The following is a 57,671-nucleotide window of genomic DNA, read 5'->3' on the forward strand; positions in this document are numbered from 1 at the left end:
ATTAACAGTCCGTCGCTCTACCGACTGAGCTATCAGGGAATAGGTGTGCATTATAGCGACCTTGAAAAAACTGTCAACTTAAAAAAACAATTTTTGCAGCATAAAATGGTGCTTGCTTGATTTTATTAAGAATTTAATTTTGCCAATTCGACACGCATTGCATCAATCACTGCCTTGTAATCGCTTTGACTAAAAATAGCCGAGCCTGCCACAAACGTATCTGCACCTGCTGCAGCCACTTGGGCAATATTGTTGACTTTGATGCCACCATCAACTTCGATGGCAATGCGGCGGCCTGAAAGCTGTTCGTATTCATCCAATTTTAAGCGCAAAGCACGGATTTTATCCAAAGTGTTAGGGATGAAGCTTTGACCACCAAAACCAGGATTAACTGACATCAACAACACCATGTCGATTTTGTCCAAAACATAATCCAATACATGCAAAGGTGTCGCAGGGTTCAAGACCAAGCCTGCTTGACAGTTTTGTGCTTTAATCAAGCCCAAACTGCGGTCAACATGGCGACTGGCTTCTGGGTGAAAGGTGATGATGTTGGCACCAGCTTGGGCGAAAGATTGAATCAAATCATCCACAGGTTCTACCATCAAATGAACGTCCATCGGAACAGACGAATAAGGTTTGATGGCTTCACAAATCATAGGGCCAAAAGTCAAATTGGGTACGTAGTGGTTGTCCATGACATCGAAATGGATTAAGTCTGCACCAGCTGCAATCACATTGGAAACTTCTTCACCCAAACGGGCAAAGTCGGCAGACAAAATACTTGGAGAAATACGGTAATTCATGGTGTGTGTGTCATTTTTGTTAGCAAGAGGAGGCTATATTGTAACGGCTTTGTGCAGGGTCGACCATGCTTAGTTGGATTTAAAATCAAATTCTTAAATGACATAAATAACTTAAGCAAATGCTCGATTTACACAGATTTACGGGCTTGAGGTTCAGTTTCACACCGACACTGATACAATGCAAACATTCTTAATTTATTTGGTTTGAATGCATGGGCTCTGTCATGATACCCACACTGAAAAAAACAACCTTAGGTTGTGTGTTGTTTGTCAGCTTTTTTGCTTGTATGCAAACGGCGCATGCGGTTGGTATGAATTGTAATACCAGCCAATTGGGATTGACGCCAACTCAAAAAAATCAACTCAGACAGTTACGCCATGAGTATCGAACATTACGTGATGATATGACACGAAAAAAACCATCTGCTGCGACGGCTCGCCGCGATTTGGTACAAATTTTGATGCAAGATGATTTTAACGATCATGCTGCGCGCCAATATGTCAGTCAGAAATATTTGTACAATGCGGAACTTGATATGCAAGATTTGCGCATGCAGCATTATTTTTTCAAAGTATTAACGCCGCAGCAAAAGCAACAATGGCTGAGTCAATGTCAATAAGCCATTATATCTAGACAAAAAAAAGCCCATCATGAAGATGGGCTTTTATACAGATTACAAACTTATTTGAAGTTTTTAATACCAGACTCTAATTCTTCGGTTGCCGCTTCAATGCCTTCCCAGCCTTGAATCTTAACCCATTTGCCTTTTTCCAAATCTTTGTAATGTTCAAAGAAATGTTTGATTTGGTCGCGCAACAATTGTGGTAAGTCTTCCAATTTTTGGATGTCTTTGTACATCGGGCACAATTTTTCTACTGGAACGGCTACGATTTTGGCATCTACACCGCCGTCATCTTCCATTTTCAACACGCCCAAAGCACGGCAACGAACCACAACGCCAGATGGCAATGGGAATGGGGTAGCAACCAAGACGTCGCAAGGATCGCCATCACCAGACAAAGTGTTAGGCACGAAACCGTAGTTGGCAGGGTACATCATAGAGGTGCCCATGAAACGGTCTACACAAATAGCGCCAATTTCTTTGTCGAATTCATATTTAATCGGTGCTGCATTGGCAGAAATTTCAATCACAACATTGAAATCGTCTGGAATGCTGGTAGCAGGTTTGATAGCATTAATGTTCATTATGTTCTCAAAATGGTTGAAGGATAAAACAGTAACATTATAACAGTATCAAACCTGTAAGCGATGCTTAAACAAGGTGAGGATAGGATAAAAAACCAAATTTTTTTGATGCAACACAGTTTGATTTAAATTTGTTTTTATCCAAAACTGATGCACCGCACAAGTGCAGGGTTTTTGCGGTAAAATACTTTGCTTAATGCAAGCTGAAAAATCAGATAAAGCTTGTGTCATTGATTTTATTGGTAATAGATGGAATAAAAAGGAGATTGCCGTGTTGCCCGATCGCATGATTGAAAACGTAGACATCGTGTTGCGCACCTTATTGGCGCCTGCCCAAACCACGCGTCCTTATCCCGATCAAGGCATACAAGAAGGGGAGATGGACGAAGACGAGCGTCAACATGCTTTGGGTTTGATGCGTGTGAATCATGTTGGTGAAGTGTGTGCGCAAGCGTTGTATCAAGGGCAGTCTATGACCGCACGCGACCAAAGCAATCGTGAAGCTTTGCAGCATGCTGCGCAAGAAGAAGTAGAACATTTGGCGTGGACAGAAAAACGCATTCAGGAATTGGGCGGGCGTGTGAGTTTGCTCAATCCTGTTTGGTATGCGTCATCTTTGGCCATTGGTGTGGCGGCAGGTGTGTTGGGCGACAAATGGAATTTGGGCTTTTTAGAAGAAACCGAAAAACAAGTGACCAAGCATTTAGAAGAACATTTGGAAGCGTTGCCTGCACAAGATGCCAAAAGCCGTGCGGTGGTGACGCAAATGCGTGAAGATGAAATGAAACATGCTGAAATGGCGCATGATTTTGGTGCAGCGCCTTTGCCTTTGCCTGTGAAAATGGTGATGGAAGCGATGTCAAAAGTGATGACAAGCATCAGTTATAAAATTTGAGAGATGGTGTTCCAACAAGCGTCCTGTCAATGTTACAGGCCGCTTGTTTTTTTACAGGCCGCTTAAATTGATTTGTGCTTGTGCGCCAAGCTGTTGTTGAAAGTAGGGGGTTTGAAACAAAGGCGAGCGTTGTGCCAATGTTTGTAAGACTTGGCGGCGGCGATAGCGGTATAACATCGCAGGCACAAAGCGGTATTCTTGGCGGATTTGCGCTTCATATTCGGCAAAACGTCGCGCATTGGCACCCAAAATACTCAAATCAATGTCCAACATCCATGCGCTGATTTCGCCCAAAGAGGCCTGATGGTTTTGTGTGTCCATGATTAAAGTGGCGATGGTTTGCAGTGTGTGCGGGTCTAAAGCGTCCTGTAAATGATGGTGCATCCATGCGACACTTTGCGTTTCATTGTCTTGGCGCTGAGGCTCATACACCACATCGTGGTAAAACAACGCCACACCAATGGCAAATGCATTGGGCATTGCCTGTTGGCAAGTGTGCCAATATTGCAGACATTCGCGCAAATGTTGGGTGGTGTGATAGTGGCGTTGCGGCTGTTGATACGCAGCGATGATGGGCGCCAGCTCAGGTGCAAGACGCGGTGTCTGTTGCCACAGCGTTTGCCACATGGTTTGCAAATACGCCACATTATCCATGTCGTGCTCTTAAATGGCGGCAGCTGCTTGGATTAACATTTCTTTGGCATGTTCGCGCGTGGTGGTGGTGATGGTTTCGCCACCGAGCATGCGCGCAATTTCTTCGGTGCGTGCATCGTCCACCAATTCCAGCAATTGGCTCAATGTGGTTTCGCCCACATCGCGTTTGCTCACTTGCCAATGTTGGTTGCCAAACGCAGCCACTTGCGGCAAATGGGTAATGGCCAACACTTGGTAATGTTGCCCCAATTGGCGCAATGATTTGCCCACCACTTCGGCCACACGCCCGCCAATACCGCTGTCTACCTCATCAAAAATCAACGTCGGCACGCTTTGCAAACGGCTGGTGACCACTTGCAATGCCAAAGAAATGCGTGACAATTCGCCACCTGAAGCCACTTTTGCCATGGGCCGCAAAGGATTGCCTTTGTTAGCAGCCACCAGAAATTGGACGTGTTCCAAACCATGTGAGCCTGCGTTGGATGCCAGTAATTCTATGGCAAAACGTGAACCATTCATCGCCAATTCTTGCATGCGCTCGGTGGTTTCAGCCGCCAATAGTTGTGCCGCTTGTTGGCGTTTGGCGCTCAATTGCTGGGCAAGTGTTTCAAAAGCTGCTTGGGTTTTGTTAACCGCTTGTTCTAAAGCCTCCGTATCGCCTGCGGCTTCCAATTGATTTAAAGCGTCCTGTAAGCTTTGTTGCTTGGCAAACAATTCTGGTGGCTCGACCCGGTATTTGCGTGCCAAGGTGTTTAAAGTTTGAATGCGTTCGGCTTGGACAGCCAATTCTTGTGGATTGATGTCGACATCAGCGCACACATCACGCATGCTCGAGGCCACTTCTGCCAATTCCGCTTCTACTGCCAAAAGCAATGGCAAACTTTCTTGAAAACGTGGTTCGTGTTGCGCCAAATGGCTCAAGCGTTGTTGGCATTGGTAGAGGCGTTGCTGCACGCTGCTTGCGCCATCTATCGCTTCATCTACCCATTGCGCCGCTTCTAAAATGTCCGCAGCATGCGCCAAAGCATCGTGGCTTTGATTGAGTTCGTCCCATTCTTTGGCAGACAATTGGTGTTGTTCCAAGTCTTGCAATTGCCATTGCAAACGTTCTTGCTCCAAAGCCAATTGTTCACCAGAATTCAAAGCGTCCTGTAAATCTTTTTGCGCTTGTTGCCATGTTTGATAAGCGTGCTTGACCGACAATGACAATTCTTGCGCGCCTGCAAAAGCATCAAGCAATTGCCGTTGCATCGCTTCTTTGTTCAACGATTGGTGGGCGTTTTGTCCGTGGATGTCGACCAAATGCGCGCCCATGTCACGCAATTGGCTTAAAGTGACGGTTTGACCATTGATAAAGCTGCGGCTTTTGCCTTTGGCATCAATGATGCGGCGAATGCTCAATTGCTTGTCTTCATCGTCTTGCATTAAGCCTTGTTCGCGCAAAGCGTCCTGTAAAGCATGCAATGCCGTGATGTCGAACAAAGCGGACAATTGGGCTTCTTTTTGACCCACCCGCACTTGTGAAAAATCGGCTTTGTCGCCTAATAATAAGCCCAAAGCATCCAAAGTAATGGATTTGCCCGCGCCCGTTTCACCGGTAATCACAGTCAAACCTGATTGAAAATTCAGATGTAATTGGTCAACAATGACAAAATCTTTTAAAGATAAGGCAAGCAGCATAAACGTCCCTAGACGAGTTGTTCGCCCCAATGCAACTTGGTGCGCAAAGTACGGTAATAATGGTAATCGGTTGGGTGTAATACCCGCAAAGTATTGCGATAACGGCGAATGATGATGCGATCGAGTTTTTGCAAATCGATAAACGACTGTCCATCAAAATGCACGCGGGCATCCATGCCTTTGGTCAACATGATTTCAATTTCGCTGGTGTCTGAAATGACAATCGGACGGTTGGTCATCGATTGTGGGCAAATTGGCACCAAAGCCAAAGCATGCATCGACGATTGTAAAATCGGACCACCTGCCGCTAAAGAGTAAGCCGTCGAGCCTGTGGGCGTGGATACAATCAAACCATCGCTTCGTTGTGTATAGACAAATTGGCGATTGATGAACACTTCAAATTCGACCATTTGCCCCAAGCCACCGCGCGACAACACCACATCGTTCAAAGCCAAAGATTGCTTGATGGTTTTGTCATCACGCACCACTTTGCTTTCTAGCAAAATCAAATCTTCAGGCAAGTATTTGCCACTCAAAATATTGCGCAAATCAGTGGCCAAGGTTTCCACGGGTACTTGGGTTAAAAAGCCCAAGCGACCCAAATTAATGCCAATGATGGGCACATAAAATGGGGCAATTTTGCGCGCGACTGACAAAAATGTACCATCGCCACCCAATACCATCACCACATGGCAATGGCGGCCTAAATCGCTTTTGCTGACGATTTGGCAATGCTCAATTTGCGGCATTTGCGCCAAGTCATGGTAATTGTCTTCGTCCAAATACACTTCTAAGCCATCATCTAGCAAGGTTTGGACGATTTTGCTGACAGGTCCAAACGCCTCAGGTGTTGCGATGCGGCAAGCAATGCCTATGCGTTGAAATTGAGTAGAAAGCATGGGGCTCCAATGTGTCTAAGCAGCGTCACTTTACCGCAAAGTCTTACAAACAGCATCATGCTGTACGCCATAAATGTGCAAATTGTTGTTTCGCTTGTTGTACTTTCGGTGCAATCACCACTTGGCAATAGCCTTGGTAAGGATTTTCAAAAAAATAATCATCGTGTTCGTTTTCAGCAGGATAAAACGTTTGCGCAGCCACAATTTCGGTGACAATCGGTTCGGGAATGTCGTATTGCAAAGCCGCTAAATTGTTTTGCGCTTGTTGTTTTTGTTCCTCGTTCAAATAATAAATACCTGAGCGGTATTGCGTACCGGCATCATGACCTTGACGGTTCAATGTGGTGGGATCATGGATGGTGAAAAAGACATCCAAAACTTCATCATAACGAATGATATTTTCATCAAAATCAATTTTAACCGCTTCAGCATGCCCCGTATTGCCAGTGCACACTTCTCGATAAGTGGGATGGCGTGTGTGGCCGTTGATGTAGCCGCTTTTGACATTCAGGACGCCTTGTAATTGAGAGAATACTGCCTCCAAACACCAAAAACATCCACCAGCTAAAATGGCTGTTTGCATATTAAAATCCTTTCCAGTTCATTCCAATTCAAATGCACTCAATGAGCACACATATTTTGCATCATATCTCTTGGCATAGGGTATGGATATGATGGCAATTTTCTCAAGGTCAATGCCATGAAGATTTTCATGACTGCAATCGTCTCAAAATGAATTGAGAAGATGGTTTGGCAACGCTTGTTTGAAGCATAAAGATTGAAATAGCGTTGGGCGAGTGTGCTCATGTCAGGGTAAAATAGCGGGCTATTGATAAAGGAAGATTCAATGCGTTTGATTCTAGCACCAATGCAAGGTTTGGTGGACGATGTGATGCGCGACTTATTGACCCGCATGGGTGGGTTGGACGCTTGTGTGAGCGAATTTGTGCGCATCACGCACACGGTGCATGGGCGTGGCATGTGGATGAAGTTGATTCCTGAATTGGAACACGATGCCAAAACGTTTGCAGGTGTGCCGTGTACGGTGCAAATTTTAGGCTCAGATGCTGAAAACATGGCACTCAATGCCTTAGAAGCAGTGCGTTATGGGGCGCAAAAAATTGATATTAATTTTGGCTGTCCTGCACCCACAGTCAATCGCCATCAAGGCGGTGCGGTGCTTTTGAAAGAGCCTGAACGCATGTTGGAAATCGTATCTACTGTGCGCCAAGCCTTGCCAGAATTGGTGCCATTGAGCGCCAAAATGCGCTTGGGTTATGAAAGCAAGGATTTATTTTTAGATTGCGCTCAAGCGATTGCTGACGGCGGTGCGTGTGAAGTGGCGGTGCATGCACGCACCAAAATCGAAGGCTATGAGCCGCCTGCACATTGGCAATACATTCACCGTATTCGCGAGGCTTTGAACATTCCTGTGATTGCCAATGGCGATGTGTTCAGTTTAGACGATTACATTGCCATCAAAGCACAATCGGGCTGCGACAGTGTGATGCTCGGTCGCGGCGCTGTGCGTCGTCCTGATTTGGCGCGTCAAATCATGTTGTACGAACAAGGTCAAACTGTCACTGAAATGGATTGGCCTGAAATCATGCATTGGGTGCGCTTGTTTTTTGAGTTGTGTTGTATCAAGGCGGGCGACTCCAAATATCCGATGGCACGTTTGAAACAATGGGTGGCGATGATGAAATTGGTTTATCCACAAGCGCATGTTTTGTTTGAAGCGATTCGCCCGTTAAAAGGCAATGATGAAATTAGAACGGTTTTGAAAGCGTCCTGAAAATGTATTTGATTCAATCGGCTCAAAACGAGTCATTAAAACGCTTGGGCAAATTGCTCAAGCAAGCGAAAGTGCGCCGTCAATTGGGTTTGGCGGCGATGGAAGGCGTGCATGTGTTGCAAGCGTATTTGCAAACAGGTGCGTTTCCTGAGCAAGTGTTTGTGTCGGAAAAGCGCAGCAGCGATGTGGAAGTGGCCAAATTATTGCGCTTGCTGCCAGCAGGCGTGGTGTATGTAGTGACAGGAGATGCTTTAAGCAAAATCACGGCTTTGACCGAAGCCGATGACATCATCAGTGTCATCAAGCGTCCTGTAAACGATGTGTTGCCAATTTCTGGCAATGGCATGTTGTTAGAAGACGTACAAGACCCAGGCAACATTGGCACCATCATTCGCAGCGCAGCGGCAGTGGGTTTGGATTGGCTCGTGTTAAGCCAAGGCTGTGCCGATGCTTGGTCGCCCAAAGTTTTGCGCGCTGCGATGGGTGGGCATTTTACGCTGCCCATTTACACCGATGTCGATGCTATTGATTGGACGCAAAACTTTACAGGACGCTTGTGGATGACAGCTTTGAAGCAAGAGAGCGACAGCGTGTATGATTTGGATTTGTGTGAAGATGGCGTGTGGGTGATGGGCAACGAAGGCGCGGGTATTAGCACTGGGCTTTTGCAATATTGTGCAAAGAGTGTTCACATTCCAATGCATGCACAGACAGAATCCTTGAATGTGGCGATGGCTGCCACCATTTGTATTTTTGAACAACAACGACAACGATTGAGAAGTAAACCATGAGTGATATTTTAGCCTTACAACAACAATTAGCCACTTTATTGCACCCGTATATTGACGGTGACACCATGCGCGTGGATGAAGTGCAAGGCTTCATGTGCGCGGTGTTGTCGGGTCCCGATGACATTCAATTGGAAGATTGGATGCCTGAGATTTTGGGTGATGAAAATTTGTTCTCTGATGCACAAAAAGCGCAAATTTTGGAATTGATTCGTCAATTGAGCGATGCATGGGCAGCGCAATTGGAAGCGCGCGAGTTGACTTTGTTGCTTGAAGACGATGAAGACGGTGAGCTTGATTACCAAACTTGGGCGAACGCTTATTTGTTTGCTTTGGATGTGGTCAATACCGATTGGTTTGAGGCAGCAAACGATGAAGAGTTTGAAGATGCGTTTTATCCAATGATGGTGACAGCAGGCATTTATGATGAAGAAGGCATAGACATTAGCCCAAAAGAGCGCAAAGAATCGGCTGAACAATTGGCCGCCACCGCAGAGCAATTCTTCCATTATTGGAAAGCGGTGCAAAACAAGCCACAAACGATTTTCCGTGGTGAAAAAGTCGGTCGCAATGACCCTTGTCCTTGTAACAGCGGCAAAAAATACAAAGCCTGTTGCGCTAAAGAAGTCTAAAACATGTTGCGACAAAGTTGGTGGCGTCAAAAATGGCATGCGTTGCGAGACAAAGTCCCAACGCACGATGAAATCTTTGCCAAGCGTTGGTTAAAACCTTTGGCTCCGTATTTCAACAAGCCTTATTTTTGGGTCGCCTCGCGTCGCAAAGTGGCGTTGGCTGTGGCCATTGGCTTGTTTGCAGGCATGATGCCAGGGCCTACGCAAATGTTGATGGCATTGATTTTGGCGTATGTATTGCGTGCCAATTTGCCTATTTCTTTGGCCATGACTCTATATACCAATCCGTTGACGTATCTGCCTTTGTATTATTTGGCTTATCAATTGGGCTTTCATGTTTTGGCTGAGCCTGGACACACTTTAATGGCATTTTCGGATTGGAAAGTGGTGATTGAAGCAGGTGGTTCGGATTTGCGCGCGGCTTTGGCTGAACAAGCCAAATATTTGATGCTAGGCGTCCCATTGTTTTCGGGAAGTCTGGCTGTGATAGGCTATGTGTTGGTACGCGGCGGTTGGCGTTGCCGTACCGTCAGTCGTTGGCGCTCTCGGCATGAGCGATTGAAATAAAATGAAGCGTAAATTGACCACGGGCGAAATGCAATTGGCGCGTTGGATGTTTCAGGACGCTGTTGATTATGCCTCTGTGCGTTTGGTCTTTGGTGCTTGGTGGCAAACTTTCAGCCGTGCAGCCGTGGCACCCAATGGTTGTATTTACTTTCCCAAATCGGCGTATTGCGCCGATTTTTCACAAGCACCCGTGCATTTGAAAATATGGTTCATGCATGAAATGACGCATGTGTGGCAATACCAACGTGGGTTTTCGGTTTTATTGTCAGGTGTTTGTTTGTTTGGCCAAGCGGGATATGTTCATGCCCGTGCTTACCGTTATTGGCAAGAAGGGCAAGATTTGCCTGCGTTTGCCCAATTGAATATGGAGCAACAAGCGGAAGTCGTTGCTCATTATTTTGCGGCTACATATTTACAGGTCGATGCTTTACAAAAACGGCTGCCACAATTAACTCGATGTGTGCAGCCGTTTTTACGCCATCCTTATCATTTAAGTTTGTTGCCACAACACAGTCGTTGTGGCGTGCACAAAGTTTAATATTTGGATTGATTGCCGCGGGTTTGATTGCTGTGAATACTCATTAACATTCCAAGCATAATCATCACCGATAAAGTTGCCGTACCGCCATAGCTGACCAAAGGCAAAGGCACGCCCACCACAGGCAAAATGCCGCTGACCATGCCAATATTCACGAACGCATAACAAAACACTGTCATCGTGAAAGCTCCTGCCACAGTACGTTCATACAAAGTGCGCGAATTGGCACTGATAATCAAACCACGAACGACAATAAACACATACACTGCGACTAATAAAATATTGCCTATCAAACCAAATTCTTCGGCATAAACGGCAAAAATAAAGTCGGTTGTGGACTCAGGAATATAGTCTAAATGGGTTTGTGTGCCATTGAGCCATCCTTTGCCCCACACGCCGCCTGAACCAATGGCAATCATGGATTGGATGATGTGATAGCCTGCGCCCAAAGGGTCTGCTGCGGGATTAAACAACGTTCTGACTCGAACACGTTGGTATTCGTGCATGCCATATTCCCACATCAACGGCATGGATAAGACTGCTAAAACAATGGTGACAAAAACCACGCGCCAAGACAAGCCAGCAAAAAACATCACAAAAATACCAGATGCGCCAATCAATACGGCTGTACCCAAATCAGGTTGGTCTAAAATCAAACCTACAGGCAGACCAATAATGCCCAAAGCACCTAAATAATGGTACCAACGCAATTCGGTATCATAGCGTTGAAAATAAGCTGCCACCATCATGGGTAAACCAATTTTCATGATTTCAGAAGGTTGAATGCGCAAGGGACCGATGTCCAACCAGCGCTTGGCACCGTTGACGCTGACACCAAAAAACTCTACGCCCAATAATAAAATGACGCCACCAATATACGCTGGCAAAGCCAAGCTCGCGAGCATTTGCGGTTTGATACGCGATAAGCCCCACAACAGCATGAAGCCTAGGAAAGTATGTAGGGTTTTTTTCTCTAATTGGAAAAATTGGCCACCGTCAGCAGAATAGAGCAAAAACAAGCTCATGATGTAAATGATTAAGATAGACAGTAATAACCATCGATCCATAGGTGCGATAAAAATATCGTATAAGCGTTTGAGTGGGTGATTGGAAGTCATGGGGTCACACCTGATGCTGCACGAGGTATTTTTTGTGCAGATTGGAAAGCGGCCTGTAAAGAAGTTTGCGCGTGGGTGGTTTTATTGTCTTTACTGTTGCTGGAAATTAAGGTTTCGTCTGCCAAGACAGTATTGGCTTGTGGTATGCGCAAATCATCGCTAGAACCTTTGTTGCCTAAAACTTTCAATAAGTAAAAATCAGAAAGCTGGCGAGCAATCGGAGCGGCAGTGGCACCCCAACCACCATTTTCTAAAATCACGGCAATGGCAATTTTAGGATTTTCCACAGGTGCAAAGGCAATAAACCAAGCGTGGTCACGGTGACGTTCCGCCAAGGCTGCGGCATTGTATGTTGCCCCTTGTGCAATACTTTTCACCTGTGCCGTTCCTGTTTTGCCTGCCATACTGTATTGCAAGCCTGATCCCACACGCCAAGCAGTACCACCTGGTCGCAACACGTTTTGCATGCCTTGTTTGACATAGTTAAAATTGTTTTGTTGGTAGGGCAAAACAGCTTCAGGTTTGGGATCGACCAAAGTGATTTCACGCGTTTGATGGTTGTGTAATTCTTTGACCACATGCGGCCTGAAAGACACACCATTATTGGCCAAAGTGGCTGTGGCATGTGCCATTTGTAAAGGAGTATAAGTGTTATAACCTTGTCCAATACTAATAGACACCATTTCTGAAGGATGCCATTCGCGTTCTCGCGGCTTGCCTTTTTTGAAGCGTTCGGCTTTCCATTCTTTGGTAGGCAAAATGCCACGATTTTCATTGGGCAAATCAATGCCAGTGCGCTCACCCAAGCCAAAGCGTCTTAAGTGGGGCGCTACCATATTAATACCCATTTCATAACCGATGCGGTAAAAGAAGGTATCGGATGAAACCGTAATGGCACGTTGTAAATTCATTGGGGCGTAACCGGATTTTACCGAATCGCGGTACACGTGTTTGGTGCCAGGAATACTCCATGCACCAGGAGCGGGCACAATACTGGTTTGGGTCAACTTGCCGCTTTCTAACATGGCCATGGCCATGAAAGGTTTGAAGGTTGAGCCTGGTGGATATAAACCTTGCGTGGTGCGATTGAGCATGGGTGTTTCCCAGTTCTCATTCAAAGCTTTCCACGACTCGGTATCAATGCCGTCAATGAACAAATTGGGGTCAAACGTTGGCTTGGATACCAAGGCCAAAATACCGCCTGTTTGTGGGTCGATGGCCACCACCGCACCACGACGGTTACCAAGCAAACGGTCAGCTTCTTGTTGTACACGAATATCCAAAGCCAAACGCAAGGTTTGCCCTGTTTGCGCTGGCATTTTGTTCAGGACGCGGACAATATTACCTGTGGCATCTTTTTCCACTTCTTGCATGCCCGGGATACCATGTAATTGAGGCTCGTAATAGGATTCCAAACCAAGTTTGCCAATATGTGTGGTACCTCGGTACAAATCTTGACGACCGTCTTCACTGAGTTTATCCAAGTCTTTGGTGCTAATACGGCCAATATAACCTAAGATATGAGCGGTGAGCTTGCCATAAGGGTATTCACGGAACGTACGAGCATTGATTTCAACGCCCGGAAATTGATACAGCTCTGGTGCCAAAGCACTGGCTTCGTCGATAGACAGTTTCAATTTCAAAGGAATGTTTTCATAAGCACGACTTTGCGCGCGCATGCGGCGGTAACGCTTGATATCTGCGTCAGAAACCGTGACATATTTTTGTAATTGCACCACCAAATCATCGAATTTGCTTTCGATTTTGCTTGGGATGATTTCCAAAGAATAAGCAGGATAATTGCGTGCCAAAACGACGCCATTGACGTCAGTAATTTCACCTCGAATAGGCGGTGTCGGAATGACAGAAACGCGGTTGCTGGTAGCTCGTTGCACGAATTCATCGTGTTTTTCAACTTGTAAATAAGCAAAACGCACAATCAAAACCACACTTAAAATCAGCACAACAACAAAGGAAACCAAAAGGCGCAATTGGAAGTCACGTTGGTTTCTTTGTTTGAATCTGCTTTGGTATTCACGCAAAGATTTCATCGTTTATTTTGCCGCCAATGCATGATGCCAACCATCAATGTGTTAAGTAAAGGCCATAATATGGCCACCGTAATGGCAGGCGTGAAATACAACCAACCGTAAAAGATTTGGTCATAAAACAGACGCACCAATATCATAATGCCTGCGTGTAATAAGAAAAAACCACCTACGGCAATGGCTTGGAAACCATAATGGTATAGCAAGAGTTGTCGGTGTTGCTGGCTGGCTAAAAAAGCAATAATGCTGTAACTGATGGCATGTTGTCCTAAGGGTGAGCTTAAAGACAAATCCATCACCAAGCCGATACAAAAGGCGATGCCAATATTGATGCTTTCAGGTCGGTGTAAAACCCAATAAATCAATACCAATAAGCATGCTTCAGGCAGCCAGAAAAAATACTCTCTTGGCCAAGCAATCAAGTCAAACATAATCGCCGCAACAAATGTTGTGGTGATAAAGCGTCCTGAAACTTTATATGGATTAGAAGAGCTGTATGCGGTCATGGAGCAGGAGCACTTTCGGTCTTAATAGGCGCAGATGCAGCAGAGACGGCGGATGCAGTCGCAACATTGGCTGATTCAGCTTCATTCAAATAAACAACCGGCTTGCTTTCTAAAATCAAAACTGAGCGCACGCTGGTCAAATTGGCCGTGGCTGCTGTGGTTGTTTTGTAGAAAGGGGTGCCGCTAGTAGGGGTAATCGAGGTAATTGTGGCTACGGGAATGCCCGCTGGATACACATTGTCCATGCCTGATGTGACCAAAACATCGTCTTTTTGCAAATCGGCGCTGACAGGGAAGTAGCGCAATTCCAAGTCTTCTAAATTGCCATACAACAAGCTGCGTACACCCGTACGAGCGACCATAACAGGAATGACGTTTTGCGCATTGTTGAGCAAAGTCAATTCAGAATGTCGGTTACCCACAGACGTAATTTGCCCTAATAGACCTGCAGCCGTCACGACTGCTTGACCGACCTGAACACCGTGTTGGCTGCCTTTGTCCAATAAATAATGTGTCGGAAAAGGTTCTATGCCCACATGGACGATTTTGGCATCGGTGGTGGGTAAGGACAGCAAATCTTTCAGGCGCTCATTGGCAGTGATTTCATCGACACTGTTGTTGATGCCTTTTAATTGGCTTAACTCAGTTTTCAAACGGGCATTTTCGGCATGCAAAGCTTGATTGGTTTGTACCAATTGATTTTGTTCTGCAAAATGTTGGTTAAGGCTGTTATACCAATTGACAGGTTGGTTAGCAGCCCATTGAATGGGATAAAAAATGCTGGCCAATTGGCTGCGCATTTGCTTCACCGCATCGACACGTTTGTCGGTGATGAGCAAGATAGAAGCCAACAACACCAAGAGCACCAACTTGGTTAGTGGGTGCAGGCGTCGTTGGTTAAATTGTAATGATTCAGACATCTACAATGACTATATTCAAAAATGACGATATATTAATGACGATATATTAAGGATTGACCACAAAAATGGAATTTAATTTACCAATTTTATCTAAAGCCAAGCCAGAGCCGCGTGCCACACAAGTCAAGGGATCGTCTGCAATGTTAACAGGCAAGCCAGTTTCTTCTGCCAATAAACGGTCGATGTCGCGCAATAAAGCACCGCCACCAGTCAAAACAGGACCACGTTCTGCAATGTCACCACCTAATTCTGGTGGGGTTTGTTCCAAAGCATTTTTCACCGCTTGTACGATTTGGTTCAAAGGTTCAGACAAAGCTTCCAAAACTTCATTAGATGTGATGGTGAATGAACGCGGAATGCCTTCAGCCAAGTTACGACCTTTGACTTCGATTTCACGCACTTCAGCACCAGGAAAAGCCGTACCGATTTCTTTTTTGATTTGTTCAGCAGTGGCTTCACCAATCAACATACCGTAGTTACGACGCACATAGTTGATGATGGCTTCATCAAATGCATCGCCGCCCACACGAATAGAGTGTGAATAAACCAAGCCACTCAAAGACACAACACCTACTTCAGTGGTACCGCCACCAATATCCACCACCATAGAACCTGTTGGTTCTTCAATCGGTAAGCCTGCACCAATAGCCGCAGCCATAGGCTCTTCAATCAAATTCACGCTAGAAGCACCTGCAGCTAAGGCTGAGTCGCGAATGGCTTTGCGTTCTACTTGGGTTGAACCACAAGGTACACAAATGACGATGCGAGGCGGTGCAGACAGTTTGCCGTTATTCACTTTGCGAATAAAAGCTTTCAACATGCGTTCGGTCACATTGAAGTCAGCAATCACACCGTCTTTCATTGGACGAATGGCTTGAATCGAGCCTGGTGTACGACCCAACATTTTTTTCGCATCTGTGCCTACGGCCAATGTTTCGTCTTTGTTGGAATTTGGATTGATGTGCATGGCGACAACCGACGGCTCGTTTAAGACGATGTCTTTGCCTTTGATGTAGATCAGAGTGTTAGCAGTGCCAAGGTCAATGGCTAAATCGTTTGAAAAAAAGCGGGTTAAAAAGCGCAACATCGGAGTTTCCTGAAAGGGTTAATTGGTCCGTGATTAATATTTAATAAGCAAGTGATTTGCTGCAATGCAGTATAGCAGGCTAAGGCTTACCCATTGGTGAAAATCGGTTATAATTCTCGCCTGTAACGGTAGCCTAAAACCAAAAGCGTGTATCATACCTGAGTTTATGCCGCTTGCTAAGCATCAGGCTGCCAGTTTAACGTATTATTTAAATACTATTGAAGGTGAAGGATATTCTCATGGCGTTAACCACCAGTGATGTGCAAAAAATTGCACGCTTGTCCCGCTTGCATTTAAGCGATGAAGAGTTGAATGCTGTGGAAATTCAATTGAACAATGTCTTTACCATGCTTGAGAAAATGCAAGCCATTCCTACTGAGGGTGTTGAGCCTATGCGCCATCCACATGAAGTGGCTTTGCGCTTGCGTGACGATGTGGTAAGCGAAAGCAACCAGCGTGAACGCTACCAAGAGCATGCACCACTTGTTCAAGACGGCCTGTATTTGGTCCCTAAAGTCATTGATTAAACCGCGCAAAGAGACAGCGACATGAAACCATTAAGCGTGAAGCAATGCAGCGATTTGTTGCAAAGCAAACAAATTTCAGCCACTGAGTTGGCACAAGATTACTTAAATCAAATTCAAGAACACAATCCAGCAATCAATGCTTACATTCATTTGGATGCAGACAGAACTTTAGCGCAAGCGCAAAAAGCAGATGAGCGTTTGCAAAGTGGCACCGACAGTTTGCTCACAGGTGTGCCTATTGCGGTCAAGGCCAATTTCTGTGAAGAAGGTTGGACGACGTCTTGTGGTTCGAAGATGTTAGAGAACTTTATCGCCCCTTATACCGCACACGTAGTACAAAACGTGCGCAACCATGGCATGGTCAGCTTGGGTAAAGTGAACATGGATGAGTTTGCCATGGGTTCTACCAGTGAGTCATCTTTCTTTGGCATCACACGCAATCCGTGGAATTTAAATCACGTTCCGGGCGGCTCAAGTGGAGGCTCTGCTGCGGCTGTGGCGGCTCGTTTGGCACCTGCGGCTTTGGGTTCAGATACAGGCGGCTCTATTCGTCAACCTGCGGCGCATTGCGGTGTGACAGGTATCAAACCCACTTATGGCATTATCAGCCGTTTTGGTATGGTCGCTTATGCTTCGAGTTTGGATCAAGCCGGTCCGATGGCACAAACGGCAGAAGATTGCGCTTTGCTGTTGAATGCGATGGCAGGCTTTGATGAACGTGACTCGACCAGTTTGGAGCGTGCCAAAGAAGATTATATGCGCGATTTGAACTTGCCATTGACCGGTTTGCGCGTGGGTTTGCCAAAAGAGTATTTAGAAGGCGGCCTGAATGCAGATGTGGCGGCAACCGTGCAAAATACCGTTGATTTGCTCAAATCTTTGGGTGCACAAATGGTAGACATCAGCTTGCGTCAAACCGAATTTGTGATTCCTGCGTATTATGTGATTGCGACAGCCGAAGCGTCGACCAATTTGTCACGTTTTGATGGCGTGCGTTATGGTCATCGCACTGATAGTTTTGAGTCTTTGGATGAGTTTTACAGCAAAAACCGCGCTGAAGGTTTTGGCGAAGAAGTGAAACGTCGCATCATGATGGGTACTTATGTATTGTCACATGGTTATTACGATGCCTATTACGTTAAAGCACAACAATTGCGTCGCTTGGTGTCGAATGACTTTCAGGCCGCTTTTGAGCAATGCGATGTGATTTTGGCGCCAGCTTCACCAACGGCAGCCCCTGCCATTGGCAGTCAAACCAAAGACCCCGTACAAATGTATTTGAGTGATGTGTTTACGACATCGTTGAATTTGGCGGGTTTGCCGGGCATCAGCGTACCAGCAGGCTTCAGTCAAGACGGTTTGCCAATTGGCATGCAATTGTTTGGCAATTATTTTGCGGAAGCCAAATTGTTAAACGTGGCACATCAAATCCAATTGAACAGTGACTACCACACACGCACACCTGCGTAAGGTATTCATCGTGTTTACAGGACGCTGTTTTAAGCGTCCTGTAAACATCTATTGGACAAGTAGTATTCCTTAAACCTGTTTTCATGCTTAGGACGTCGCGCTTATGGCCATCATTATCCCCAATTTGAATCAACTCAAAGGTCGCGGTACGGCAGGTGAGCGGCGTGTGGCAGAGGTTTTGCGACGCAAATTAGGCGATGAATGTTTGGTGTGGTATGACGTGGCAGTGGGCAAAAAACGCCGCTATCCTGATTTCATCGTGTTGCATCCGCAAAAAGGCTTGTTGTTTTTGGAGGTGAAAGATTGGGAGCCGAAAACTTTCAAATCCATCAATCCCAATGACATTCAACGCTTAACCAGCAATGGTTTGCGCACCGATCCCAATCCTTTGGCACAAGTGCGTGGTTGTGCTTTTGCCTTGGTCAATCAATTGAAAGCCGACCCTGTTTTACAGCAAACGGCCGCCCATCGTTTGGGACAATTGAAAATGCCGTATGGTTGTGGGGTGATTTTTTCCAAAGTCTTGCGCAGTCAAATGGAAAATGCCTTGCCCGAAGACAGCCGCAATTTGGTCTTACCCGACCATTTGGTGTTGTACCAAGAAGATTTGCGTGATGATGTGGATGACGAGGCATTTCAAAACAAATTGTGGGACATGTTCCCGTATCAATTTGGGCAGCGTTTGAGTGAGGACGAAATCAACCGTGTGCGTTGGCATTTGTATCCAGAATTGCGCATTGATTTGCAATTGTCACAAACCAATTTGTTTGATGATGAGCCATCGCTAGAGGTTTTACAGGACGCTAGTGCCATGTCTTTGCCTGATAAAATCAAAGTCATGGATTTGCAGCAAGAGCAATTGGCACGCAATTTGGGTGCGGGACATCGGGTGATTCATGGTGTGGCAGGTTCGGGAAAAACCTTGATTTTGGCTTACCATTGTCAATATTTGGCGCAAATGTTGAGCAAACCGATTTTGGTCTTGTGTTACAACGTTGTTTTGGCGGTCAAATTAAAGACGATGTTGCAAAATAAAGGCTTGGGCGACAAAGTCCAAGTCCACCATTTTAATGGTTGGTGTATTGAGCAACTGAAAAAACACCATATTGCTACCATCGAAGGCTCTGAGCCGATTTACAAACGCCAAGTTGCCACTATGTTGGCGGCGGTGGAAGATGGTAGGATTTCACGTGAACAATATGGCGCAGTAATGATAGATGAAGGCCACGATTTTGAGCCTGAGTGGCTGCAAGCTGTGGCCAAAATGGTGGATATAGACGATGGCAATTTGTTATTGTTATACGACGATGCACAATCGATTTACCGTCGTGGTGGTTTGAATTTTACTTTGTCCAGTGTCGGCATCAAAGCACAAGGCCGCACTTCGATTTTGAAAATGAATTACCGCAATACGCGTGAAATTTTGCATTTTGCGTATGAGTTTGCCAGCGAATATTTAACCGGTGCAGACAGCAAAGACGACGACCACATTCCTTTGGTTTTACCTGAGTCCGGTGGCGTGTCTGGTCCGAAACCTGTGTTTTACCGCCTGCCATCGTTCAGTGAGGAAATCACCCAAGCCAAACAGCAAATAGTCTCTTGGCAAGCCGAAGGTGTGGCTTTGCACAAAATGGCGATTTTGGTGGTGACTTTGGAACAAGCCAAACCTTTACAGGACGCTTTCAAACAGGTGAATGTGGCCACACAAATTTTGGTCGATAGCAAAGCCAAAAAAGCGTATTTGCCAGACGACAACAGCGTCGCCATCATGACGTTGCAATCGTCTAAAGGTTTGGAATTCACACATGTGGTCGTGGTGGGTGTGGGCAGCTTGGCACCAGAAGCCAAACGCACTGCGTCGGACGCCAAAGTATTGTATGTAGGCATGACCCGTGCACAGCAAGTATTGGTGGTCACGGGTTCTGTCAGCGAGGCAGAAGAAGCCAAAGGTCGTGGCGTGTTTGTCAAAAAATTGCTCAAACAAGCCACTGATTTGGCTTCATAACCCCCAGATTTTTAAGTAACACCCGTTTACAGGACGCCTGTAATCTGAATAGGAAGTAAGAATATGACTTGGGAAACCGTAATTGGACTGGAAATCCACGTCCAAATGAACACACAATCAAAAATTTTCAGCGGCTCATCCACAGCTTTTGGTGCCGATGCCAACACACATACATCGGTAGTGGATTTGGCGATGCCGGGGGCATTGCCGGTGATGAACCGTGCGGTGATTGAAAAAGGCATCAAATTGGGCTTGGCCTTGAAAGCCACCATCAATCAAACCAATATTTTTGACCGCAAAAACTATTTTTATCCTGATTTACCCAAAGGCTACCAAATCAGCCAAATGGATTATCCGATTGTCGAACATGGCAAATTGGACATCGTCGTTGGCGATACGCTCAAAACCATCAATGTGACCCGTGCGCACATGGAAGAAGATGCGGGCAAATCGGTACACGATGCGGTGCAAGGCTTTACGGGCATTGATTTGAACCGTGCGGGCACGCCTTTATTGGAAGTGGTGTCTGAACCTGAAATGCGCAGCGCAGCCGACGCAGTGGCATATGCCAAAGCGATGCATGATTTGGTCACTTGGTTGGATATTTGTGACGGCAATATGGCCGAAGGTTCGTTCCGTATTGATGCGAACGTGTCGGTGCGTCCTGTAGGTCAGGCTGAATTTGGCACGCGTTGCGAAATCAAAAACTTGAACTCATTCCGCTTTTTGGAAGCGGCCATCAATTACGAAGTTGAGCGTCAAATCGAATTGATTGAAGACGGCGGTAAAGTGATTCAGCAAACGCGTTTGTGGGACCCTGAAAAAGGCGAAACCCGCGCGATGCGTACCAAAGAAGACGCCAACGATTACCGTTACTTCCCAGACCCTGATTTGTTGCCTGTGATCATTTCTGATGAACAATTGGCGCGTGTGAAATCGGAAATGCCAGAATTGCCTGCGGACATGGCCGAGCGTTTTGTGGCGGATTTTGGCATCACCGAATACGATGCGCGTTTGTTAACGACATCCAAAATCACGGCGGATTATTTTGAAACCGCTGCGAAAGCTTCAGGCGAAGGCAAATTGGTTGCCAACTGGATGAACGGCGAATTGGCAGCAACATTGAACCGTGAAGAAAAAACCTTGGCAGACAGCCCGATTGACGCGGTGCGTTTGGCTGGTTTGGTGAAAAAAATTGTCGATGGCACTTTGTCGAGCAAATTGGCGAAAAAAGTGTTTGAAGCTTTGTGGAGCAGCGATTTGTCAGCCGAACAAATCATTGAACGTGATGGTTTGCAACAAATCAATGACACTGGCGCCATTGAAAAAATGATTGACGAAGTGTTGGCAGCCAATCCTAAATCGGTCGAAGAATTCAAAGCCGGTAAAGAAAAAGCTTTGAATGCTTTGGTCGGTCAAGTGATGAAAGCCAGCCGTGGCAAAGCCAATCCTGCGCAAGTGCAAGATTTGATGAAAGCCAAATTGGTTTAATAAGGGACACACATGAAAAAATGGCTGATATTGAGTTGTCTGTTTTTATTGAGCGCTTGTGGCTTTAATTTGCGTGGCGTTGAGTTGACCGACACTTTATTGCCTTACCACCGTTGGGCGGTTGAAGATGCAAAGGGCATGTATAACCCAATCAAATACGAATTGAAACGCCGTCAAGACGTAGAAGTGGTGGATGCAGCTCAATCGCAAGCCATTTTGCGTGTCTTAGAGGAAAGCACCGACAGACGTTCACAGTCTTTGAATTTAGAAGGTTCCACCACTGAGTATTTGATGACTTTGAACGTCACCATTCGCATCGAACAAGGCGGCATGATTGTGTCTGAGCCGATGAGTGTGCAAGTGCGTCGCTTTATGAAATACTCAGACAATGAGATTTTAAGTAAAGACGATGAAGAACAAAAACTGTGGCAAGACATGCGTCGTGAGGCGGCTGCGCAGTTGATTTTGCGCATTGCCATGGTCAATGCAGCTGATTTGCGAGTGCGACAGTAGTGGCTTTGTTGAATGCTCAAGCTTGGATGGCCAGTTTAAAACAGCCATTACCAGCGGCGTATGTGGTGTTTGGTGAAGAAGATTTGTTGCGCATTGAGGCTGTGGACGCCTTGCGTGCTGCTGCCAGAGAACAAGAATATTTTGACCGTCAGGTTTTGACGGTGGATAGCCATTTTGATTGGTCGTTGTTGCGTGAAGCGACGCAATCTATGGGTTTGTTTTCTGAGCGAAAATTGATTGAAATTCACTTGCCAACAGGCAAGCCAGGCAAAGAAGGTGCCGAAGCGTTGTTACAGGCCGCGGCTGCTTTTGCAGAAGATACTGTCACGGTATTGGTTTTGCCCAATATGGACAAAACGCAGCAAAAAAGCAAGTGGTTCCAAGCGTGGTTACAGGCCGCTTGTGTGTTGGAATGCAAAGCGGTTAGCGCTGCGCAATTGCCTCGTTGGATAGAGCAGCGTTTGCAGCAACACCAATTGCACATGGCAGCCGATGCTTTGGATGTGTTGGCGCAGCGTGTGGAAGGCAATTTGCTGGCGGCTAAGCAAGAAATCGACAAATTGGCTTTGTTGCATGGTGCAGGCGCGCGTTTGGGTTTACAGGACGCCCAACAAGCGGTGGCAGATGTGGCACGTTTTGACGTGTTTGATTTGGCGCAGTCTTGGATGCAAGGTAATGTCAGCCGAGTATTGCAATTGCTTGCGAGCTTGCAAAGCGAAGGCGATGAACCTGTGTTGGTGGTTTGGGCGGTGAGCGAGGATTTGCGTGCTTTGTTGCGTTTGAAAGCGGGTTTGTCTTCAGGCGAAAGCGAGCAGATTTTGCGGCGCAACTTGCGTTTGTGGGGTGACAAATATGCATGGGCGCAACAAGCTTTGCGCCGTGTAGGTGTCAGACGCGTCTTGATGGCTTTGCAACAGTGTGCGCTGATAGACCGTCAAATCAAAGGTGCTGCCGATGGCAAGGCATGGCAATCTATGCAAGATTTATTATTGGATTTGTGTCAAAAAACACAGAAACATTCTTGAAACCATCGAGCGTCCTGTAAAGGTTTACGGGACGCTTTTTGATGTTGAAAACAAAGGAAATTAGCATGACTTTAGCGTATTGGTGTGTGTTTATTGCAATGTTTTTACCGTGGTTGTGTGCGTTTTATGCTAAACGGGTCGGCGGTTTTGCAGGTCAAGACAACCACAATCCACGTGATTTTATGTTGCACACGCAAGGCGAAGCCAAGCGTGCAAATGCAGCGCAGCAAAATTCATTTGAAATTTTCCCTGCGTTTGCCGCAGCTGTCATCATTGCACATATGACGGGCGGCGCATCGCAAGCTGCGATAACTTTTTGGTCGGTTTTGTTTGTGTTGAGTCGCTTGCTGTACATTTTCTTGTACATTAAAGACATGGCGACTTTGCGTTCTGGGTCGTGGATGGTGGGTTTGGTGTGTATTTTGGCACTGTTTATTGCAGCCGCTTAAATTCATTTGCAACTTATGACAGCCAAAAGGCGACATTTTTGGTATAATTGCCGCCGTTTTTGTGTCTCCTAAACCAACTAAGGATTTTCCATGACGATTAAAGTAGCCATCAACGGTTATGGCCGCATCGGCCGCCAAGTTTTACGTGCCATTTACGATTACAAATTGACGAATGTGTTTGAAGTCGTTGGCGTGAATGCTTCTGGCGATTTGGCCACCAATGCACATTTGACCAAGTTTGACACCGTACACGGCCGTTTTGGTGCAGAAGTGACTCATCAAGACAATGCTTTGGTCATCAATGGTGATGTGATTCCGTTTTTCTCTACTCGCAATCCAGCTGAATTGCCTTGGGGCGAATTGAATGTGGATTTGGTTTTGGAGTGTACAGGTGCGTTCACCACCAAAGCAAAATGCCAAGCACACATTGATGCAGGTGCAAAAAAAGTTTTGATTTCAGCGCCAGGTGGCGATGATGTGGATGCTACTGTGGTTTATGGTGTGAACCATGACGTATTGACTGCTGACATGACGGTTGTGTCTAACGCGTCTTGCACCACCAACTGTTTGGCACCTGTTGCCAAAGCTTTGAACGATGCATTGGGCATTCAAAAAGGCTTGATGACCACGATTCATGCGTTCACCAATGACCAAGTATTAACCGACGTGCGTCACAAAGACTTGCGTCGTGCGCGTTCTGCTACTGAAAACATGATTCCGACCAAAACAGGCGCTGCCAAAGCCGTGGGTTTGGTATTGCCTGATTTGAATGGCAAATTGGATGGTTTTGCTGTGCGTGTGCCGACCATTAACGTGTCATTGGTAGATTTGACGTTTGAAGCCGGTCGCGATACATCTGTTGATGAAGTCAATGCCATTGTCAAAGCCGCTGCTGAAGGCAGTATGAAACATGTTTTGGGCTTCAATACTTTGCCATTGGTTTCAACCGACTTTAACCATTCTACCGAAGGTTCAACTTTCGATTCGACTTTGACCAAAGTGTCTAACGGCAATATGGTCAAAGTATTGGCTTGGTATGACAATGAATGGGGCTTTAGCTGCCAAATGTTGCGCACCGCTGCGGCTTTGTTTGGTCAAGAAGTGGTTGAATTAAAATAAATTGGTTTGACCTCTTTTAGATTTTTAAGCCATCTTGCTTCACAGCAAGATGGCTTTTTTGTAGGGTTTTGAATTTGTTTGCCAAACATGGCAAGATATGATGCCAATAGGTTTGATATTCACACAGTTTGTGTCTGCTCAATGGACAGAAGCTAGTGGTGTGTGATGGTGGTTTGTGGTATTTTTATTGCAGTGCAGCAATTGGATTTTGGTCAAGATTTTTGTATTTGAGTTGGGATGAAAGATGTTTACTTTGTTTGTGTTGAATTTGATTATTTTGGGTGTGGTTTGTGCGGGTTTGATGCAGATGATTAAGAATACCCGTGCTGAAATCATGGCATTGAAAAAGCAAGTAGAGCGTTTGCAAGCCCGTTTGGATGGTATTACTCACAGCGACACTGAAACTTTGTGACAAACCAATGGGTTTTAATATTTTAAAATAAAGAAAAGTATCTATATGGACTTACAAATGACCACCCCTGCGCTGATTTTTCCAGCCATCTCATTGATTATGTTGGCTTACACCAATCGATTTTTAGGTGTGTCGACGGTCATTCGCAATTTGACGCACGAATACCAACAACATCCTGATGATTCTTTGTTATTGCAAATTGACAATTTGCAGCGGCGCGTCATCATGGTGCGTAACATGCAAATGTTTGGCGTGGCTTGTATCATGCTTAGTATTGCCAGCATCATTGCTTTGTTTTTTGAAAGTCAATTTTGGGGCGTGAGTTTGTTCACGATCAGTTTGTCTTGTTTGGTGGTGTCATTGTTGATTTCGATGTATGAGTTGATTTTGTCTTGTCATGCTTTGGAAATTGCGTTGGGCGACATGGAAAAAGACTTGAAGCAGATTGCCCATCCGATTTTGGCCAGACCACGCCGCCGTACCAAAAGTAAAAAAACAGTGGTTTCTGAAATGGTGCGCAAAGAAGAAGAGTCGAACGATAATATGCGTTAAATGGTTTGAACAGTCATTTTGGAGATAAAAAGCGTCCTGTAAACATTTACAGGACGCTTTTTTTGATGTGAATGAAGGGAATGATTCTGGCATTTTAATATTGTGATTGTTGTGAATCATCGGGTGACGCTTGGTCAATATCAGTGGGTTTTGAATCATAATTATGAGAGGATTGGTAGTTTGATGATTTTTGAATGTGGCATAAATGGGTTTATTTTGGATGAAAGTTTTATATATTGAAAAAACAAAGGATTTATATTTTTAATATTTTAAAATAAATGGTATTTTGTATTTTGTATAAAAAATAAGCATGTTGGTGCGGCTATCAACAAGTCTGCTCCTCGGTGTTACAATGAAATCAATCATCAGCAGTCAGCTGTCTTTAATATAATAAGGATTGTGTAACATGCCTCAATATCGTTCTCGTACCTCTACCCACGGTCGCAATATGGCTGGTGCTCGCGCTTTGTGGCGCGCCACTGGCATGCAAGATGGTGATTTTGGTAAACCAATCATCGCCATTGCCAATTCATTCACCCAATTTGTACCAGGCCATGTGCATTTAAAAGATTTGGGTCAAATGGTGGCGCGCGAAATTGAAGCGGCGGGCGGCATTGCCAAAGAATTCAATACCATTGCGGTGGACGATGGCATTGCGATGGGTCATGGTGGCATGTTGTACAGCTTGCCATCGCGTGATTTGATTGCCGATAGCGTGGAATATATGGTCAATGCCCATTGCGCCGATGCGATGGTGTGCATTTCCAACTGTGACAAAATCACCCCAGGGATGTTGATGGCTGCGATGCGCTTGAACATACCAACGATTTTCGTGTCAGGTGGCCCTATGGAAGCGGGCAAAGTCATTGGCATTGCCAATGCGCAAGGTCAAATCATCGAAGGCGAAATCCGCAAATTGGATTTGGTCGATGCAATGGTAGAAGCTGCCAATGACCAAGTATCTGATGAAGATGTGGCGAAAATTGAGCGTTCGGCTTGTCCAACGTGTGGTTCTTGCTCGGGCATGTTTACCGCCAACTCGATGAATTGTTTGACCGAAGCTTTGGGCTTGTCATTGCCGGGTAATGGTTCGTTGCTCGCCACACATGCATTCCGCAAAGAGTTGTTTTTAGAAGCAGGTCGCCGCATTGTGGATTTGGCCAAGCGTTATTATGAGCAAGACGATGCTTCTGTGTTGCCTCGCTCGATTGCGACGAAAAATGCGTTTGAAAACGCGATGGCGTTGGATATTGCCATGGGTGGTTCAACCAACACCATTTTGCATTTGTTGGCAGCTGCGAACGAAGCGGGCGTGGACTTTAAAATGACCGACATCGACCAATTGAGCCGCAAAGTGCCTTGTTTGAGTAAGGTTGCGCCTGCCACACAAAAATACCACATGGAAGACGTTCACCGTGCCGGTGGGGTGTTGGCGATTTTGGCGGAATTGAATCGTGCTGGCTTGCTTCATACCGATGCACACACGGTACATGCAGCGACTTTGGGCGATGCCTTAGCCAAATGGGACATCATGACAACCGCAGCAGACAGCGAAGCGCATGTACGCTTTAGTGCCGCGCCAGGTGGCGTGCGCACGACTGAGGCATTTAGCCAAAGCCGTTCATGGCCAAGCTTGGATACTGACCGTGCAAACGGCTGTATTCGTGATGCAGAACATGCGTATTCTAAAGAAGGTGGTTTAGCGGTATTGTTTGGTAATATTGCTGAGCGCGGTTGTGTGGTGAAAACGGCTGGTGTGGACGAAAGCATTTGGCAATTTACAGGCCGCGCTCGTGTGTTTGAAAGCCAAGATGCGGCAGTAGAAGCCATTTTGGCCGATCACATTGTGGCAGGCGACATTGTTATCATTCGCTACGAAGGCCCTAAAGGCGGCCCTGGTATGCAAGAAATGTTGTATCCAACGTCTTATTTGAAATCCAAAGGTTTGGGCAAAGCATGTGCTTTGTTGACCGATGGTCGTTTCTCAGGCGGTACTTCGGGCTTGTCTATTGGTCACGCTTCACCAGAGGCGGCTGAAGGTGGTGCGATTGGTTTGATTGAAGAAGGTGATACCGTTCAAATTGACATTCCAAACCGCAGTATTAATTTGCAAGTTTCAGATGAGGTATTGGTAGAACGCCGTGCAGCAATGGAAGCCAAAGGCAAAGAGGCTTGGAAACCTGTGAATCGTGACCGTTATGTGTCGGCAGCTTTGCGTGCTTACGCAGCAATGACGACCTCTGCGGATACAGGTGCGGTGCGTGATGTGTCTCAAGTAGAGCGTCAAAGCTAATGAGCCGATGATGTTTTGTGATGCCCTGAACTTGGTCTCAGGGCATTTTTGTTCTTAACAAGTCTTTTCTATTTTCTGGTGACATCTTCTTGCGACAAATCAAAAATTGGCAATGTAAATGCTTATTGATTGGCTTGAGTGACAGATTGGCTTTATTATCTTCTGTAAACAAAGAGTATGAAACTGAGGATTATCCATGGATATGGTTGTAGATTGTGGTATGAATGAAAAAAACTTGCAAGACACACAAATATTGGTCGAGTGGGATGAGCATACGTGGGAATTGGCAGACTTTAATGATGCTTTTGAAGCCAATTTGAACTTGAGTGCACCATTTGAATCTTAATGTTTTTACTATTTCTTGATTGGAACTGCCGTCGATTCAGACGGCTTTTCTTATGGGTGCGATTGATGGTTTGATATGGCTTTCAATAGTATCCATCTACATGGGAATGCACTTGCACAAAAATAGCTTTATCGTGGATGATGTATTTCATTCTCAAATTCATATGGCAAGATAAGGAGTCATCATGCAAAAAACAGCCAAATATGTGATATGGACCGTAGCGATAAGCAGTAGCTTGATGTTGGGTGCTTGTGCTTCTACCACCAATGAAAATACTTTGGGAGGCAACCGCAAGCAGTTTATCATGCTGCCTGAACAGCAATATCATGCACAAGCGGCGCAAGATTATGGCTCATTGATTCAGCAAGTCAGAGCCAGTGGACAATTAAAAAGCAATGCGCAAGTAACACGTGTCAGTCAGCGCTTATTGCAACAAGTGCCGATATACCGAGCTGATGCGGCACAATGGAATTGGCAAGTGAATGTGATTGAAAGCAAAGACATCAATGCGTTTGCTATGCCTGGTGGCAAAATTGCGGTGTTTACAGGTTTGTTGAATGCAGTCAAACCAACCGATGACGAATTGGCGGCAGTATTGGCACATGAAATTGCGCATGCTTTGCGTGAGCATTCGCGTGAAAAAGCGAGTAAAAGTGCGGTAGGTGGTTTGGTGACGAGTTTGATTACCAGTTATGCTGGCTTAAGCAATACGGGTAATGAAGTGGTGAGTTTGGCCAGTAAATACGGTTGGGATTTACCCAATAGCCGCAGCGCAGAAACCGAAGCGGATTTGATTGGTTTGGAAATGATGGCGCGCGCTGGATACAATCCCAATGCGGCTATTACATTTTGGCAAAAAATGGCAGCGGCAAACTTACAATCGGGACAATCGGTGTCTTTTTTAAGCACCCATCCTGCCTCAGCCGATCGCATTGCCAAGATTCAACAAACCATTCCACAAGTGATGCCTTATTATCAAGCGGCCAAGCGTTGATAGGAATGAATGATTTTTAAATGGGTCGTGGTTGCTTAAGGATGTAGACCAAGGCTTTATTGTGGCTGTGCTAAAATCGCAGCCACAAATTCATTTGGTTTTTAGGTTGGATGTAGAAAGATAGGTCATCATGATTCAAAATTTAGCACAGCGTTTTCAAGCCGTTTTGGCAAAAATCCAAAAACAACAACCATTATCACGGTTAGAACTGAATGATGGCGCCACTGAGGCACAGCTTGTACAAGTGCAAGCTGATTTGAATGTGGTTTTTCCTGATGATTTGCAGCAATGGTATCGTCTGTTTGATGGACAAAGTCCCAATAGTGAGCATGTATTCAATGGTGCAGCATGGTTGTCGTTGTCCCGCATGCAAGCGCTTTGGCAACACATGCAAACGCGTGTAACTGAAATGTCTCATGAAGATATTGCTTTGAGTGCGGATGATGAGGTGCAAGCTTTGTGGTGGCATGATGCGTGGTTGCCTTTTAGCGATGATGGACAAGGCAATTATGTGTGTGTGGATTTGGCACCGAGCGCAGATGGGGTGATGGGTCAAATCATTCGTGTGCGCTTTGACAATATGGTGCGCAGCTTGGAAGCGACATCCTTAGAAGCATGGTTAGATGCGCATATTGAAGCTTTGGAAGAAAGCGATTATGTCTATTCTGCCAAGCATGGCGGCATTATGGATGCTGAAATTTTGTTTGAAGAAGAGGATGAAGGTGCTGCTGATTTGCCTTCTATGTCACCTGAGGCGTGGCAAGATATGGAAGGGGATTTGCAAAACACGTTGACTCATTTATTGGGTGAAGGTGCGCCTGATTTGAAGCAATTGGTCAATGGTTTATTGGATGAAGACAGCCCATTTAAAAATCAAGCAGAATCAGCGGCTCATTCAAAACATGCTTCTTTCAAAGATTTGTTTGATAGCGATGTCAAACAGCCTTAACACACATTGTAATGGCGTGCTTGCAGATGAAAAATGAACCAGCTTGGACGGAAGCCGAAGTCATGGCACAGATTGAGCGCACGCATAGATTGGCGCGCCATCAAGACGAAGCTACCATGCATTTTGCGCATTTTGCGCATTTTGGTGCGACTTTACATTTAGAAATCCAATCCAAAGATGTCAATGACGATTTACAGGACGCTTGGATGAGTCAAATGGCACAGTTTGATGTGAATGAAAACGGTGTGTAGTGCTTGTTTTTGAGGCTTAAGCTTGGTATGGTTTATACCAATATTTGAAGACGAGGAATAGTATGGCTTACGATAACAACAATGTTTTTGCAAAAATTTTGCGTGGCGAAATGCCAGCGTTTAAAGTATATGAAGATGAACATGTTTTGGCTTTTATGGACATCATGCCGCAAGCAGACGGTCATGTATTGGTGATTCCTAAAGTGCCTGCGGTGACATTGTTTGAATTGCCTGCTGATGCTGCGGCACAGACCATTCAAGCGGTGCAAAAAATAGCCCGTGGCGTGAATGCGGCCATGGATGCCGGTGGCGTGGTGTTGGTGCAATCCAATGGTGAAGCGGTCGGTCAAGTGATTCCGCATGTGCATTTTCATGTGATTCCCAGCCATATTCGCGATTTAGGCAGACATGCGGCACAAATGGGTGATATGGACAAAATCAAAGCGTTGAGTGAACGCATTGCGATTGAAGTGGCCAAAGAATTTGTCTGAAAATGAATGCGCAAGCGTCCTGTAAGTGTTTACAGGACGCTTTTTTATGTTGATGAAGTGGTGAAAAATTGATGCAAGATTTGAAACACATTACCTGTATTGAGGACATGCGCCGAGTGTATCGCCGCCGCGTACCTAAGATGTTTGTCGATTATGTTGATTCGGGTTCTTATACGGAGTTGACGTATCGCCACAATGAAAGCGATTTCCAAAAAATTTTATTGCGCCAAAAAGTGTTGCAAGATATTAGTTGCCGTTCTTTACACAGCACGATGTTGGGCGAAGCGGTGAGTATGCCAGTGGCGTTGGCACCAACAGGTTTGGCGGGTATGCAACACGCCGATGGTGAAATGTTGGCTGCCAAAGCAGCGGCAGAATTTGGTGTGCCTTATATTGTTTCGACCATGAGTGTGTGCGCTTTGGAAGAGGTGGCGTTTTACGCACCGCAGCGACCTTTGTGGTTTCAGCTTTATATGATGAAAGACCGAGCGTTTATGCAACGCTTGATTGAGCGTGCCAAACGAGCCGCTTGCAGCGCCTTGGTGTTGACAGCAGATTTGCAAATTATGGGGCAGCGTCACAAAGACATCAAAAATGGCTTGTCCACGCCACCGAAACCGACGGTGAAAACCATTTTGAATTTGTTGACCAAACCACGTTGGTGTTATTACATGAGCCAAACCAAACGCCATCAATTGGGTAATATTGTAGGGCATGTGGAAGGCGTGAGCGATACCCGTTCTTTGTCGGTTTGGGCGGGCGAACAGTTTGACCCTAAATTAAGCTGGGATGATGTCGCTTGGGTCAAAGCGCAATGGGGCGATAAACTCATCATCAAAGGCATCATGGATGTGGAAGATGCGCAAGCGGCAGTGGCTTGTGGCGCGGATGCCATCGTTGTGTCCAATCATGGTGGGCGGCAATTAGACGGTGCACCATCGAGCATACAAGTCTTGCCTGAAATTGTGGCGGCAGTGGGACAAGACATTGAAGTGTGGTTAGATGGTGGTATTCGTTCGGGTCAAGATGTTTTCAAGGCTTTGGCATTGGGCGCGCAAGGCGTGTTGATTGGGCGCGCTTACAATTATGGTTTGGGAGCATATGGCGAAGATGGTGTGCGGCGTGTGCTGGAAATCATAGCCAAAGAAATGGACACGACCATGGCTTTGTGCGGCAAAACCAAGGTGTCGCAAGTAGATGACAGTGTGTTGTATCGTTCAATAATCATCTGATCATCAAGCGTCCTGTAAATATTTACAGGACGCTTGATTGCATAGATGCACCATAAAAAAACCACTCTTTGCAGAGTGGGTAAAAGACACATCAGAAGAAGGATGTTTTTTTAAGAAGATGAAACTTCTTTGCCAGTATTTTGGCTGCTGACAGGTTGCGCTTGTTTGCGTGTGTATAAGAATGCAAAGAAAATCGCCAACCAAGCGGCTGCCATGATCCACCACATGAAGTTGCCAGTGATCAAAGCCTGACCAATCAAACCACCTTGAATGCAATAGAATGCAAATGGAATCAAGGTTTTGCGAATGACTTCGCCTTCACGATTCATCAAGCCAACCACAGCACCTGCTGCCACCACGTTGTGTACGCAAATCATGTTACCTGCTGCACCACCAATGGCTTGTAATGCCACCACGATAGACGATTGGTCTACGCTCAAACCGATTTGTTGTGCGGTTTGGAATTGGAAGTAAGCAAACATCATGTTCGATACGGTGTTAGAGCCTGCAATAAACGCACCCAAACCACCTACCCAAGGCGATACATTTGGCCAAGCAGAACCTGCCAATGCCGCAGCACCTTGTGCCAACACCATCGGCATATTAGGCAATGCGCCTGCAATGCTAGGATCAGCCGAGCCTGAGTTCACAAATACTTGTACCATCGGCACAGCAAGCAATAACGCAGGCGCTGCATCTAACATGGTGCGTGCAGAGTTTTTCACACCTGTCATGTATTGTTGGCCATTCATTTTGAACAAACCAATACACATCAAAGACACCAAAATCAACAAAAAGCCCGGAGAGTATAACAATTGTGCAGAAGCATTGATGTGGGTGCCGAACAAACCACTGACTTTCAAAGTCGTCAATTCGCCTGTCAAGAACGCTTTCAATGGCGGAATGTTACGGGTCAACAACAAGAATACCACCATGATGATGTAAGGTGAGAAGGCGCGAATGACTGAAAATTGTGATGGTTGGCCGTCGTCTTTGTCATCAATGGTACCGATCCATTTTTGTTCCCATTGTGAACGAGGTGGGAAATCAAAAACGGTTTTTGGTTGTAAGAAACCTTTTTTCGCAGCAGGAACCACGATTGCCAAACCAATCAAAGCACCCAATACAGATGGGAATTCAGGGCCTAAAATGTGTGCCACAATGGTGTAAGGAACCACAAATGCCAAGCCAGCAAAAATGGCGAATGGCCAAATTGCCAAGCCTTCACGGAACGAACGATTGGCACCGAAATAACGGGTCAAGAACGCGCACAAAATCACTGGAATCACAAAACCCACAGATGCATGCAAAATCGATACGTTTTCAGCGATTTGTTGCAAGTATTCCAATGGCGTTTGTGGTGCAATCAATGCAGCCACGTCTTCTTTATTGTCAATGCCTGAACGCACACCTACCAACACAGGCGTACCTACCGCACCAAAAGACACTGGCGTTGATTGAATGATCAAAACCGCCATCGCCGCTGCCATGGCAGGGAAGCCCAAAGCCAATAACAAAGGCGCACCTACGGCAGACGGTGTACCAAAGCCTGACGAGCCTTCAATCAAAGAACCAAACAACCAAGCCACAATGATCACTTGTACGCGGCGGTCGGGAGAAATGTCCATAAAGCCTTTGCGAATGGCTTTGATGGCACCACTTTCTTTCAAAGTATTGAGCAATAAAATCGCGCCAAATACGATGAACAATAAGGTTAAAGCTGTGACAATGCCGTTAACAGTGGCAGCGGCAACCACGGCCCCTGGGGCATTCCACACAAATAAAGCCAATAAGGCGGTGACAGCGAACGAGCTGCCCATGGACAAAGCCGCTGAGCGGTTCATCACCACCATCAATAAAAATACCACCGCAATGGGGGCGAGTGCTAATAGCGTGTATAGACTCATCTTGGGTTACTCCAAATGACTTACTAGTTTCTTTTCTCAGTTAAATTATCATTGGCTAAAGCGCTTTTTGCGCTGATTATTATTGGGTTTGACCAAATGACAATGCGTTTAAAATTGTGTTGATGTGCGGCCTCCTTGGATAATGAATGGTGTATTTTTCAATTAAAAGTATTGTGTTTTTCTTTGACCAATTGGTGCAAAGTCTTTTTAGCGGGTTTTAATGGCGTGTGGTTTTGTGTCCAGCCCTTTTGATGTTTTGGGGTTAAACCACGCAAACTGGTCGCCACTTTGCCAAAATATTGGTAAGTTTTATTGCCGCTGAAAATGCCTTCAAACGCTCGCCATGCCATTTTCTCGCTCAATGAATGGTTGGCACCTTGTCCGCGAATAGGATGTGGCACATTCTCGTTTGGATCGCGCTGTGCTTCGGTGCGCAAACGCACAAGCAATTCAGGAATGGGAATGCGTACAGGACACACTTCACCACAAGCGCCGCACAAACTAGAAGCGGTCGGCAAATCTTTGGTAGACTCCAAACCCAATAAATGCGGTGAAATGATTTTGCCAATAGGACCGGGATACGTGGTGCCGTAAGCTGCGCCGCCAATGCGTGAATACACAGGACAATGGTTCATGCATGCGCCACAACGGATGCATTGCAAAGTTTTGCGCAATTGCTCATCGGCATAGGCTTGGCTGCGACCATTGTCTAGCAATACCAAATGCATTTCTTGTGGACCATCCAATTCTTGCGAACGACGGGGGCCTGTAATCATGTTGAAGTAAGTGGTGATGTTCAGGCCGATGGCAGAGCGTGTGAGCAAACTGTACAAAGGCACCACATCGTCCAAACGAGCGACCACTTTTTCAATGCCAGTAATGGCAATGTGCACAGGCGGTACCGAAGTTGACAAACGCCCATTGCCTTCGTTTTCTACCAAACACAAAGTACCTGTTTCAGCCACCGCAAAGTTCACGCCTGATAAACCCACATCAGCATTGCGATAGACGCTGCGCAAGGCTTTGCGGCCAATTTGAATCATCTCATCGACATCATCAGTCAGTGGTGTGCCCAATTCGTCGTGAAACAGTTTGGAAATTTGTTGCTTGGTTTTGTGAATGGCAGGCATCACAATGTGCGTGGGCTTTTCATGTGCCATTTGCACAATGTATTCGCCCATGTCGCTTTCAATCGCCTCTTTGCCTTGCGCTTCCAAATAATGATTCAGCTCGATTTCTTCGCTGACCATCGATTTGCCTTTGACCATCAATGAAGCTTGATGCTGATTCATGATGCCATCAATGATTTGGCAAGCCTCCTTAGGCGTTTGCGCCCAATGGACTTTCACGCCCAAACGGGTCAAATTGCTTTCCAATTGCTCTAATAATTCAGGCAAACGAGACAAAGCATGTTGGCGGATGCTCTCACACAAAGTGCGTAATGCTTGCAATTCGTGCTCATCAGACAAAACCGCTTTGCGCTTGCTCATCAAGCCATCCATGGCTGTGCGCAAGCTTTGGCGTAGTGGTGCATCGGCTAAGGCGGTTTTGGCATTGGACTTGAATGTTTCAGGCATAAAATGGATGGTTTGTGTTTTCATGCCGCCCCCTCTACATCTTCCATTGAAATGTCATCAGGTAAAAGCGCCAACACCACCAAATCTCGAGGACCATGTGCCCCAAAAGCCAAAGTCAATTGAATATCAGAAGTCTTAGAAGGTCCTGAAATCAATACCACATTGGTCGGCATACCATCGGCCATATCCAAGCCATGCATGGCTGCGTAAAAGTCATCGTAAAGCGTGGTGGTATCAAACAAGGCAATGTGAATCGGTGGCACCAAACTCATGGTGCGAGGCTGTTCAGGCGTTGGCCACAATAACAAAGTACCTGTGTGGGCAATGCCTGCTTTGATATCGGTAAAACCTGCATCCACAGTATTGAAAAACTCGTCTTTCCATTGCTCTAATGTTTGTGAATAAGCACAAATTTCGGTTACAGGCCGCTTATTGTGTAAAATTTCAGCCGCTTGTTGACCATGTTCCGTTTGCAATGGCAATACGATTTTGGCAATGTTTTTTTCAGCCACCACTTGAGCAAAAGTGTCTTGCCAAGTGTCACGATGACACCAAACAATCTCGCCTTTGACTTTGCGCATGGTATTCGCCCAATGTTGCAAACGCAGCGCAGGCGTGTCCCATTTCGGGCTCATCTCAGTGTAATACTCAGCCGTTTGTGGCTGTGGCAAAGTTTCGGTGTGTACCGCTCGCAAACGGTTTAAAATTTGGTCACGCGCGCTCATCAAACCGATTCCTCACAAGTTTTGTGTCCTGTGCGTTCCAATAAGAACGTCGCCAAATGTTTGGGTTTGGGCATGGATGGGTCATCTTTGGCGATTTTGCCACCAATATTCATCATGCAACCTGCATCGGCGCTGATGATTTCAACCGCTTGTGTGTCTTTCAAAGCTTTGACTTTGTCGCTGACCATCGCGCCTGAAATATCAGGATGCTTCATCGAAAAAGTACCGCCAAAACCACAACATTCGCTTTCATGATCATGCACAACACGTTCAACGTGACTCAAAGCATCGACCAATTGCCAGCTAGACGTGTGCACATTCATTTCTCGGCGCGCACCGCAACTGGTGTGTACCGCGACTTTAATCGGCGTGCCTGTGTCTTGCGGCTGATAATTCAAAACGTCTACCAAAAAGCGTGACCACTCGTAAATGCGGCCTGAAACATCTAAAGCTTGTTGTTCATACACGGTATTTTTGAATAAATCAGGCCAATGATGCTTCATCATGCCGCCACAAGAACCTGATGGCACGACAATAGGCCAAGCTTCGGGAAACAAGTCCAATTGTTCTTTGGCAACAGCAAACGATTCTTTCGGGCGGCCTGAAGAGAACGCAGGCTGACCACAACAGCTTTGAGCTTGCGGATAGTGAACACGTATGCCTTGCTTTTCAAGCAAAGTCATGGCATCCATGCCAGCGTTTGGCATGAAAATGTCTATCACGCAGGTACCAAAAAAGTAAACATCGGTCACGCGGTGCGACTGATTGTTTTGGTGTTCCATTCTATGTTATCCTTGGTAAATTGGTCAGACCAATTTTTATATTTACAAATACTTTACAAAAAAAAGGTTGTTTTGGTCAAGATTTGAATCATAGCTATTATGTATTTTGAGAATGAATTCAATCGGATTTTTTAAATAAGTATTTGATATTTTTTATTTTTTATTTTTTTTGGATATGTGGCAATGAGTGTGATAAAACAGCAAAAATTGTTTGAACAAATCGCATTGGTATTAGAAGAGCGCATTGTCAGAGGCGTGTATGCTGCGCAAAGTAAGTTGCCGCCAGAACGCCAGCTGGCAGAAGATTTTGGCGTATCTCGCCCATCTATTCGCGATGCTTTGCGTGTTTTGACGACGCGCGGTTTGCTCGAAGCACGACAAGGCGATGGTTATTATGTGTCTGACCAATTGCAACAGGCTTTTATTGGTGGTTGGCAGAGTTTATTGCAAACACATGACTATTTAGAAAGCGATGTGTTGGATTTTCGCCGCTCTTTAGAGGGTACTTTGGCCGCTTTGGCAGCACAGCGCCGAACTGAGACCGATTTGGAAAGAATAGAGTATTGGCTAAGACAAATTGATGTCGCAGTGCAGAAAAAAGTGTTAAATTACAATCACAAGCGGATGTGAACTTTCATCAAGCCATCGCTGAGGCCTCACATAATGTATTATTCAGTCAATTGTCCGCCAGCTTGCTGCGTATTTTGCACCAACATACTCAAAAAAATCTGGCCAATATGTTCTCGATTGATGATGAAGCGAAAATCAGTTTGCGAGAACAACACCGAGCCATTGTTGCGGCAATTCGTGCTAAAGATGCAGTTTTGGCGCAACAATTGGCAGCCAAACACATTGATTATGTTGAGTCTTCATTAGCCCATTATCGCCAAGAACAACAACGTGAGCAGCAAGCCCAACAACTGGCGCACAAAGACATCTTATAGTGATTAATACCGTGTTCTTGTGAGCAAGAGCACGGTGAGACAAGGAATACAAAGCATGAATGCTTTTAATACATTGGGTTTGTCCAATGAAATCGTCCGAGCTTTGGACGAACAAGGTTATACCACGCCAACACCGATTCAGGCCGCTGCCATTCCCAAAGTTTTGGCAGGTCATGATATTTTGGCGGCTGCACAAACAGGTACGGGCAAAACGGCTGCTTTTATGTTGCCAAGCTTGGAGCGTTTGAAGCGTTTTGCCAATACCAGTGCTTCACCTGCCATGCATCCTGTGCGCATGTTGGTATTGACGCCAACGCGTGAGTTGGCCGACCAAATTGATGCCAATATCACTTCTTACATCAAATATTTGCCGTTGAAGCACACGGTGGTGTTTGGTGGCACCAATATGGATACGCAAGTGCAGGCTTTGCGCAGCGGACGTGAGATTGTGGTGGCAACCGTGGGTCGCTTGCTTGATCATGTCTCGCAAAAAACCATCCAATTGAACAAAGTGGACATTTTGGTATTGGATGAAGCCGACCGCATGTTGGATATGGGCTTCATTGATGACATCCGTAAAATCATTGCGATGTTGCCAAAAAACCGTCAAATTTTGTTGTTCTCCGCCACGTTTGCACCTGAAATCAAGCGTTTGGCCAATGATTTTATGCATTTGCCTGAAATCATTGAAGTAGCGGCACAAAACGCTACCAATAAAAATGTTGAACAACACATGATTGCGGTGGATGCTTCTCGCAAACGCCATTTGTTAGAGCGTTTGATTGTAGATTTGGACATGCCACAAGTGATTGTGTTTTGTAAAACCAAAATCAGTGTCGATCAAGTGACGCGTGATTTGTCGCGCAAAGGCATTGTTGCCAAAGCCATTCACGGTGACAAAGCGCAACAAACCCGTACCGAAACTTTGGCGGCTTTCAAAGAGGGTAAAGTGAAAGTTTTGGTTGCGACCGATGTGGCGGCGCGTGGTTTGGATATCAGTGAATTTCCGTTTGTAATCAATTACGAATTGCCAAGCAATCCAGAAGACTATGTACACCGTATTGGTCGTACAGGCCGCGCAGGTGCAGAAGGCATTGCATTGTCCTTGATGGATGAAACCGAACAAAGAATGTATGAGTCGATTTGCAAACTCATCAAACAAGATTTGCCTTTGGATAAAATAGAAAATTTTGAGCCACGTTGGATGCAAAAACACGAAGCTCAAAGTACACATACCACTTCAGGTCAGCTGGTTGTGGCGGCGAGCAGAGCACCCAAAGAAGCTGCTGTGACCAAAGACAAGCCTCGTGCTGCTCATCCTTCCAATACCCAAGCGCGTAAATCAGCGCTGGCTGCCGCGTCATCTGTGGAATCTAAAACCGATGTGGCATTGGATGATTTTCCTGACTCACCTTTGATTAAGGGTCGTCGTCGCCGTGGAGTGCGCAGTCAGCGTTTGTCTTGCGCTTTGTTACAGTCTAATTTTGGCGTCAAGCGTCGCTAGGAGTTGCTGCGTATGAGTGAAAATGAAACCCCTACCTTAAAAGCGTTTTCATTGTTGGAATGTTTGGCCGCATCAGACCATGCCATGAGTTTAACGGAATTGGCGCGAGTATTGGATATTCCGAAACCTTCGATACACCGTCATTTGGCGGCATTGGAAGCGGGTGGTTTGATTATTCGTGATGCAGGTGCCAAACATGCTTACACCATTGGTCCTCGTTTGACCCGTTTGAGCAGTACGGTATTGAATCATGGTGATGTACAACGCCAGCGTCATGCGATTTTGAAAAGCTTGGTGGCAGATATCGGACAAACTTGTAATTTGACCATGTTGGTCAAATCGCAAGTGTTGTATTTAGACCGCATGGAATCGCCTTCACCTTTGCGCTTGGATTTGCAACCGGGCACGACCGTACCTGCGCATTCTTGCGCCAGTGGTAAATTGTTCTTATCCAAAATGAGCCAAGACAAACGCCATGCACTGTTGCGTCAAACCAAACTAGAAGCCTTGACGCCAAACACGTTGACCGATTTGGATGAATTGGATACGGAGCTAGAGCGCATCAATGTGCGCAATGTCAGCATCGACAATGAAGAATTTGTGTTGGGTATTACTTGTGTGGCGGTGCCGATTTTTGATGACAAAAACAATTGTATTGCCGCCATTGCCATGCATGGTCAAGTGGCAACCACACCTTTGACGGTGTCTTTGTCGTTCATTCCACGTTTGCAAACTGCAGCACAAGAATTGTCTAAAACATTTGGTTTTTAGATAGGAATGTGGTTTGAAGCGGCCTGTCAAAATGATGAATCGCTAGAATACATTCATCATCAATAGCATCTAGCGTATCAAATGAATCAAGCGTCCTGTAACTTACAGGACGCTTGGTTTAAAGCTTAGATGGATTATGGATTAATGAGGTTGTTCGCCATCGGTTTCATCCAACACACCTTCGGTGTTGTCGGGATTGATACCCACTTCTTTGCGAATTTTCTGTTCGATTTCATTGGCAATCGCAGGATTTTCAATCAACCACAAGCGGACATTGTCTTTACCTTGACCGATTTTGCTGCCATTGTAGCTATACCAAGCACCTGATTTTTCGACAATCCCCAATTTCACGCCAATATCGATGATTTCGCCTTCTAAACTGACACCTTGACCATACAAAATATCAAATTCAGCTTGTTTGAATGGTGGTGCCACTTTGTTTTTCACCACTTTGACACGGGTTTCATTGCCCAAAATGTCATCGCCTTTTTTGATTTGACCAGTACGGCGAATGTCCAAACGCACCGATGCGTAGAATTTCAGCGCATTACCACCAGTCGTGGTTTCTGGGCTGCCGAACATCACACCAATTTTCATGCGAATTTGGTTGATGAAGACCACCAAAGTGTTGGTGCGCTTGATATTGCCAGTCAGTTTACGCAAGGCTTGGCTCATTAAACGCGCTTGTAAGCCGACATGACTGTCACCCATTTCGCCTTCAATCTCGGCTTTAGGAACCAATGCCGCAACCGAATCGACCACGACCATATCCACGCCGCCTGAGCGTACCAACATGTCGCAGATTTCCAAAGCTTGTTCGCCAGTATCAGGTTGCGATACCAACAAATCTTCTACTTTGACATCCAATTTACGTGCATACACAGGATCAAACGCATTTTCCGCATCAATAAAAGCACACACACCGCCTGCTTTTTGACATTGTGCAATGGCTTCCAAACACAGCGTGGTTTTACCTGAAGACTCAGGACCATAGATTTCGACGATGCGACCGCGAGGCAAACCGCCTACGCCCAATGCCAAATCCAAACCTAATGAGCCTGTCGAAATGACTTCTAAGTTTTCATCTTTGTGGCTGCCATCCATTTTCATGATAGCGCCTTTGCCAAAACTTTTTTCAATTTGCGCCAAGGCGGCGGCTAAGGCTTTACTTTTGTCTTCTGACATGGTGCAATCTTTCTGTAACTGTTAAGCCGATAAATTTTGTGGTGAGGCTTTTTGCTTGCGACGTTGAGCCAACTTCCATACGCCCACATAACCGATGATCATGGGTACGATGGCGATTGTGAATTTAAAGCCCCAAGTGGCATACCATGGACGGGTTAATAACAAAGTATCACCAATGCGTGATTGGTCGATGACGTCTTTCATTGCAAACCAGTCAAACCAAGGCCACCAACAAGCGACCAGTAAACCTACGAACACAGGCCAAATAAACGTGAGCAAGTTTTTTTGCCAAAACACAAATGTGACTATAGACCAAAGTAAGGTCAAACCCGTAATAGTCAAGGTGGTTTCGGTGCGCACGCCAAAATAATTTAAAATAAAATAAGTCAGAACCACCCATAAAGCCGCTAAGACGGCCATGATGATTTCTTCAGGTTTTTTCATGTGGTGGGTGTCCTTTGTGTTGCTTGATAATTAAAAAAATAAGTAGGTTGATATTGTCATGAAGCAAGTACAGCGTCAATTTTATCTAACTCATCTATGCCGATGTCCCAACGCCATACACCTTGTTCGCTCGCAGGCTGTAAACCACGCAAAAACAAATAACGTATGTGAATGGCGTCAAAATCAAAGTGGCGACTGCGCAAATAACGACCGACAGCAATGGCATAAATCAAAGCTTGCAAATAATAATGGTGGTCATTGATGGCAAGATTCAAAGCATTGGTATGGTAATCTTTGGGCAACATACCCAAATGATTAGACTTGTAATCGATGACATACACTTTGCCATCTAAGTTCACGCAAACCAAGTCGATAAAACCATTTAAAAAACCCATCACATCACGAAAATGCAAGCCTTGAGCGGCCTGTTTGATTGCCGATGGTAAATGCGATTCTAACAAACATTGTTGGATGTCGGCTGCGGTAAATTGATTGACATTCAACACAAAACCCATCTCCGCCAAACATTGCTCTGGAGGTAAATCAGCCAAACAAACATCTGCATCCAAATGTGCCAAACGAGTGGCATCAATCATAGCATAGAGCGCAGGCTGCCATGATTCATCAATGTGATAACGCTCTAAAATCGGTGCGTATACATCGCTTTGACTGATGGCCGATTGTTGGAAATCGGTGTGTTCTAATAAAGCATGTAAACATAAGCCTGCATCTGTACCGCGCTGGAAATGAAAAATATCAAATTCGTGCGCTTCAGGCAAGACTGTCTCTTCATCCAATACCACTTGATCGTCTTGTAATTCACCCACATCGATTTCAGGCACCAATTCATCCATGGCAAGATGGCTGATATGGCGGCTGATACCGCTGAAACTGGTGTATTCTTGAAAACGATAAAATGGCAATGCTGTTTGCAATGCGGTGTATTCGGTGCGCTGAATCTGTTGTTGTATCAAACCTGAGTATTCTGGTTGTTCAGGCCGCCACAATAAATTGACATGGTATTTTTGCGCCCATTGCAACCACAAGTCTTGATACCACACCCGTTTGTCTTTGCCTGCATTGGCCCATAAGGCGTGAGTTTGTTCCCATGAGTGGTCGGGCTCGCCGGCAATCAAATGGTGCAAGACATTGTTGGCGCTGCCATTGTCTTTGAGCAAACTGCAAGACAAAATCAATTTTTCTTCGGCACGTGTGAACGCCACATATAATAAACGCAAGGTTTCCGAGCGTTCGTCTTCAATCAAACTGACTTCATCGTCTTGACTCAAGCAATATTCGCTGACGATGCGCACTTGACCATTTTGATGGACGATATTGAATTCAGACGTTTTAAAGTCACGATGGTCCCATACAAATGGACAAAAAACGACAGGGTATTGCAAGCCTTTTGATGCGTGCATGGTGACAATTTTCACCAATTCTTCATCGCTCTCCAAACGCAAAGTATACGCTTCGCCATGGGTTTGTTGGCTGACTTGTTCGTTGAGCCATTGAATCAATGAAGCGGCACCAAAACGCTCGCTTTCTTCTTTGGCGAGCAATTCAAACAATTGTTGCACATTGGTCAAGCCGCGCTTGTCATTGCGTCTTAAAAAGTCTGCGCTGATACCTCGTTTTTTATCGAACATTTGCCAAGCGGCATACACACCACGCTGTTGCCAGACTTGTTGTGCTTGTAATGCATCTTCCATCCAACCAATCAATTCGTCTTGTGAGTCGGCATGGTTCAAACGCATTAAATCGCTGCTGCGGTAGTTGAGCAAATCGCTGGCCAAAACCGAACGCAACAAGCCTTGTTGTTGTGGTGCTTGCCACCATTGCAACAAACTCAATACAGGCTTGGCTTGTTCACAAGCAAAAATCGAGTCACGGCTCAAGATCACGCTGCTAATGCCTTCTTTGCGCAATTCTTTTTGTACCAATTCGCCTTCGCCATGAGTGCGAACCAATACTGCAATGTGTTTGGCTTGTAAGGGGCCGCCATCGTATTGCAGTTTGCCTTGGCTGCTCAACGCCAAATGCCGTGCAATGTCCAATGCGCAATACAAAGCCGCGCGTGGTTTGGCTTGTTCTTTGTTCAGATAAGTTTCATCGCCTTGCAACAAACATTGGATTTCCAACGGTGTGTCATTGGGTAACAAGCGGCTGTCAGCACGAGCGGCCTGTACGTCGATGTAATCGATATCGTCCAATAAAAAGGGTTTGTTTTTGTTCAAAAATAAGGCATTGATGCTGGCGACCAATTGTTGGTGGGTGCGGCGGTTGGTGTCCAACGTATACAAGCGGTTGGCTTCGTGTTTGGCTTGCAAATAAGCGTGGATGTCTGCACCACGAAAGCGGTAAATTGCTTGTTTGGGATCACCGACCAAAAACACAGGTTTGTGATGTTGGCGGAAAATGGTGTCAAAAATACCATATTGCAAAGGATCGGTGTCTTGAAACTCATCGATCAAAGCCACTTGCCACATGTGTTCACTCAAGTAAGAAGCCAAATGCAAACCGTATTTTTCATCTTGCAACGCTTTGGCCACGTCGGTGAGCAAATCATCAAAGCCCAATTGTTGTACTCGTTGTTTTTCTTGCTGCCAATTGGGTAGCAAATAGTGGTACAAATCCAAATGCAATTGGTCAAATAAAGCGTCTTGTTCGGTTTTAAGGCTCAGACACAAATCCAATAAACGGTGTAATGGTGCAAATTGATTGAGTTGTGTATCGCTTAAAACTTGGCCTTTTTTGGTTTTTTCTTGTAAATAAGCGGCCTGTAAATTGAGAATGTGTTTTTCTTTGCTGCTGATTTTGTGCCATTGTTGGCGGGGCAGCCATTGTGCCAAATCGTCAAACAAGGTCAGATAAGTCGGTAATTTGAACGTGGTGCCATTGAGCATTGGATGCATGTCGGTGAACGAGATTTTCCATTCTTCCAATTGGAGCAATATGGCTTGCGCCAATTCATCTAACTGGGCATGTAAGTCTTCTAAGGCATGGCTAGGTTGTGCCAATTGAAATTGGATGTGGTGTTCAGAGCGTCCAAACCAATTTTGAATGCGATTTAAAGCATCGTTCAAAGTGATGTTGTGCTCAAAACACAAGCGTGCACGTTGCTCGTCTTCAATCACATGTTTGCGCCAAAAATCGGCGGCAATGCGTTGTTTGGCGATGGCGGTATCGTCTGACAAACTGATTTGAAAGGGCACTTGGCACAAAAAGGCAAATTCACGCAAGACGCGTTGGCAAAAACCATGAATGGTGAAAATGCCCGCATGGTCAAATTGGTTTAAAGCGGCCTGTAAACGCAAACGCACACGTGAAGCAGCTTCTTGTTGCAAAGCCAGTTGCAACACCTCGTACAAAAATGGCTCAAACTCTGGCGCATCTTCTGCAGCGTTTTTTTGTGTATATATTTCTTCCAATAAGGCGCTGGCGTTGTCGTCGGGCAAGTCTTTTAATTCACGCAAGGCTTCATCTAAGCGGCTGCGCAAACGGGTTTTCAACTCGGCAGTGGCCGCATTGGTAAAAGTCACGACCAAGACTTTGTCGACAGCAATGCGTTCGAGTAACACCAAACGTAAAAACAACGCGGCAATACTCCAAGTTTTGCCTGTGCCTGCGGATGCTTCAATCAAATTGGTGGCGTTGATGGGAATGCTCAAAGCATTGAAGGTTTCAGCTTGCATGGGTTTCCTTATCGGCATCTTCAATGGCCACGATGTATTCGTACATGGGCACACACATTTGTTTGACCACTTCCATGAATAAATGGCTGTCTAAAGGCGAATCTTCGCTGTGGGCATAGACCAAATTGGTGCCTTCTTCTTGTTGCAATTGTCCACTTTTGAAATGATTGCCTGCAAATGCCACATAGGCTTTTTTGCGGGATTCTTCTTGGATGATGGCTTCATCGTCAGGTGTTTTTTTCGCTTGTTTGTACCACGCCTCGCCAGCGGCAAGCGAAGCACGAGCAAAAAATGGCAACGGTTTGTGTTTGCCCAAACGCAACAAAATCAGACTTTCGAGTAAATATTGTTTTGCCACATCGGAATTTACAGGCCGCCATTGCCAAGCATTTTCTGCCCAAGCGATGATGGTGGTTTTGGGAATGTGGCTGTGGTCGATGGCGCAGAAGGCCAAATGCTCTAGCCAAGCTGCCATTTTTTCAGGTGCAGTCGGGGTTTTATGAAACCAAAAAATCTGTCCACAATCGGTGCGATGGCTGAGGCTCAATTGCAATTGTACATGGCTGCCATCGTGAAAGCGGTGTTCTAAGACATGGTCTAAGTTGGGCAATGTTGGAGCATGGAACCATTCACTTGGCATAGACAAAACTTGTTTTTGAATGGTTTCAATGTGTAATTGACTGAGTTTGCCCATAGGCACTTGGTTGCGTTGCAAGATTTGCGCGGCCACATGCTCCAAAGATTGGCGTTGGCGACGGGCATCATAAAAAGCCTCATATAGCGGCATGCTGTCGTAGGCGTCTAGTTCAAACAATTCTTGCTCTGGCCAAGCATCTTGGGCGTAGGTGTCTTGCCATGACAATTGCTGCTTGAGCCAAACACGGGTGGGATTGCGCCAAAATGCCAACCATTCGTGCATGTGCAAATTCAAGTCTTCATGTTGAGTCGGTAAGGCTTGTAAATGGTTTTCATAAGCACCATCGATGAATGCTTCGATGTGTTTGGCGGGCGCATTCAAAGCTTGGGCAATGTCTTGGCGGTAGCTGTAAACCTTGGCTTGTGGCGCAAAATAATTGGGTGAGAATGCTTGTAACGGATGGGATGTGATCCACGGCGCTTGTTCGCCATCGCCTTCTATCAAATCTTGGCTGCTTGCGCCAACCATCAATGCAATGGTGTCTATGAATTCATAAACCACTGTTGAAGCCGCCAAGCGTTCGTCATTTTTAATGCTTTTGCCGATATAAGACAAATACAGTTGCGAACGGGCATTGAGCAAGGTTTCTAAGAACAAATAGCGGTCGTCATCGCGGCGAGAACGGTCACCCTTGCGCATGCGGTGGTGGAGGGCATCTTGGTAAATCAAATCAAACGAGGGGGCTTTGGTGTCACGCGGAAATTCGCCATCGTTCATACCGAGCAAACACAACATTTGAAACGGCAAACCACGCATCGGCACCATCGAGCAAATAGTGATGCCGCCACGCAAAAACCCTGCTTGGCTTTGTTGTTGTAAGAAGGCGCTGATATGGCGTTTGACAATGGCAAACGATAATTTGCCTTGGTATTGCGCCATGTCGGCGTATTGTTGCCACTCTTGCAAATTTTGTTGCCATTGTTGTAAAGAAAACGCATCACGTTCTAGCGGTAAAAACAATTCTTTGATAGCGTCCTGTAAACGCATGACCCAAGTGGCAATATCCGTGTCTTCTTGCCATTGTTGGTGGTAGCTTTGTAATAAGCTGACCAAGTGGTTCAATTGCGCCAAGATGGCCCAATGATTCGGCTCGCTGTCATAGGGTACCAACTCATGCCATGCAATGTGGCTGCTGCCTTGGGGCAACATCCAACCCATGCACACCCGTTCTAAAGCTTGGCTCCAAGTGAACGCATCGCCTTCACCACCAAATTGGCGGCGCATATTGTCATCCAAGCCCCAACGTATGTTCAATTCACGGATGGTGGTGTGCAGCAATGCGACGTCATCGGTATCCCAATCAAAACGTTGTTGCAAAGCGGGTGTATCCAGCAACGGTAACATGTCGGACAATTCAAAACGGCTGTCCATCAAATGTAAAAACTGTTCAATGGCTTGCATCAAAGGTTGTTGGCGGCTCAAACGTACATCGGAAACCGAATATGCCAAAGGTTTGCCATCGGGACAATTGGGACCAAACACCGCTTCTAAATAAGGCAAATAAGGATCAACTTGCGGAGTCAAAACAGCGATGTCGTGCAATTGCCATGTTGGGTTTTGTGCCAAATTCTGAATAATGTGGTCTTTGAGGATTTGCAATTCACGCAAAGCACTGTGTGCGCTGTTCATGACAATAGAACCATCGTATAAATCGGGATGGTTCAGGCCGCTGTGTGTGGGGTCGGTGGCGTGGTTTTGAGGACTGTGTAAATGCAACAAATCGTTTTGCAAACGAGCCAATAAAGTCGTATTGGCGTTCTCTTGGAATAAGTCTAAGCTAAATTCGTATTCAATATCGCTGGTTAAAGCACTGAAAAAATCCCGTCCTTGTTTCCCAAGCGATGCCAATAGCGGATGACCTTGGTGTTGTGCCGCCTCTTCAGTGCTCATGGATTCGTATTTGCGCAATAAAAAAGTGGGTTCAATTACATCGCCCCAATAGGCTTGACTGGGATTGGTCGCAAAAATGTGTACATCGGTGTATTGTGACAATTGGCGAAACAAGTCCAAATACATCGGCGCCATAGAAGTAATGCCAAATACCCAAATGCGTTCAGGCAGCTTGGCTGTGGGCAAAGCTTCTAAAAAACGCTCCCACACTTGCAAACGGTGTTCGCCTTGGTGGCTTTCTTGAGCGGTCAATTGCTGCCATAAATCGGCTTGCCACGCTTCATCAGCGCCCAAGCCGAGTAATTGATTGTGTTGCCAAGCCTCAGTCCAATCGAAACGATAGACCATGTATTGGTCAAAAATGTCGGCTAAGATAAATGCCAAATCAAAATACGCCTCATCTCGGCTGTCGATGTAATTGCTCAGATATTGGGCGGCAGGGCTGTTTTGTTGTTTGAATTGTGGATTTTCGAACAATTGCATCAAGCGCCAATGCAAAACTGTGGATGAAAACGGGCTCACTTTGGGCAATTGTCCCAAACTTTGTTGCATGGTTTTCCACATAAATCGTGCAGGCAAATTGAAATCTAAATTGGCAGCAATACCATTGTGCAATGCTAAAAAGCGGTTGACATAGCGTTTCATCCCTTGACTTTGAATGACTATGGTTTCAGGTGTGAACACACCATTTATCGGTAGGTTTTGTAGCAAAGAGGCAAACGATTGTGCCAAATTTTCAAGACGGTTAGATTGGTGCAAAATCAACATGTAAAAACTCACTACAAAACTGATAAGAAACCATTATGACGTTGTTGTCATTTGCCTGCAATGCGAGCGGCTCTAAAAATTATATGTCATTTTAAAGTCACAAACATTGACCATCCCACAGTGAAAATTTATAGTGCAACATAATTTGCCAAAAACACAGCTTGATGTAACAGAGTTGATTTAGCTTATGTGTTGATTAAAAAATTGAGACAGTGCTGCTACTTACAAAACCATTCGGAGAAGACAAGATGCAAATGATTTCAAAAACCTCATTCAGTTTGTGTACTATTGCCGCAGCCCTATTGTTAAGTGCATGTGGTGGTAAAGAGCCTGCCGCACCTGCCAATTCAGCTGGCGCAGCACCTGCAGCCGATACCAGCAATGTGGTTTATACTGTGGGTTCTGATGCCACTTATGCGCCATTTGAGTATCAAGATGACAAAGGTCAAGTGATTGGTTTTTCTCAAGAAGTGATTCAGGCAGTGGCCGATAAAGCAGGCATTAAAATCCAAATTGTGAACAAACCTTGGGAAGGTATTTTTGAAACTTTGAATACCGGTGACAGCGATATTGTGTCTTCAAGTGTGACCATCACCGAAGAACGCAAAGCGCAAATGGATTTCTCTGAGCCGTATTTTGAAGCCACACAAATGATTGCAATTAATGATAACAAAGGTGCAGACATCAAATCGTTTGCTGATTTGAAAAATGGCAAACATTTGGTATCGGTACAAACGGGTACGACAGGTGACATTGTGTCGCAAAAGTTGATGGGCGCTGACAGCAAGCAAATCAAGCGTTTTGAAAGCATGCCTTTGGCTTTGAAAGAATTGTTAGCAGGTGGCGTGGATGCATCTGTCGGTGACAATGGCGTGGTACAAAACTTTGTGACCAATAATCCGGGCGCTAAGTTGCGCACTTTGGTAGACCCAACATTTGAAAAAGAATATTACGGTTTTGCAGTGAAAAAAGGCCGAAGTGATGATTTGTTGAACAAAATCAACACTGGATTGGCAGGTATCAAGTCTGATGGTACTTATGATAAGATTTATGCGAAATGGTTTGCCACTGCAGCCGCGCCTGCTGCTTCCGCCACAAACTAAAATGAGATGAAAAGGGTGTCTTTGACACCCTTTTTTGTTGCGTAAAAGGTATTTTACAGGCCGCTTGTAATGGCAATATTTTGATTTGATTAAATGAAATCATTCACATATTGATTTGAAAACTTTTTCTTGTCTTTACCAAGCTATATTGGGTTTTAGATTGGCTATCAACAGTCGATTTGATTGTAAGAAGGTGAATTCAGGTCGCTTGTATAGTCAAGCGTTTGAGGTAAATAAAGTTTTTAAATGAGTAATTGATGTGCAGATAGATGCTGCGAGGCAGCAAATCAGGTACAATCTTCATTAACTGTTTACAGACATACAGAGCTTATGAACAAAGAAGAATTCGCGGACAATCATTTTATCCGCACCATTATTGAAGACGATTTGGCCAGCGGTAAACACCAACAAATTCAAACCCGTTTCCCACCCGAACCTAATGGCTATTTGCATATTGGTCACGCCAAAAGCATTTGCTTGAATTTTGGTTTGGCCACTGTGTACGACGGCTTGTGCAATTTGCGCTTTGACGACACCAATCCTGAAAAAGAATCAGATGAATACGTGCGCTCTATTAAAGAGGACGTGACATGGATGGGCTTTCAATGGCAAGGTGAGCCGCATTTTGCATCGGATTATTTTGAAGATTTATACCAATATGCCATCGGTTTGATTCAAGCTGGCAAGGCGTATGTGGACGAATTGAACGCCGAAGAAATGCGTCAATACCGTGGTACTTTGACCGAGCCAGGCAAAAACAGTCCATATCGTGATCGCACGCCAGAAGAAAACTTGGATTTGTTCCAACGCATGCGTGCGGGTGAGTTTCCTGATGGCAGCAAGACTTTGCGTTTGAAAATTGACATGGCAGCAGGCAATGTGAATTTGCGTGACCCTGTGATTTACCGCATTCGCCGCGTGCACCACCACCGCACAGGTGACAAATGGTGCATCTACCCGATGTATGATTACACCCATGCGATTTCGGATGCGATTGAAAACATCACCCATTCATTGTGTACTTTGGAATTTGAAAGCCATCGTCCATTATACGATTGGGTTTTGGACAATATCCCGATTCAAACGCACCCACGTCAATACGAATTTTCACGTTTGGAATTGTTGTATTCGATTACCTCAAAACGCAAATTGAACCAATTGGTCGTTGAAAACCATGTTTCAGGCTGGGACGATCCACGCATGCCAACGATTGCAGGCATGCGCCGTCGTGGTTATACGCCTGCTGGTTTGCGTTTGTTCTCTAAACGCGTTGGCATTTCCAAAAGTGAAAATGTGGTGGACATGAGCGTGTTAGAAGGCGCGGTGCGTGAAGAATTGGAAAACTCTTCACCGCGTTTGATGGCGATTTTGAGCCCATTGAAAATTGAATTGACCAATTTTGATGAATTCTTAACCCAAAGCCGCAGCGCACCATTTCATCCGCATCATGAAGAAATGGGCGAGCGCAATGTTCCGATTGCACGCCATATTTACATTGAGCAAGATGATTTTGCTTTGGAGCCGCCGCCAAAATGGCAACGTTTGACTGTGGGCGGTGAAGTGCGTTTGCGTTACAGCTATGTGATCAAATGCGAAGATGTGGTGACCGATGAAATGGGCAATGTCATTGAGCTCAAATGCTCGATTGATCATGACACTTTGGGCAAAAAACCAGAAGGCCGTAAGGTCAAAGGTGTGATTCATTGGTTGTCAGCCGAACATGCGGTACACGCGACTGTGCGTTTGTACGAGCGTTTGTTCACGCAAGAGCGTCCAGATGCGGTGCGTGATGAAAACGGTGAATACAAAAACTTCACCGAATTCTTAAACCCACATTCTGTGACCGAAGTCAGCGCTTTGATTGAACCTGTGGCCAATACTTTGGCGCCAGAATCGCGTTATCAGTTTGAGCGTTTGGGTTATTTCGTGACCGATCGTTATGACCATACGCCTGAAAAACCTGTGTTCAACCGCACTGTTGGTTTGAAAGAATCATTCTGATCGTGTTTGAAAATCAACAAAGCGTCCTGTAAAGGTTTACAGGACGCTTTTTTTGATTTACAGGACGCTTATTTAATCACCAAGCAGCTTGCAGAGCCATAAGCATATATTTTGCCGTTTTCATCGACAATGCGCCCTTCGGCGGTCAAAAGCGTGCGCCCGATGCTGATGACTTTGCCTTCGCCACGGTAAGTGTGGTGTGGTTTCATTGCCCGCAACATTTTCAAATTCAAATCAGTAGTGCCAAAGTTAATGCCAGCATCCAACATGCTGTGTATGGCAGCACCTGTGATGGTGTCCATTACGGTTGCATACAAACCGCCGTGTACGCCGCCCAAAGTATTCAAATGGCGCTCATCAGGCGTGACTTCATATACCACTGTGCCTTGTGCCACTTTGACCAAGCGCATGGCGGTGGTGGCTGCCATATTGGAGTGGGGCAATTCGCCGTTTTTGATTTTGGTTAAAAATTCCAAGCCGCTGTAGTCGACTGCTGAATTCATGTGAGACCTTTCTGTTTGATGTGTCAATTGTAAAATGGAATGCGGTGATGTACAAATGATGGGGATGCGGGTAACAAGAGATGATTGGATATTCACAATATGAAAAAGCGTCCTGTGATGTTACAGGACGCTTTTTTAATGCAATCGAATCACATTCAGACATTCAACAATAAGAAACGGCGTTCCCATGGTGAAATCACTTCGAAAAATTCTTCAAACTCGGTTTCTTTAATGGCCGCATAACAACGCACAAAATGTGGACCTAATAATTGTGCCAAAGGTTCACACGCCAACAATTCTGCCACTGCATCATCCAAGTGATGTGGCAGGTTGGCCGCTTTGTCGTAAGCACTGCCGACCAAAGCGTCGGATGGTTTGAGTTTTTGCTGCATGCCAAGGAGCCCTGCACCCAAACTGGCAGCAAAAGCCAAATACGGATTCACATCCACGCCGGGCAAACGGTTTTCAATGCGGCGACCTGCAGCGTTCGATTCTGGTACACGCAAACCACAAGTGCGGTTGTCAAAACCCCACTCCAAATTGATTGGTGCCGAGCTGAAGCGGCTCAAACGGCGATAAGAATTCACATAAGGTGCCAAAAATGCCATTGCAGCAGGCAAATAAGTTTGCATGCCCGCTATGTGATTGAAAAATACTTCGGTGGATTCGCCCGTATCGGGGTCGGCAAAAATGTTCACGCCTGTTTCAATATTCACGATGCTTTGATGTAAATGCATGGCTGAGCCCGGCTGTCCTTGCATCGGTTTGGCCATGAATGTGGCATACATATTGTTTTGCAATGCCACTTCGCGAATGGTGCGCTTGAATAAAAACACTTGGTCAGCCAAATCCAGCGGATCACCATGATCCAAGTTGATTTCCATTTGAGCAGGACCCATTTCATGAATCAATGTGTCCAAAGCAATGTTTTGTATCTCACACCAATCGTACATCACATCAAAAATATCGCCATATTCATTCATGGCATCAATACTGAAACTTTGGCGGCCTGCTTCGGTACGGCGAGTACGACCCACAGGCGGCGCCAATGGCAAATCTTCGTCAGGCTGAATTTGCACCAAATAAAACTCCATCTCAGGCGCAATAATCGGCTTTAAGCCCAAATCAGCATAAGCTTTTAAAACCCGTTTTAAAACATTGCGTGGCGCAATTTCAATTGGCTCACCTTTGAAATTGTAAGCATCATGAATGATGGCAGCAGTGGGATCTTTGGCCCATGGTACCAAGCACAACGAAGATGGGTCTGGAATCAAACGCATGTCGTTATCGGCAACATCGGTAAAATCCTCTTCGGGAAAGTCACCTGTTACTGTTTGGGTGAACACAGCTTCGGCCATGCGGATGCCTTCTGCTGGATTGTATTTGTGGCGTGGAATGATTTTGCCGCGAGCGGTACCGCTCATGTCAGGTACCAAACACTCGATTTCAGTAATATTGTGAGCATCTAACCATTGATTAATGTGTTCGGCTTGGTTCATGCAAGACCTCTTTTTGAAAATGATATGGGATATTGTATTAAGACCGATGCTACGCATCTATCTTAAAGTGCAAACCATCATAGCGATATATTTTCATCTTTGACAAGGTGGCTTTATGGAATGAGTTGTATCATTTTGTTCATGTCGGGAAGATGTATTGTATATTTTAGAGAGTCAATGCCTGTAATAACATGACAAGACAAATAGTATATGACACCAAAGAACGTTTTCATGGATTACAGGACGCTTTGATATGGGATATGGTGAGTTTGATTGTAGATTTGGTTTGGCCGTGCTTTTTCAGTTAAGTGTGTGATGAAGTGAGTATTGAGTGAACTTTGATACTTTTTAGAATGATTTTGGAATCTATTTGAAAATAATTTTATTTAAATTCAATAGCATTTTGTTTTTATAGCCATATTTTTACAATTAGGTGTTGACGGGTTTTCGGTGTTTCTGTAATATTCGGTTTCTTCGCTGCTGAGACAGAAACGAAACAGACCAAACGGTCAGCTTCACAAGTTTCACAGCACAGCTCTTTAAAAAACAGATTACCGATAAGTGTGAGTGCGAAGAGCCTCACACTGCTAAAGAAGTAAAGACAAGATATGATTTTTAATCATTTCTCGCTCTTTTTCTTTGAGAAGCAGACCAGAAATTAAATAGTAAGCTTAGAGATTAAACATAAGAGTTTGATCCTGGCTCAGATTGAACGCTGGCGGCATGCTTTACACATGCAAGTCGAACGGTAGCAGGAGAAAGCTTGCTTTCTTGCTGACGAGTGGCGAACGGGTGAGTAATGCGTCGGAACGTACCAAGTAATGGGGGATAACTACTCGAAAGAGTGGCTAATACCGCATACGCCCTACGGGGGAAAGCAGGGGATCTTCGGACCTTGCGTTATTTGAGCGGCCGACGTCTGATTAGCTAGTTGGTGGGGTAAAAGCCTACCAAGGCGACGATCAGTAGCGGGTCTGAGAGGATGATCCGCCACACTGGGACTGAGACACGGCCCAGACTCCTACGGGAGGCAGCAGTGGGGAATTTTGGACAATGGGCGCAAGCCTGATCCAGCAATGCCGCGTGTATGAAGAAGGCCTTCGGGTTGTAAAGTACTTTTGTTAGGGAAGAAAAGCTTTTGGCTAATATCCAAGAGTGATGACGGTACCTAAAGAATAAGCACCGGCTAACTACGTGCCAGCAGCCGCGGTAATACGTAGGGTGCAAGCGTTAATCGGAATTACTGGGCGTAAAGCGAGCGCAGGCGGTTATTTAAGTCAGGTGTGAAAGCCCCGAGCTCAACTTGGGACGTGCATTTGAAACTGGATAACTAGAGTGTGTCAGAGGGGGGTAGAATTCCACGTGTAGCAGTGAAATGCGTAGAGATGTGGAGGAATACCGATGGCGAAGGCAGCCCCCTGGGATAACACTGACGCTCATGCTCGAAAGCGTGGGTAGCAAACAGGATTAGATACCCTGGTAGTCCACGCCCTAAACGATGACAATTAGCTGTTGGGAGATTAAAAGCTCTTGGTAGCGTAGCTAACGCGTGAAATTGTCCGCCTGGGGAGTACGGTCGCAAGATTAAAACTCAAAGGAATTGACGGGGACCCGCACAAGCGGTGGATGATGTGGATTAATTCGATGCAACGCGAAGAACCTTACCTGGTCTTGACATGTACGGAATCCTCCAGAGACGGAGGAGTGCCTTCGGGAGCCGTAACACAGGTGCTGCATGGCTGTCGTCAGCTCGTGTCGTGAGATGTTGGGTTAAGTCCCGCAACGAGCGCAACCCTTGTCATTAGTTGCTACCATTCAGTTGAGCACTCTAATGAGACTGCCGGTGACAAACCGGAGGAAGGTGGGGATGACGTCAAGTCCTCATGGCCCTTATGACCAGGGCTTCACACGTCATACAATGGTCGGTACAGAGGGTAGCCAAGCCGCGAGGTGGAGCCAATCTCATAAAGCCGATCGTAGTCCGGATCGCACTCTGCAACTCGAGTGCGTGAAGTCGGAATCGCTAGTAATCGCAGGTCAGCATACTGCGGTGAATACGTTCCCGGGTCTTGTACACACCGCCCGTCACACCATGGGAGTGGGGGATACCAGAAGTAGGTAGGATAACCGTAAGGAGTCCGCTTACCACGGTATGCTTCATGACTGGGGTGAAGTCGTAACAAGGTAGCCGTAGGGGAACCTGCGGCTGGATCACCTCCTTTCTAGAGATAGAAGAGGCTTAACGCATTCACACTTATCGGTAAACTGTAAATAAAGATGCAAGTAGCAACGACCTGGGTTTGTAGCTCAGCTGGTTAGAGCACACGCTTGATAAGCGTGGGGTCGGAGGTTCAAGTCCTCCCAGACCCACCATCAAACTTGGTAACAAGTAAGGTTGTGGAACATTGGGGGCATAGCTCAGTTGGTAGAGCACCTGCTTTGCAAGCAGGGGGTCATCGGTTCGATCCCGTTTGCCTCCACCAATGAACTAAAATACTTTGCAAATCAAAGACGATTGACAGCTGACGCTGTTTTTTATTTCACTCTTAATAAAGAGATGATATACTCTCAGTCTTCTTTGATTTGCGAAGCGTGTTAGCGGACAAGCAGTACAAAGCGAAACACACAAAAGCGACGCATCGATCTTTAAAAAATTAGAAAGCCGAAATCAACAAACAAAAGACAATGTTGTTGTTTAGACAGCCTTTACAGGCCGCTTAAATAACACAGTAAATTTGGGTGATGATTGTATCTGCAATCAACGAATTCAAAAGGCGTTGATTGTAACAACCAAGTAGTAAGCTTTAACATGAAGAGAATCAAGCAGAAGGAAGACACGTCAACTGTCTAATTCTGCAAAGTCAGAGGTTCTTGAAATGATAGAGTCAAGTGAATAAGTGCATCAGGTGGATGCCTTGGCGATGATAGGCGACGAAGGACGTGTAAGCCTGCGAAAAGCGTGGGGGAGCTGGCAATAAAGCTTTGATCCCGCGATGTCCGAATGGGGAAACCCACCTAATTTATTAGGTACCTTTGACTGAATACATAGGTCACTGGAGCAAACCCGGAGAACTGAACCATCTAAGTACCCGGAGGAAAAGAAATCAACCGAGATTCCGCAAGTAGTGGCGAGCGAACGCGGAAAAGCCTGTTAGTGATAGTAGTCGAGATAGAAGAACATTCTGGAAAGTATGACCATAGTGCGTGATAGTCGCGTATTCGAAATCTCAACTGCGGTACTAAGCTAACGACAAGTAGGGCGGGACACGAGAAATCCTGTCTGAATATGGGGGGACCATCCTCCAAGGCTAAATACTCATCATCGACCGATAGTGAACCAGTACCGTGAGGGAAAGGCGAAAAGAACCCCGGAAGGGGAGTGAAATAGAACCTGAAACCTGATGCATACAAACAGTG

51 protein-coding genes, 3 tRNA genes and 2 rRNA genes (2 of these 56 only partly in view) are annotated in these 57,671 nt (G+C 45.6%); 34 read left to right on the forward strand and 22 right to left on the reverse strand.

The annotated features are described in order from the left end of the window. Together ADP71_RS03315 and rpe are read right to left on the reverse strand one after the other, a co-directional pair. Window positions 1-39, reverse strand: a tRNA-Asn gene (locus ADP71_RS03315); it reaches 37 nt to the left of the window's first position. An 86-nt stretch (window positions 40-125) separates the two neighbouring features. Continuing rightward, window positions 126-806 carry a ribulose-phosphate 3-epimerase gene (gene rpe / locus ADP71_RS03320; protein WP_019958676.1) on the reverse strand — a complete coding sequence of 227 codons (681 nt, stop codon included), beginning with the start codon at window positions 804-806 and terminating at the stop codon, window positions 126-128. Between the two features lie 224 nt (window positions 807-1,030). Here rpe and ADP71_RS03325 point away from each other — a divergent pair, with 224 nt between their 5' ends. Further along, window positions 1,031-1,426 carry a Spy/CpxP family protein refolding chaperone gene (locus ADP71_RS03325; protein WP_169708872.1) on the forward strand — a complete coding sequence of 132 codons (396 nt, stop codon included), beginning with the start codon at window positions 1,031-1,033 and terminating at the stop codon, window positions 1,424-1,426. Between the two features lie 62 nt (window positions 1,427-1,488). On the opposite strand, the gene ppa is transcribed toward ADP71_RS03325, so the two are convergent. Then, window positions 1,489-2,013, reverse strand: coding sequence for an inorganic diphosphatase (ppa, locus tag ADP71_RS03330; RefSeq protein ID WP_171460885.1), 525 nt, complete (start codon window positions 2,011-2,013; stop codon window positions 1,489-1,491). A 286-nt stretch (window positions 2,014-2,299) separates the two neighbouring features. Here ppa and coq7 point away from each other — a divergent pair, with 286 nt between their 5' ends. Next, complete coding sequence (gene coq7, locus ADP71_RS03335; RefSeq protein WP_443089125.1) at window positions 2,300-2,908, forward strand: 2-polyprenyl-3-methyl-6-methoxy-1,4-benzoquinone monooxygenase; 609 nt, start codon at window positions 2,300-2,302, stop codon at window positions 2,906-2,908. A gap of 51 nt (window positions 2,909-2,959) precedes the next feature. On the opposite strand, the gene ADP71_RS03340 is transcribed toward coq7, so the two are convergent. From ADP71_RS03340 to msrA, 4 genes are read right to left on the reverse strand one after another with little or no spacing between them, the layout of a single operon-like run. After that, on the reverse strand, window positions 2,960-3,562 hold the full coding sequence (locus tag ADP71_RS03340; RefSeq protein WP_019958680.1) for an HD domain-containing protein: 603 nt from the start codon (window positions 3,560-3,562) through the stop codon (window positions 2,960-2,962). Between the two features lie 9 nt (window positions 3,563-3,571). After that, window positions 3,572-5,242, reverse strand: a complete 1,671-nt coding sequence (recN, locus tag ADP71_RS03345) for a DNA repair protein RecN (RefSeq protein WP_019958681.1) — start codon at window positions 5,240-5,242, stop codon at window positions 3,572-3,574. Window positions 5,243-5,250: 8 nt separating this feature from the next. Further along, entirely contained in the window at window positions 5,251-6,141 is an 891-nt protein-coding gene (locus ADP71_RS03350) for an NAD(+) kinase (RefSeq protein WP_019958682.1), read from the reverse strand. A 55-nt stretch (window positions 6,142-6,196) separates the two neighbouring features. Continuing rightward, window positions 6,197-6,724, reverse strand: coding sequence for a peptide-methionine (S)-S-oxide reductase MsrA (gene msrA, locus ADP71_RS03355; RefSeq protein WP_104931499.1), 528 nt, complete (start codon window positions 6,722-6,724; stop codon window positions 6,197-6,199). A 264-nt stretch (window positions 6,725-6,988) separates the two neighbouring features. Between msrA and ADP71_RS03360 the strand changes: the two genes are divergently transcribed. From ADP71_RS03360 to ADP71_RS03380, 5 genes are read left to right on the forward strand one after another with little or no spacing between them, the layout of a single operon-like run. Beyond that, the gene (locus tag ADP71_RS03360; RefSeq protein ID WP_104931500.1) at window positions 6,989-7,936 is read left to right on the forward strand and encodes a tRNA dihydrouridine synthase; all 948 of its coding nucleotides are present in this window, start codon (window positions 6,989-6,991) and stop codon (window positions 7,934-7,936) included. A 2-nt stretch (window positions 7,937-7,938) separates the two neighbouring features. Continuing rightward, window positions 7,939-8,727 carry a TrmH family RNA methyltransferase gene (locus tag ADP71_RS03365; RefSeq protein ID WP_104931501.1) on the forward strand — a complete coding sequence of 263 codons (789 nt, stop codon included), beginning with the start codon at window positions 7,939-7,941 and terminating at the stop codon, window positions 8,725-8,727. Next, window positions 8,724-9,356 carry a UPF0149 family protein gene (locus tag ADP71_RS03370; RefSeq protein ID WP_104931502.1) on the forward strand — a complete coding sequence of 211 codons (633 nt, stop codon included), beginning with the start codon at window positions 8,724-8,726 and terminating at the stop codon, window positions 9,354-9,356. The genes ADP71_RS03365 and ADP71_RS03370 overlap by 4 nt, the downstream gene beginning before the upstream one ends. 3 nt (window positions 9,357-9,359) lie before the next feature. Then, window positions 9,360-9,923 carry a DUF2062 domain-containing protein gene (locus ADP71_RS03375; protein ID WP_019958687.1) on the forward strand — a complete coding sequence of 188 codons (564 nt, stop codon included), beginning with the start codon at window positions 9,360-9,362 and terminating at the stop codon, window positions 9,921-9,923. Between the two features lies 1 nt (window position 9,924). After that, window positions 9,925-10,461, forward strand: coding sequence for a hypothetical protein (locus ADP71_RS03380; protein WP_019958688.1), 537 nt, complete (start codon window positions 9,925-9,927; stop codon window positions 10,459-10,461). Here ADP71_RS03380 and rodA read toward each other — a convergent pair. Genes rodA through ADP71_RS03405 form a run of 5 tightly spaced genes read right to left on the reverse strand, consistent with a single transcriptional unit; the run spans window position 10,458 to window position 16,140 of the window. Continuing rightward, complete coding sequence (gene rodA / locus ADP71_RS03385) at window positions 10,458-11,579, reverse strand: rod shape-determining protein RodA (protein WP_026353607.1); 1,122 nt, start codon at window positions 11,577-11,579, stop codon at window positions 10,458-10,460. The genes ADP71_RS03380 and rodA overlap by 4 nt on opposite strands. Further along, window positions 11,576-13,630 carry a penicillin-binding protein 2 gene (mrdA, locus tag ADP71_RS03390; protein WP_019958690.1) on the reverse strand — a complete coding sequence of 685 codons (2,055 nt, stop codon included), beginning with the start codon at window positions 13,628-13,630 and terminating at the stop codon, window positions 11,576-11,578. Before mrdA ends, rodA begins: the two co-directional genes overlap by 4 nt. Then, complete coding sequence (gene mreD, locus ADP71_RS03395) at window positions 13,627-14,133, reverse strand: rod shape-determining protein MreD (RefSeq protein ID WP_051083023.1); 507 nt, start codon at window positions 14,131-14,133, stop codon at window positions 13,627-13,629. Before mreD ends, mrdA begins: the two co-directional genes overlap by 4 nt. Further along, complete coding sequence (gene mreC / locus ADP71_RS03400; protein ID WP_019958692.1) at window positions 14,130-15,053, reverse strand: rod shape-determining protein MreC; 924 nt, start codon at window positions 15,051-15,053, stop codon at window positions 14,130-14,132. The genes mreD and mreC overlap by 4 nt, the downstream gene beginning before the upstream one ends. 46 nt (window positions 15,054-15,099) lie before the next feature. Next, window positions 15,100-16,140 (reverse strand): rod shape-determining protein, encoded by a 1,041-nt coding sequence (locus ADP71_RS03405; RefSeq protein WP_019958693.1) that lies wholly within the window; start codon window positions 16,138-16,140, stop codon window positions 15,100-15,102. Between the two features lie 239 nt (window positions 16,141-16,379). Here ADP71_RS03405 and gatC point away from each other — a divergent pair, with 239 nt between their 5' ends. The 17 genes from gatC (at window position 16,380) to ADP71_RS03490 (ending at window position 32,259) form a co-directional block, all read left to right on the forward strand. Beyond that, window positions 16,380-16,667, forward strand: a complete 288-nt coding sequence (gatC, locus tag ADP71_RS03410; protein WP_019958694.1) for an Asp-tRNA(Asn)/Glu-tRNA(Gln) amidotransferase subunit GatC — start codon at window positions 16,380-16,382, stop codon at window positions 16,665-16,667. A gap of 21 nt (window positions 16,668-16,688) precedes the next feature. After that, complete coding sequence (gene gatA / locus ADP71_RS03415; protein ID WP_019958695.1) at window positions 16,689-18,137, forward strand: Asp-tRNA(Asn)/Glu-tRNA(Gln) amidotransferase subunit GatA; 1,449 nt, start codon at window positions 16,689-16,691, stop codon at window positions 18,135-18,137. Window positions 18,138-18,240: 103 nt separating this feature from the next. Beyond that, the gene (locus ADP71_RS03420; protein WP_171460886.1) at window positions 18,241-20,142 is read left to right on the forward strand and encodes a 3'-5' exonuclease; all 1,902 of its coding nucleotides are present in this window, start codon (window positions 18,241-18,243) and stop codon (window positions 20,140-20,142) included. A gap of 63 nt (window positions 20,143-20,205) precedes the next feature. Further along, a complete protein-coding gene (gene gatB, locus ADP71_RS03425) occupies window positions 20,206-21,633 on the forward strand; it encodes an Asp-tRNA(Asn)/Glu-tRNA(Gln) amidotransferase subunit GatB (RefSeq protein WP_019958697.1) in 1,428 nt (475 codons plus the stop codon). A 12-nt stretch (window positions 21,634-21,645) separates the two neighbouring features. Next, window positions 21,646-22,146, forward strand: coding sequence for an LPS-assembly lipoprotein LptE (locus ADP71_RS03430; RefSeq protein ID WP_019958698.1), 501 nt, complete (start codon window positions 21,646-21,648; stop codon window positions 22,144-22,146). 26 nt (window positions 22,147-22,172) lie between these two features. Continuing rightward, window positions 22,173-23,171, forward strand: a complete 999-nt coding sequence (gene holA / locus ADP71_RS03435) for a DNA polymerase III subunit delta (protein ID WP_026353609.1) — start codon at window positions 22,173-22,175, stop codon at window positions 23,169-23,171. 65 nt (window positions 23,172-23,236) lie between these two features. Beyond that, entirely contained in the window at window positions 23,237-23,620 is a 384-nt protein-coding gene (locus ADP71_RS03440; RefSeq protein WP_019958700.1) for an MAPEG family protein, read from the forward strand. A 90-nt stretch (window positions 23,621-23,710) separates the two neighbouring features. Then, window positions 23,711-24,739 (forward strand): type I glyceraldehyde-3-phosphate dehydrogenase, encoded by a 1,029-nt coding sequence (gene gap, locus ADP71_RS03445; protein WP_019958701.1) that lies wholly within the window; start codon window positions 23,711-23,713, stop codon window positions 24,737-24,739. 244 nt (window positions 24,740-24,983) lie between these two features. Beyond that, window positions 24,984-25,151 (forward strand): hypothetical protein, encoded by a 168-nt coding sequence (locus ADP71_RS03450; protein ID WP_019958702.1) that lies wholly within the window; start codon window positions 24,984-24,986, stop codon window positions 25,149-25,151. Between the two features lie 57 nt (window positions 25,152-25,208). Further along, a complete protein-coding gene (locus ADP71_RS03455; protein WP_169708873.1) occupies window positions 25,209-25,703 on the forward strand; it encodes a DUF2721 domain-containing protein in 495 nt (164 codons plus the stop codon). A 406-nt stretch (window positions 25,704-26,109) separates the two neighbouring features. Beyond that, window positions 26,110-27,996, forward strand: coding sequence for a dihydroxy-acid dehydratase (ilvD, locus tag ADP71_RS03460; protein WP_019958704.1), 1,887 nt, complete (start codon window positions 26,110-26,112; stop codon window positions 27,994-27,996). 196 nt (window positions 27,997-28,192) lie between these two features. After that, a complete protein-coding gene (locus tag ADP71_RS03465) occupies window positions 28,193-28,342 on the forward strand; it encodes a hypothetical protein (protein ID WP_019958705.1) in 150 nt (49 codons plus the stop codon). Between the two features lie 184 nt (window positions 28,343-28,526). Further along, a complete protein-coding gene (locus ADP71_RS03470) occupies window positions 28,527-29,336 on the forward strand; it encodes a M48 family metallopeptidase (protein ID WP_019958706.1) in 810 nt (269 codons plus the stop codon). Between the two features lie 130 nt (window positions 29,337-29,466). Beyond that, entirely contained in the window at window positions 29,467-30,285 is an 819-nt protein-coding gene (locus tag ADP71_RS03475; RefSeq protein WP_104931508.1) for an SMI1/KNR4 family protein, read from the forward strand. Between the two features lie 26 nt (window positions 30,286-30,311). Continuing rightward, complete coding sequence (locus ADP71_RS03480) at window positions 30,312-30,536, forward strand: hypothetical protein (protein ID WP_104931509.1); 225 nt, start codon at window positions 30,312-30,314, stop codon at window positions 30,534-30,536. A 62-nt stretch (window positions 30,537-30,598) separates the two neighbouring features. Further along, window positions 30,599-31,027: an HIT family protein gene (locus ADP71_RS03485; RefSeq protein WP_104931510.1), complete on the forward strand. Its 429-nt coding sequence runs from the start codon at window positions 30,599-30,601 to the stop codon at window positions 31,025-31,027. 68 nt (window positions 31,028-31,095) lie between these two features. Then, window positions 31,096-32,259: an alpha-hydroxy acid oxidase gene (locus tag ADP71_RS03490; RefSeq protein ID WP_269467704.1), complete on the forward strand. Its 1,164-nt coding sequence runs from the start codon at window positions 31,096-31,098 to the stop codon at window positions 32,257-32,259. Window positions 32,260-32,369: 110 nt separating this feature from the next. Here the strand turns inward: ADP71_RS03490 and ADP71_RS03495 are convergent, their stop codons facing one another. From ADP71_RS03495 to ADP71_RS03510, 4 genes are all read right to left on the reverse strand, one after another. After that, a complete protein-coding gene (locus tag ADP71_RS03495; protein ID WP_019958711.1) occupies window positions 32,370-34,166 on the reverse strand; it encodes an L-lactate permease in 1,797 nt (598 codons plus the stop codon). A gap of 158 nt (window positions 34,167-34,324) precedes the next feature. After that, window positions 34,325-35,767, reverse strand: a complete 1,443-nt coding sequence (locus tag ADP71_RS03500) for a LutB/LldF family L-lactate oxidation iron-sulfur protein (protein ID WP_104931511.1) — start codon at window positions 35,765-35,767, stop codon at window positions 34,325-34,327. Further along, entirely contained in the window at window positions 35,764-36,468 is a 705-nt protein-coding gene (locus ADP71_RS03505; RefSeq protein ID WP_019958713.1) for a LutC/YkgG family protein, read from the reverse strand. The genes ADP71_RS03500 and ADP71_RS03505 overlap by 4 nt, the downstream gene beginning before the upstream one ends. Next, window positions 36,468-37,250 (reverse strand): (Fe-S)-binding protein, encoded by a 783-nt coding sequence (locus ADP71_RS03510; protein ID WP_019958714.1) that lies wholly within the window; start codon window positions 37,248-37,250, stop codon window positions 36,468-36,470. Before ADP71_RS03510 ends, ADP71_RS03505 begins: the two co-directional genes overlap by 1 nt. A 183-nt stretch (window positions 37,251-37,433) precedes the next feature. Here ADP71_RS03510 and ADP71_RS13150 point away from each other — a divergent pair, with 183 nt between their 5' ends. Genes ADP71_RS13150 through ADP71_RS03530 form a run of 4 tightly spaced genes read left to right on the forward strand, consistent with a single transcriptional unit; the run spans window position 37,434 to window position 40,469 of the window. Next, window positions 37,434-37,880, forward strand: coding sequence for a FadR/GntR family transcriptional regulator (locus tag ADP71_RS13150; RefSeq protein ID WP_171460888.1), 447 nt, complete (start codon window positions 37,434-37,436; stop codon window positions 37,878-37,880). Next, window positions 37,877-38,194 (forward strand): FadR/GntR family transcriptional regulator, encoded by a 318-nt coding sequence (locus ADP71_RS03520; RefSeq protein WP_171460889.1) that lies wholly within the window; start codon window positions 37,877-37,879, stop codon window positions 38,192-38,194. Before ADP71_RS13150 ends, ADP71_RS03520 begins: the two co-directional genes overlap by 4 nt. Before the next feature lie 55 nt (window positions 38,195-38,249). Beyond that, window positions 38,250-39,698, forward strand: coding sequence for a DEAD/DEAH box helicase (locus tag ADP71_RS03525; RefSeq protein ID WP_171460890.1), 1,449 nt, complete (start codon window positions 38,250-38,252; stop codon window positions 39,696-39,698). Between the two features lie 12 nt (window positions 39,699-39,710). Next, a complete protein-coding gene (locus tag ADP71_RS03530; protein ID WP_019958717.1) occupies window positions 39,711-40,469 on the forward strand; it encodes an IclR family transcriptional regulator in 759 nt (252 codons plus the stop codon). A gap of 141 nt (window positions 40,470-40,610) precedes the next feature. Here the strand turns inward: ADP71_RS03530 and recA are convergent, their stop codons facing one another. Genes recA through recC form a run of 4 tightly spaced genes read right to left on the reverse strand, consistent with a single transcriptional unit; the run spans window position 40,611 to window position 49,148 of the window. Next, the gene (gene recA, locus ADP71_RS03535; protein ID WP_019958718.1) at window positions 40,611-41,654 is read right to left on the reverse strand and encodes a recombinase RecA; all 1,044 of its coding nucleotides are present in this window, start codon (window positions 41,652-41,654) and stop codon (window positions 40,611-40,613) included. Window positions 41,655-41,675: 21 nt separating this feature from the next. Then, window positions 41,676-42,098 (reverse strand): hypothetical protein, encoded by a 423-nt coding sequence (locus tag ADP71_RS03540; protein WP_019958719.1) that lies wholly within the window; start codon window positions 42,096-42,098, stop codon window positions 41,676-41,678. A gap of 56 nt (window positions 42,099-42,154) precedes the next feature. Then, the gene (recB, locus tag ADP71_RS03545; protein WP_171460891.1) at window positions 42,155-45,793 is read right to left on the reverse strand and encodes an exodeoxyribonuclease V subunit beta; all 3,639 of its coding nucleotides are present in this window, start codon (window positions 45,791-45,793) and stop codon (window positions 42,155-42,157) included. Then, window positions 45,783-49,148: an exodeoxyribonuclease V subunit gamma gene (gene recC, locus ADP71_RS03550; protein WP_171460892.1), complete on the reverse strand. Its 3,366-nt coding sequence runs from the start codon at window positions 49,146-49,148 to the stop codon at window positions 45,783-45,785. The genes recB and recC overlap by 11 nt, the downstream gene beginning before the upstream one ends. Before the next feature lie 248 nt (window positions 49,149-49,396). Here recC and ADP71_RS03555 point away from each other — a divergent pair, with 248 nt between their 5' ends. Together ADP71_RS03555 and ADP71_RS03560 are read left to right on the forward strand one after the other, a co-directional pair. Further along, entirely contained in the window at window positions 49,397-50,251 is an 855-nt protein-coding gene (locus tag ADP71_RS03555) for a basic amino acid ABC transporter substrate-binding protein (RefSeq protein ID WP_019958722.1), read from the forward strand. A 330-nt stretch (window positions 50,252-50,581) separates the two neighbouring features. Further along, on the forward strand, window positions 50,582-52,252 hold the full coding sequence (locus tag ADP71_RS03560; RefSeq protein WP_171460893.1) for a glutamine--tRNA ligase/YqeY domain fusion protein: 1,671 nt from the start codon (window positions 50,582-50,584) through the stop codon (window positions 52,250-52,252). 68 nt (window positions 52,253-52,320) lie between these two features. Here ADP71_RS03560 and ADP71_RS03565 read toward each other — a convergent pair whose 3' ends face one another. Both ADP71_RS03565 and ADP71_RS03570 read right to left on the reverse strand, forming a co-directional pair. After that, window positions 52,321-52,755, reverse strand: coding sequence for a PaaI family thioesterase (locus ADP71_RS03565; RefSeq protein WP_104931522.1), 435 nt, complete (start codon window positions 52,753-52,755; stop codon window positions 52,321-52,323). A gap of 155 nt (window positions 52,756-52,910) precedes the next feature. Further along, a complete protein-coding gene (locus ADP71_RS03570; protein WP_104931523.1) occupies window positions 52,911-54,254 on the reverse strand; it encodes a glutamine synthetase family protein in 1,344 nt (447 codons plus the stop codon). 680 nt (window positions 54,255-54,934) lie between these two features. Between ADP71_RS03570 and ADP71_RS03575 the strand changes: the two genes are divergently transcribed. From ADP71_RS03575 to ADP71_RS03590, 4 genes are all read left to right on the forward strand, one after another. Continuing rightward, window positions 54,935-56,476: ribosomal RNA gene (locus ADP71_RS03575) — 16S ribosomal RNA — on the forward strand. A 74-nt stretch (window positions 56,477-56,550) separates the two neighbouring features. Then, window positions 56,551-56,627 (forward strand) — tRNA-Ile (locus tag ADP71_RS03580). Window positions 56,628-56,661: 34 nt separating this feature from the next. Next, window positions 56,662-56,737, forward strand: a tRNA-Ala gene (locus ADP71_RS03585). 400 nt (window positions 56,738-57,137) lie between these two features. Further along, window positions 57,138-57,671: ribosomal RNA gene (locus ADP71_RS03590) — 23S ribosomal RNA — on the forward strand; it runs 2,357 nt beyond the window's last position. Together the 16S and 23S rRNA genes with 2 tRNA genes alongside form the textbook arrangement of a ribosomal RNA operon.

The organism is Vitreoscilla sp. C1 (assembly GCF_002951955.2).
GTDB lineage: Bacteria > Pseudomonadota > Gammaproteobacteria > Burkholderiales > Neisseriaceae > Vitreoscilla > Vitreoscilla stercoraria.

What these genes read in the sequence shown, in the direction of transcription:
- gatA (WP_019958695.1), top strand. Translation starts at nt 16,689, where the DNA reads ATGAAACCATTAAGCGTGAAGCAATGCAGCGATTTGTTGCAAAGCAAA.
- ADP71_RS03380 (WP_019958688.1), top strand. Translation starts at nt 9,925, where the DNA reads ATGAAGCGTAAATTGACCACGGGCGAAATGCAATTGGCGCGTTGGATG.
- ADP71_RS03560 (WP_171460893.1), top strand. Translation starts at nt 50,582, where the DNA reads ATGAACAAAGAAGAATTCGCGGACAATCATTTTATCCGCACCATTATT.
- ADP71_RS03350 (WP_019958682.1), bottom strand. Translation starts at nt 6,141, where the DNA reads ATGCTTTCTACTCAATTTCAACGCATAGGCATTGCTTGCCGCATCGCA.
- ADP71_RS03500 (WP_104931511.1), bottom strand. Translation starts at nt 35,767, where the DNA reads ATGAAAACACAAACCATCCATTTTATGCCTGAAACATTCAAGTCCAAT.
- mrdA (WP_019958690.1), bottom strand. Translation starts at nt 13,630, where the DNA reads ATGAAATCTTTGCGTGAATACCAAAGCAGATTCAAACAAAGAAACCAA.
- ADP71_RS03555 (WP_019958722.1), top strand. Translation starts at nt 49,397, where the DNA reads ATGCAAATGATTTCAAAAACCTCATTCAGTTTGTGTACTATTGCCGCA.
- gatB (WP_019958697.1), top strand. Translation starts at nt 20,206, where the DNA reads ATGACTTGGGAAACCGTAATTGGACTGGAAATCCACGTCCAAATGAAC.
- ADP71_RS03465 (WP_019958705.1), top strand. Translation starts at nt 28,193, where the DNA reads ATGGATATGGTTGTAGATTGTGGTATGAATGAAAAAAACTTGCAAGAC.
- ADP71_RS03475 (WP_104931508.1), top strand. Translation starts at nt 29,467, where the DNA reads ATGATTCAAAATTTAGCACAGCGTTTTCAAGCCGTTTTGGCAAAAATC.
- ADP71_RS03430 (WP_019958698.1), top strand. Translation starts at nt 21,646, where the DNA reads ATGAAAAAATGGCTGATATTGAGTTGTCTGTTTTTATTGAGCGCTTGT.
- holA (WP_026353609.1), top strand. Translation starts at nt 22,173, where the DNA reads ATGGCCAGTTTAAAACAGCCATTACCAGCGGCGTATGTGGTGTTTGGT.
- ADP71_RS03375 (WP_019958687.1), top strand. Translation starts at nt 9,360, where the DNA reads ATGTTGCGACAAAGTTGGTGGCGTCAAAAATGGCATGCGTTGCGAGAC.
- ADP71_RS03530 (WP_019958717.1), top strand. Translation starts at nt 39,711, where the DNA reads ATGAGTGAAAATGAAACCCCTACCTTAAAAGCGTTTTCATTGTTGGAA.
- recC (WP_171460892.1), bottom strand. Translation starts at nt 49,148, where the DNA reads ATGTTGATTTTGCACCAATCTAACCGTCTTGAAAATTTGGCACAATCG.
- ADP71_RS03325 (WP_169708872.1), top strand. Translation starts at nt 1,031, where the DNA reads ATGATACCCACACTGAAAAAAACAACCTTAGGTTGTGTGTTGTTTGTC.
- ADP71_RS03510 (WP_019958714.1), bottom strand. Translation starts at nt 37,250, where the DNA reads ATGGAACACCAAAACAATCAGTCGCACCGCGTGACCGATGTTTACTTT.
- ADP71_RS03525 (WP_171460890.1), top strand. Translation starts at nt 38,250, where the DNA reads ATGAATGCTTTTAATACATTGGGTTTGTCCAATGAAATCGTCCGAGCT.
- ADP71_RS03455 (WP_169708873.1), top strand. Translation starts at nt 25,209, where the DNA reads ATGACCACCCCTGCGCTGATTTTTCCAGCCATCTCATTGATTATGTTG.
- ADP71_RS13150 (WP_171460888.1), top strand. Translation starts at nt 37,434, where the DNA reads ATGAGTGTGATAAAACAGCAAAAATTGTTTGAACAAATCGCATTGGTA.
- ADP71_RS03480 (WP_104931509.1), top strand. Translation starts at nt 30,312, where the DNA reads ATGAAAAATGAACCAGCTTGGACGGAAGCCGAAGTCATGGCACAGATT.
- ADP71_RS03565 (WP_104931522.1), bottom strand. Translation starts at nt 52,755, where the DNA reads ATGAATTCAGCAGTCGACTACAGCGGCTTGGAATTTTTAACCAAAATC.
- ADP71_RS03470 (WP_019958706.1), top strand. Translation starts at nt 28,527, where the DNA reads ATGCAAAAAACAGCCAAATATGTGATATGGACCGTAGCGATAAGCAGT.
- ADP71_RS03340 (WP_019958680.1), bottom strand. Translation starts at nt 3,562, where the DNA reads ATGGATAATGTGGCGTATTTGCAAACCATGTGGCAAACGCTGTGGCAA.
- ppa (WP_171460885.1), bottom strand. Translation starts at nt 2,013, where the DNA reads ATGAACATTAATGCTATCAAACCTGCTACCAGCATTCCAGACGATTTC.
- ADP71_RS03495 (WP_019958711.1), bottom strand. Translation starts at nt 34,166, where the DNA reads ATGAGTCTATACACGCTATTAGCACTCGCCCCCATTGCGGTGGTATTT.
- msrA (WP_104931499.1), bottom strand. Translation starts at nt 6,724, where the DNA reads ATGCAAACAGCCATTTTAGCTGGTGGATGTTTTTGGTGTTTGGAGGCA.
- recA (WP_019958718.1), bottom strand. Translation starts at nt 41,654, where the DNA reads ATGTCAGAAGACAAAAGTAAAGCCTTAGCCGCCGCCTTGGCGCAAATT.
- recB (WP_171460891.1), bottom strand. Translation starts at nt 45,793, where the DNA reads ATGCAAGCTGAAACCTTCAATGCTTTGAGCATTCCCATCAACGCCACC.
- ADP71_RS03540 (WP_019958719.1), bottom strand. Translation starts at nt 42,098, where the DNA reads ATGAAAAAACCTGAAGAAATCATCATGGCCGTCTTAGCGGCTTTATGG.
- ADP71_RS03405 (WP_019958693.1), bottom strand. Translation starts at nt 16,140, where the DNA reads ATGTTGCGCTTTTTAACCCGCTTTTTTTCAAACGATTTAGCCATTGAC.
- gap (WP_019958701.1), top strand. Translation starts at nt 23,711, where the DNA reads ATGACGATTAAAGTAGCCATCAACGGTTATGGCCGCATCGGCCGCCAA.
- ADP71_RS03365 (WP_104931501.1), top strand. Translation starts at nt 7,939, where the DNA reads ATGTATTTGATTCAATCGGCTCAAAACGAGTCATTAAAACGCTTGGGC.
- ADP71_RS03505 (WP_019958713.1), bottom strand. Translation starts at nt 36,468, where the DNA reads ATGAGCGCGCGTGACCAAATTTTAAACCGTTTGCGAGCGGTACACACC.
- recN (WP_019958681.1), bottom strand. Translation starts at nt 5,242, where the DNA reads ATGCTGCTTGCCTTATCTTTAAAAGATTTTGTCATTGTTGACCAATTA.
- rodA (WP_026353607.1), bottom strand. Translation starts at nt 11,579, where the DNA reads ATGACTTCCAATCACCCACTCAAACGCTTATACGATATTTTTATCGCA.
- ADP71_RS03450 (WP_019958702.1), top strand. Translation starts at nt 24,984, where the DNA reads ATGTTTACTTTGTTTGTGTTGAATTTGATTATTTTGGGTGTGGTTTGT.
- ilvD (WP_019958704.1), top strand. Translation starts at nt 26,110, where the DNA reads ATGCCTCAATATCGTTCTCGTACCTCTACCCACGGTCGCAATATGGCT.
- mreC (WP_019958692.1), bottom strand. Translation starts at nt 15,053, where the DNA reads ATGTCTGAATCATTACAATTTAACCAACGACGCCTGCACCCACTAACC.
- ADP71_RS03420 (WP_171460886.1), top strand. Translation starts at nt 18,241, where the DNA reads ATGGCCATCATTATCCCCAATTTGAATCAACTCAAAGGTCGCGGTACG.
- coq7 (WP_443089125.1), top strand. Translation starts at nt 2,300, where the DNA reads ATGATTGAAAACGTAGACATCGTGTTGCGCACCTTATTGGCGCCTGCC.
- rpe (WP_019958676.1), bottom strand. Translation starts at nt 806, where the DNA reads ATGAATTACCGTATTTCTCCAAGTATTTTGTCTGCCGACTTTGCCCGT.
- ADP71_RS03570 (WP_104931523.1), bottom strand. Translation starts at nt 54,254, where the DNA reads ATGAACCAAGCCGAACACATTAATCAATGGTTAGATGCTCACAATATT.
- gatC (WP_019958694.1), top strand. Translation starts at nt 16,380, where the DNA reads ATGGCGTTAACCACCAGTGATGTGCAAAAAATTGCACGCTTGTCCCGC.
- ADP71_RS03485 (WP_104931510.1), top strand. Translation starts at nt 30,599, where the DNA reads ATGGCTTACGATAACAACAATGTTTTTGCAAAAATTTTGCGTGGCGAA.
- ADP71_RS03440 (WP_019958700.1), top strand. Translation starts at nt 23,237, where the DNA reads ATGACTTTAGCGTATTGGTGTGTGTTTATTGCAATGTTTTTACCGTGG.
- ADP71_RS03370 (WP_104931502.1), top strand. Translation starts at nt 8,724, where the DNA reads ATGAGTGATATTTTAGCCTTACAACAACAATTAGCCACTTTATTGCAC.
- mreD (WP_051083023.1), bottom strand. Translation starts at nt 14,133, where the DNA reads ATGACCGCATACAGCTCTTCTAATCCATATAAAGTTTCAGGACGCTTT.
- ADP71_RS03360 (WP_104931500.1), top strand. Translation starts at nt 6,989, where the DNA reads ATGCGTTTGATTCTAGCACCAATGCAAGGTTTGGTGGACGATGTGATG.